The sequence below is a fragment of the Burkholderia sp. Bmkn7 genome (assembly GCF_041103175.1).
GTDB classification, from domain to species: Bacteria; Pseudomonadota; Gammaproteobacteria; order Burkholderiales; family Burkholderiaceae; genus Burkholderia; species Burkholderia cepacia.
On record NZ_JBGCUH010000002.1, the window covers coordinates 1,360,170 to 1,415,957 of the forward strand.

Sequence of the window (55,788 nt, forward strand, 5' to 3'; positions counted from 1 at the left end):
GCAGTCTCGAAGCCCCGACCCGGCATCCGCTCGACTGGCAGTCCGATGCGTTCTACGACCAGGCCGCGATCGACGCGGAAATGACGCGCGTGTTCGACATCTGTGCCGGATGCCGGCGCTGCGTGTCGCTGTGCGGCGCGTTTCCGACGCTGTTCGACCTGGTCGACGACACGCCGATGGGCGATATCGAGGAAGTGCCGAAGGCGGCGTTCGGCAAGGTCGTCGACCAGTGCTACCTGTGCGACCTCTGCTACATGACGAAATGCCCGTACGTGCCGCCGCACGCATGGAACGTCGACTTCCCGCACCTGATGCTGCGCGGCAAGGCCGCGCGCTACAAGCGCGGCGAAGCGACATTGCGCGACAAGGTGCTGTCGAACACCGACGCGCTCGGTCACTTTGCCGGCATTCCGATCGTCACGCAGGCGGTGAACGCGGTGAACCGTACGCCGCCCGCGCGTCATGCGCTCGAAGCGACGCTCGGCGTCGATCGCCATGCGTGGCTGCCGGAATTCGCGCCGCGCAAGTTCCGGCGCGCGGCGAAACCGTCGGACGGCCTGCCCGTGCGCGACGGCGAACGCACGCCCGGCAAGGTCGCGATCTACGCGACCTGCTACGTGAATTTCAACGAGCCGGGCATCGGCCACGACCTGCTCGCGATCCTCGCGCACAACGACATCCCTTACGAGCTCGTCACGCGCGAAGCCTGCTGCGGAATGCCGCTGCTCGAGCAGGGCAATCTCGCCGGCGTGGCCGCGAAGAAGGACGTGAACCTGCCCGTACTCGAGCGCTATGCGCGCGAAGGTTATGCACTGATCGGCGCGATTCCGAGCTGCGTGCTGATGTACAAGAGCGAGCTGCCGCTGATGTTCCCCGGCGACGACGCGGTGCGCGCGGTGGCCGACGCATTCTGGGATCCGTTCGAATACGTGATCGCGCGGCATCGCGACGGGTTGCTGAAGACCGATTTCAAGACGGGCCTCGGCACCGTGTCGTATCACGTGCCCTGCCATGCGCGCGTGCAGAACATCGGTCGCAAGACGGCCGACGCGCTGTCGCTCGTGCCCGATACGCGCGTGAACGTCGTCGAGCGCTGCTCGGGCCACGCGGGCACGTTCGGCGTGAAAAAGGAGTTTCATGCGGACGCGATGCGGATCGGCGGCCCCGTGTTCAAGGCGATGGCCGAGCCGCAGCCGGATTTCGTGTCGTCGGACTGCGCGCTGGCCGGCCATCACATCGTGCAGGGCATCGACGAGAACGGGCTGCCGTCCGCGCCGCTCGCGCATCCGCTCACGCTGCTGCGCCGCGCATACGGCATCTGAGCCGCCGCAGGCCGACCCACGAGGACATCCCATGACGTTGACCCGCGACTCCCTGCTGACGCTCGAAGCGTACGCGAAGATCCGCAAGGCCGAACACGCGCGGCTCGTCGCGTACAAGCGCCGCCGCGCGGTAGCCCTCGGCAACCACCTGCGCTTCCTGTTCGAGGACGAGACGACGATCCGCTATCAGATCCAGGAGATGCTGCACATCGAGAAGATCTTCGACCAGGCCGGCATCGAAGGGGAGCTGGAAGCGTATCTGCCGCTCGTGCCCGACGGCACGAACCTGAAGGCGACGATGCAGATCGAGTATGAGCACGAGGTCGAACGGCGGGCGGCGCTCGCGCGGCTGATCGGTGTCGAGGATCGCGTGTACCTGCAGGTCGACGGCCACGCGCGCATTTATGCGATCGCCGACGAGGATCTCGAGCGCGACAACGCCGAGAAGACGTCGGCCGTGCACTTCTTGCGCTTCGAGCTCGACGCGCCGATGCGCGCGGCGCTCAAGGGCGGGGCGGCGCTGTCGATCGGCTGCGATCACCCGGCCTACACGATGCCGGCGCAGCGCGTGGACGCAGACGTGACCGCATCGCTGGCCGGCGATCTGCGCTGACGCGTCCGCAGCACGTCAGCGGCGCTTCCGGCACGTCCGGTGCGTCCTGCGCACCGGTTTCCATTTTTCCGTTCCGACCCGAAACGCGATCTCCGCACGCGATGCGACGCGTATCGCTCGCCTGCCGCCGCGAAGATGTAACAGGCGTCACGAACTTGCATCCAGCGAAAGACGTGCATCGCACGTCACCGTGCTTTCATCACTCGCAGAGAAACAATAAAAAGATTGTGCACGGAGATAATTAAAATCGGCGAAATTTGAATGATTTACCGATTCGTGAATATCTTGTTACGCTTTTTTCCCTGATTTACCGATGTTGGGAAGCAATGCGCGGGATTGTTGCCGGCAGGGGGCGCGCCGGCCCGAAAATGCCCATTCGCGGGCATTCTTCATACGCTGGAGAGCCCCGCCAGACGGGCCTTTGCAGCGTCGGGCATAAAGATCCCGCAAAAAAATTCAAGCATAAATACATTACGCACCCTTGGCAGGTTGTTTCAGTGCGTAACATTAAGTCATTGTCATATTGAGATAAACCCTAGGGATGGTATGCTTCGTGCACAAAAATTCCCACATTGGAGTGAGACCGTGATTTGTGCGCCATTGCCGGGAATGGCGGCACCGTGAAAGTGCGGTGTCGCACCGGCATGCACAACACCGGATAAGCATAATGTGCAACCTGGCCGCCCCGCGACGCGATGTGTCGCGATGGCGCCGCCAATCGCAGCCCCGGCCTGGCTGCGTGGAGAGATCTACTATGTTCTTCGATGAGCTTACCGATGAAGAGTGGTTTCGTCTTTCAACGCTGATCGCCGATGAACCCATCCGGCTGAACCGTCGTGGGCGTCCGCGTGCCGAACCGCGCGTCGTCGCCAACGCGGTGCTCTGGATCCTGACGACCGGTGAAGCCTGGTCGAAGCTGCCCGGTCGTTACCCGTCCGGGCCGACGTGCCGTCGCCGTTACGAGGAATGGCTGGCGTCCGGCACGCTGCTGCAGATGATCGACGTGCTGACCCAGTTCAGCGGGCGCACGTTCGCGTATATCCCGCCGCCGCCGGTGCCGGTCGTGCCCGCACGCCGTGCCGAGCCCGTGCCCGACAACGATCGTTTGCGCGGCGTGTTCTGGCAAAACCCCGAGTCGTGGCAATTGCCGGTCGCGCACGCAAACGTTTGGGATGGCGAAGGCGCGTCGCAGTCGTCCATCCAGGACGACGCCGAAGCGCGGCCGTCCGACGCGTCGTTCGTGGTGCCGGGCGCGCGGTCGGTGGAGTTGCGCCATGCGCGTGCGTCGTCGGCGAGCTTCGCCGCGGCCGAACCGCAAGTCGACGAGTATCGCGGCTATACGATCCGCGGCATCGCGCAGCCCGTGCAGAACCTGATGTATCGCGCGTGGGCCGAGATCTCGCAGGACGAGCGGCGCGTCGAGCGTTCGGGCCTGATCGGCCCGCGCTTCACCGATGCCGAGGAAGCCGAGCAGTTCGCGCTCGACTGGGCACGTCAGTGGATCGATCGCCATGGCGCGAGCGACGAACCGGCACGCGCGCCGCAAGGCGAGGTGCTGGCCGGCCTGTCCGCGCTCGCGCGTGCGGAGTCGGACATCAAGCGCTTCATCGCCGAGCGTCACACGAGCGCGCTGTCCGAAAGCCGCAACGATCCGGTGCAGCAGGAGCGTCGCGAATACGTGTACCGCGTGGGCTGATCGCCGCACCGGTGAAAAGGGCGGGCCGTCGTGTGCCACGACGCCCGCTCGGAAGCCTCGTCTTTCCATGCCTGCATCGCCCGGGGCGCCGCCGTCGAAGCGGCGCCCCGGGCGTGTACGTGTGTTACTGGCGGCCGTAGGTATCGTCGAAGCGGACGATGTCGTCCTCGCCGAGATACGCACCCGACTGCACTTCGATCAGCTCGAGCGGCATCTTGCCCGGGTTCTCGAGGCGATGCGACACGCCGAGCGGGATGTACGTCGATTCGTTTTCGGACAGCAGGAACGTTTCGTCGCCGCGCGTGATGCGCGCGGTGCCGCGCACGACGATCCAGTGTTCGGCGCGGTGGTGGTGCATCTGCAGCGACAGCCGCGCACCCGGTTTCACGACGATGCGTTTCACCTGGAAGCGTTCGCCCATGTCGACCGAGTCGTAGTGGCCCCACGGGCGATGCACCTTGCGGTGATCGGACGCTTCCGCGCCGCGTTGCGCCTTGATGCGCCCGACGATTTTCTTCACGTCCTGCACGCGCGACTTGTCCGCGACGAGCACGGCGTCGGGGGTTTCGACGACGACGAGGTTCTGCGTGCCGACGCAGGCGACGAGCCGGCTTTCCGAATGCGCGAACGTCGATTCCGCGTCTTCGAGCAGCACGTGGCCGCGGCCGACGTTGCCGGCTTCGTCCTTCTCCGAGATCTGCCAGATTGCATCCCACGAGCCGACGTCCGACCAGCCCGCGTCGAGCGGCACGACGACGCTCTCGCACAGTTGCGGCAGGCTCGCGAGCGGCTCCATCACCGCGTAGTCGATCGAGTTCGACGGCGACGCGGCGAATGCGTCGCGATCGACGCGGAAGAAATCGCCATCGGCCTTGCCCTGGGCGACGGCCTGTTCGCAGGCCGCGTAGATCGCGGGTTCGAGCTGGCGGATCGCCTTCAGCCACACCGATGCGCGCACGATGAAGATCCCGCTGTTCCACCAGTATTCGCCCGATGCGACGTACTGCTGAGCGAGTTCGAGATGCGGTTTCTCGACGAAACGATCGAGGCGGCGCACGTCGAGGCTGCCCGTCGCGGCGTCGCCGAGCGGCGCGCCGACGCGGATGTAGCCGTAGCCGGTTTCCGCGTGCTTGGGCACGATGCCCATCGTCGCGATCCGGCCTTGCTTCGCGCAGTGCACGCCGGCCGCGACCGCGGCGTGAAAGCGCGGCAGGTCGGCCACCGCATGGTCGGCCGGCATCACGGTCATGATCGCGTCGTTGGCGTCGGCGACGAGCCGCAGCGCGGCGAGCGTCAGCGCGGGCGCGGTGTCGCGGGCGATCGGCTCGAGCATGATCGACGCGGACTTGCCGGTCAGGCGCAGCTGTTCGGCGGTCGTGAAGCGGTGATCCTCGCCGCATACGATCAGCACGTCGTCGGTTAGCGGATGATCGCCCGCCAGGCCGTCGAGGCGCAGCGCGGTCGACTGCAGCAACGAATGTTCGCCGAGCAAGCCGATCAGCTGTTTCGGAAAGCGCTCGCGCGACATCGGCCACAGGCGCGTGCCGGAGCCGCCGGCGAGAATCACCGGTTGCACGGCGACGCGCGTGCCGGCGGCGGGTGCGGCGGAAGGGGAATGGCGCGTTTCGGCAGCCACGGCCGGAGCATTCATGTTGACACTCTCCACGGTTGAAGTCAGTGCCTGCCGTTGTAGCATGAAGTAAATCGACAATAAAACCGGGCCCATTGCCTGATATTCGCCTGGCATTCGCCGGAAAGAATTTTCCTCGCCAGCATCCGGTGCAAATAAAAAAGTAAAAAATAAATCGGTGAATCGGCTGGTGTTGACCGTCCGCAAAGGGCGAGCGGAAACCGTAAAGCTTCCGAAAAATTCCCGATTCGCGATCATTTCGGGAAAAGCTGCCGATTTAATTCAAAAACTACGCAGCAAGAATTTCCGATTATTTTTCGAAATACTTGTGCGCTTGAGGCGGAATTTTCTTACCGCTTCAATAGCGTCATGCAACGTTTGAATCGAATGTGCGGCACGGGCCGCACGAGGAGCTGTTCGGCAAACGCCTGTTCAAAGAGGAAGCAGACATGTTGAGCGTGCTGGCGAGAGTCATCGATATCGCGATGGTCGTAGCGGGGGCGCTGATCGCCGCCGCACTGCACGGCGGCAGCATCTGGCTCAACGACCTGCAGCGCACGACGGTGCTGTTCGACTGCCTGCTCGTCGTCGTGTTCTTTCCGGCCATCGGCATTTACCAGTCGTGGCGCGGCAAGCGTCTCGTCGGGCTGGTGGGCCGGGTTGCGTTCGCCTGGCTCGTGGTCGAGCTCGCGGGCATCCTGATGAGCTTCAGCTTCCATCAGTCGGGCGACCTGTCGCGGCTGTGGCTGGGTTACTGGGCGCTCGTGACGATGGCGCTGCTCGCCGGCTCGAAAGCCTGCGTGCACGTCGTGCTGCGGCAACTGCGCCGCGGCGGCTACAACCTGAAGGCGGTCGCGATCGTCGGCGGTACGCCGGCGGCGCGGCGGCTGATCGCGCAGATGCGGGCGCGGCCGGAAGCCGGTTTCAACCCGGTGTGCGTCTACGACGAAAGCGAAGCGCCGGGCGAGGTCGCGCTCGACGACGTGCGCATCGAGCGGCAGTTCGAATCGCTGGTGTGGCTGGTGCGCAGCCGCGCGATCAGCGAGCTGTGGCTCACGCTGCCGATCACGGAGGAACGCCGGATTCACCAGATCGTGACCGTGTTCCGCCACGACTTCGTCAACATCCGCTTCATCCCGGACGTGCGCACGCTGTCGTTCTTCAACCAGGAAGTGGTCGAGGTGCTCGGCGTGCCGGCGATCAACCTCGCGGCGTCGCCGATCACCGACGTGCGGATCCTGCCGAAGTTCGTGTTCGACCGGCTGTTCGCGCTGGCCGCACTCACCGCGCTTGCGCCGGTGATGGTGGTGATCGCCGGCCTGATCAAGCTGACGTCGCGCGGGCCGGTGTTCTTCCGCCAGAAGCGCAAGGGCATCGACGGGCACGAGTTCGAGATCTACAAGTTCCGCTCGATGAAGGTGCACCAGGAAGTGGCCGGGCAGGTCACGCAGGCGACCAAGAACGACTCGCGCGTGACGCCGGTCGGCCGGTTCCTGCGCCGCACGAGCCTCGACGAGCTGCCGCAGTTCATCAACGTATTGAAGGGCGAGATGTCGGTCGTCGGCCCGCGCCCGCATGCGCTCGCGCACGACGACATCTACAAGGATCTCGTCAAGGGCTACATGTTCCGCTACCGGATCAAGCCGGGCATCACCGGCTGGGCGCAGATCAACGGCTTTCGCGGCGAGACCGACCAGATCGAGAAGATGATGGGACGCGTGAAGCTCGATCTGTACTACATGCAGAACTGGTCGTTCTGGCTCGACATCAAGATCGTCGTGCTGACGCTCTGGAAAGGCTTCACCGGCAGCAACGCGTACTGAGTACCGAGGCCGCGCCACGCAGGCATCGCGGTTTTACGAATTTCGAATCATTGGTCAAGAGGTCCGACACATCATGAATCTGACTATCATCGGCAGCGGTTACGTAGGTCTTGTCACCGGCGCCTGTCTCGCCGACATCGGGCACGACGTGTTCTGTCTCGACGTCGACCAGGCAAAGATCGACATCCTGAACAACGGCGGCGTGCCGATCCACGAGCCGGGCCTCAAGGAAGTGATCGCGCGCAACCGCTCGGCGGGCCGCCTGCGCTTCTCGACCGATATCGAGGCCGCGGTCGCGCACGGCGACGTGCAGTTCATCGCGGTCGGCACGCCGCCCGACGAGGACGGCTCGGCCGACCTGCAATACGTGCTCGCGGCGGCGCGCAACATCGGCCGCTACATGACGGGCTTCAAGGTGATCGTCGACAAGTCGACGGTGCCGGTCGGCACGGCCGAGCGCGTGCGCGCGGCGGTGGCCGAAGAGCTCGCGAAGCGCGGCGGCGACCAGATGTTCTCGGTCGTGTCGAATCCGGAATTCCTGAAGGAAGGCGCGGCGGTCGACGATTTCACGCGGCCGGACCGCATCGTGATCGGCTGCGACGACGACGTGCCGGGCGAGCGCGCCCGCGAGCTGATGAAGAAGCTCTATGCGCCGTTCAACCGCAACCACGAACGCACGCTGTACATGGACGTGCGCTCGGCCGAGTTCACGAAATACGCGGCGAACGCGATGCTCGCGACCCGCATCTCGTTCATGAACGAGCTGGCGAACCTCGCCGACCGTTTCGGCGCGGACATCGAGGCCGTGCGCCGCGGGATCGGCTCCGATCCGCGCATCGGCTATCACTTCCTGTATGCCGGCTGCGGCTACGGCGGCTCGTGCTTCCCGAAGGACGTCGAGGCGCTGATCCGCACGGCCGACGAGCACGGGCAGGCACTGCAGATCCTGAAGGCCGTGTCGTCGGTCAACGCCACGCAAAAGCGCGTGCTCGCCGAGAAGATCGTCGCCCGCTTCGGCGAGGACCTGACCGGCCGCACGTTCGCGATCTGGGGCCTCGCGTTCAAGCCGAACACCGACGACATGCGCGAAGCGCCGAGCCGCGAGCTGATCGCCGAGCTGCTGTCGCGCGGGGCGCGCATCGCCGCGTACGACCCGGTCGCGCAGCAGGAAGCGCGCCGCGTGATCGCGCTCGATCTCGCCGATCATCCGAGCTGGCTCGAGCGCCTGAGCTTCGTCGACGACGAGGCGCAGGCCGCACGCGATGCCGACGCGCTCGTGATCGTCACCGAATGGAAGATCTTCAAGAGCCCCGACTTCGTCGCGCTCGGCCGCCTGTGGAAAGCGCCGGTGATCTTCGACGGCCGCAACCTGTACGAGCCGGAGACGATGAGCGAGCAGGGCATCGAATACCACCCGATCGGCCGGCCGGGCTCGCGCCAGGCCGTCGCCGCGCGTGTGCCGGGCACCGCGCCCGCGAGCGCGTAACCCGTTTCCCGTCACTCGTTACGAGACGCCATGTTCCGGAACATCCTGATCGTCTGTCACGCGAACGTCTGCCGCAGCCCGGCGGCGGAAATGCTGTTCAAGTCGCACGCCGCGTCGCGCGGCGGCCCGCGCCCGACGTTCCATTCGGCCGGCGTGCATGCGAACGACGGCGACGGCATCGATCCGGTGATGCGGCAGCTGCTCGCCGAGCGGGGCGTCGATGCGACGACCCACCGCTCGCGGCGGCTGTCGCGCCGGATCGTGCGCGACGCCGACCTGATTCTCGTCAGCGAGCGCGGACAGATCGCGGCCGTCGAACAGGTCGATCCGTTCGCGCGCGGCAAGGTCCACCTGCTCGGCAAGTGGGAAGGGGCCGAGATTGCCGACCCGCACGGCGGCCCCGAGGCCGATTACCGCGAGAGCTACTCACTGATCGAACGTCTGGTTCAAGGATGGCTACAGAAACTATGCTGAAACGCCCGATGCGCCCGGTGGCGCTTGCCGTCGCGCTGACGACCTTCCTGTCAGCCTGTGCAACCGCGCCCGGCAACTACCTCGACTCGTCGAACCTGAAGGACGAAGGCCGGCAGCAAGCGGCCGAGACCTATCCGGTTCATTACATCGACGCCAAAGTGGTGATGGACCAGCTGCAGAAAGCGCAGGTCGATCATCCGCTGCCGCCCGGACGCTATACCGATCCGTCGCAATACGTGTACCGCATCGGGCCGCAGGACATCCTCGGCGTCACCGTCTGGGACCACCCGGAGCTGACGACGCCGCAGGGCCAGTCGTTCTCGAGCGGCGGCAACACGACGCAGACGATCGCGGGCGCGCTGCAGCAACCCTATTCGTCGTCGCTGCCGGGCCAGGCCGATCCTTATGGCCAGACGGTGGCCGCCGACGGCACGATCTTCTTCCCGTTCGTCGGCCGCATCCACGTGGCGGGCAAGACGATCGCGCAGACCCGTGACGAGCTGGCCACGCGACTCGCGCGTTATGTGAAGAATCCGCAGCTCGACGTGCGCGTGCTGTCGTTCCGCAGCCAGAAGGTGCAGGTGACCGGCGAGGTGAAGACGCCGGGCCCGCTCGCGATGAGCGACGTGCCGCTGACGCTGGTCGACGCGATCTCGCGTTCGGGCGGCTCGACGACCGACGCCGATCTGCAGCGCGTGCGCCTGACGCGCGACGGCAAGCTCTACACGCTCGACGCGAACGGCGTGCTCGACCGCGGCGACGTGCGGCAGAACGTGATGCTGCAGCAGGGCGACATCATCAACGTGCCGGACCGCAGCGACAGCCGCGTGTTCATCATGGGCGAGGTCAAGACGCCGGTCACGGTGCCGATGCTCAAGGGCAAGCTGACCATCGCCGACGCGTTGACGGCCGGCGGCGGCATCCTCGACACCGATGCGAACCCGCGCAAGATCTACGTGATGCGCGGCATGCGCGACAACCCGACGAAGCCTGAAGTGTTCCGTCTCGACATGACGCAGCCCGATGCGCTGATGCTGTCGAGCCGCTTCCCGCTTCAGCCGCTCGACGTGGTCTACGTCAGCACGGCCAGCTCGGTGCAGTTCAACCGTGTGCTGCAGCAGGTGTTGCCGACGATCCAGACGATCTTCTACATGCGGCAAATCACGCGCTGATAGCCCGCCGGGGCGGCACCTCCGCCCCGGCACCACTCAAGCGGGAACGAATGGTGAACACGCAAGCGAAACACTCCTACGCGGATCTGTCCGTGAAAACCGAGGAAGAGGACGTCGTCCTCGGCCAGTTGCTCCAGGTGATCATGGACGACATCTGGCTGCTGCTCGGCATCGCGGTGACGGTCGTCGCGCTCGCCGGCCTCTACTGCTACGTCGCGAAGCCGGTGTACCAGGCCGACGTACACGTGCGGGTCGAGAGCAACGACAACACGTCGCAGGCGCTCACGCAGACGCAGACCGGCGCGACGATCAACAGCGGCCCGCAGCAGGCGCAGACCGACGCGGAAATCGAGATCATCAAGAGCCGCGGCGTCGTCGCGCCGGTGGTCGACCAGTTCAAGCTGAATTTCTCGGTCGTGCCGAAGACGCTGCCGCTGATCGGCAGCCTCGCCGCGCGTGTCGCGACGCCGGGCACGCCGTCGCGGCCGTGGCTCGGCCTGAAATCGTATGCATGGGGCGGTGAAGTCGCCGACGTCGATTCGATCAGCGTCGTGCCCGCGCTCGAAGGCAAGAAGCTGACGCTGACGGCTGGCCCGAACGGCACTTATTCGCTCGTCGACCAGAACGGCACGCGGCTGCTGTCGGGCCAGGTCGGCGAATCGACGCAGGGCGGCGGCGTGACGCTGCTCGTGTCGAAGCTCGTCGCGCGCCCCGGCACGCAGTTCACGGTGGTCCGCTACAACGATCTCGACGCGATCAGCGGGTTCCAGGCCGGCATCCAGGTGACCGAGCAGGGCAAGCAGACGGGCGTCGTGCAGATCTCGCTCGAAGGCAAGGACCCGGACCAGACCGCCGCGATCGCGAACGCGCTCGCGCAGTCGTACCTGAACCAGCACGTGGTCGCGAAGCAGGCCGAAGCGACCAAGATGCTCGACTTCCTGAAGGGCGAGGAACCGCGCCTGAAGGCCGACCTCGAACGGGCGGAAGCCGCGCTGACGCGGTACCAGCGCACGTCGGGCTCGATCAACGCGAGCGACGAGGCGAAGGTCTACCTCGAGGGCAGCGTGCAGTACGAGCAGCAGATCGCCGCGCAGCGCCTGCAGCTCGCGTCGCTCGCGCAGCGCTTCACCGATTCGCACCCGATGGTGATCGCCGCGAAGCAGCAGCTCGCCGAGCTGCAGGGCGAGAAGGACAAGTTCAGCAACCGCTTCCGCAGCCTGCCGGCCACCGAAGTGAAGGCCGTCCAGCTGCAGCGCGACGCGAAGGTCGCCGAGGACATCTACGTGCTGCTGCTGAACCGCGTGCAGGAGCTGTCGGTGCAGAAGGCCGGCACGGGCGGCAACATCCACCTCGTCGACTCCGCGCTGCGTCCGGGCGACCCGGTCAAGCCGAAGAAGGTGCTGATCCTGTCGGCCGCGGTGTTCCTCGGGCTGATCCTCGGCACCGGCGTCGTGTTCCTGCGCCGCAACCTGTTCCAGGGCATCGAGGACCCCGACCGCATCGAGCGCACGTTCAACCTGCCGCTGTACGGGCTGGTGCCGCAAAGCGCCGAACAGGTGAAGCTCGACGCGGCGGCCGAGAAGGGCGGCAGCCGCACACGGCCGATCCTCGCGAGCCTGCGTCCGAAGGATCTGAGCGTCGAGAGCCTGCGCAGCCTGCGCACCGCGATGCAGTTCGCGATGATGGACGCGAAGAACCGCGTGATCGTGCTGACGGGCCCGACGCCCGGCATCGGCAAGAGTTTCCTGACGGTCAACCTCGCGGTGCTGCTCGCGCATTCGGGCAAGCGCGTGCTGCTGATCGACGCCGACATGCGCCGCGGCCTGCTCGACCGCTACTTCGGCCTCACCTCGCAGCCGGGCCTGTCCGAGCTGCTGAGCGACCAGTCGGCGCTCGAGGACGCCGTGCGCGAGACGCCGGTGCAGGGCCTGTCGTTCATCTCGGCCGGCACGCGCCCGCCGAACCCGTCGGAGCTGCTGATGTCGACGCGCCTGCCGCAATACCTCGAAGGGCTCGGCAAGCGCTACGACGTCGTGCTGATCGATTCGCCGCCGGTGCTGGCGGTGACCGACGCGACCATCATCGGCCGCATGGCCGGCTCGACGTTCCTCGTGCTGCGCTCGGGCATGCATACCGAAGGCGAGATCGCCGACGCGATCAAGCGCCTGCGTACCGCGGGCGTCGATCTGGAAGGCGGGATCTTCAACGGCGTGCCGCCGAAGGCGCGCGGCTACGGCCGCGGTTATGCGGCCGTGCATGAATACCTGAGCGCCTGATCCGAATCGCACGTAACCGGGCGGGCCGCGCGTGCCGCCTGTCCGGTCGACAGGAGAACCAACGATGAAAATTTCCGTGCTCGTTCCGACCTATCGGCGCCCCGCCGACCTCGCGCGCTGCCTGCTGGCGCTGCAGCGGCAGCAGCGGCTGCCCGACGAGGTGATCGTCGTCGCGCGCCCGGAGGACGATGCCACGCACGAACGGCTCGCCGATCCGGCGGTCGGCGGCGCGCTGCCGCTGCGCATCGTGCCGGTCGATGTGCCGGGCCAGGTCGCCGCGCTGAACAAGGGGCTCGACTCGGCGAACGGCGACATCGTCGCGATCACCGACGACGACGCGGCACCCCATCCCGACTGGCTCGCCCGCGTCGAGTCGGCGTTCGAGGCCGACCCGCGCGTGGGCGCGGTCGGCGGGCGCGACTGGGTGCACGAGAAGGGCCGCGTGCTCGACGAATCGCGCGAGCTCGTCGGCCAGCTCACGCTGTCCGGCAAGATCGTCGGCAACCATCACCTCGGCGTCGGCGGCATGCGCGAAGTCGACATGCTGAAAGGCGCGAACATGAGCTACCGCCGCGCCGCGATCGAGCGGCTGCGCTTCGACACGCGGCTGCGCGGCGCCGGTGCGCAGGTGCACAACGACATGGGTTTCAGCATGCACGTGCAGCGCAACGGCTGGAAGCTCGTCTACGACCCGGCGATCGCGGTCGATCATTTTCCGGCGGAACGCTTCGACGACGACCGGCGCGATGCCGCGTCGCTGAATGCGATCAGCAACGGCGCGTACAACCTGCACCTGATCCTGCGCGAGCACCTGCCGCCCGTGCGGCGCGAAATCGCGTGGTGGTGGTGGACGCTGGTCGGTACGCGCGTCTACCCGGGCCTCGCGCACGTGCTGCTGTCGCTGCATACGGCGAAGCGCGAGCGGATCCGCGAGCAGTGGCGCGCGGTGCGCCGCGGCGCGCGCGATGCCCGCCGCGCGAACCTTGCCCCCCACCGTGCGGCGATGCCGCCGGTGACGTCTTGAACGAGCCGCGCGCAACGCCGCGCGGCCGAACCCGGAGAAGGGCTCGAATGACTGCAACCAAGGTTCATGTCCATCTGTTCCACGGCGCCGATCCGCGTACCTACCGGAAAGGCGAGAACATCGGCTGCCTGTACGGTTATCACCACGCCGAATCCGACGAATTCCGGCTGACCTATTCGCAGGACGGCGGCGAGAGCCGCGTCGCCAGCCTCGCGCGCCGCGCGCTGAAGGCGGCGCTCGGCTTCGACGTCGTGCATGCATGGCGCAACCGTGCCGCGCTGCTGAACACCGACGTGATCTGGACGCACACGGAGCAGGAGCACCTTGCGGCGTCGCTGATCCTGAAGCTGGCCGGCGAGCAGGGCAAACGTCCGCTGCTGCTCGCGCAGAGCGTGTGGCTGTTCGACAAGTGGGGCAGCTTCGGCGGCCCGCGCCGCTGGCTGTACCGCAAGCTGATCGCGCGCGCCGACGCGCTGACCACGCTGGCCCGCGACAACGCCGACCTGTGCCGCCGTTATCTCGGCCGCGAAGCCGAGTTCGTCTACTACGGGCTGAACACGCAGGATTTCCCGATCGTCGAGCCGCGGCAATGGCAACCGAACCGGCCGCTGCGGATCGCGGCGATCGGCAACGACCGCGACCGCGACTGGCGCACGTTCCTCGCCGCGTTCGGCGGCGACGCGCGCTACGACGTGCGGCTGGCCACCCGGCGCCGCGTGCCGCGCGAGTGGCATGCGCCGAACGTGAAGATCGGCTCGGCGTCGGGGCTCGCGAAGCAGCATGAACTGTACGCATGGGCCGACGTGATCGTCGTGCCGTTGCGGCCGAATTTCCACGCGTCGGGCATCACCGTGATGCTCGAGGCGGCTGCGGTCGGCAAGCCGATGATCGTGTCCGACGTCGGCGGCCTCAGCGACTACTTCCCGCACGATACGGCCGCCTACGTGCCGGCCTTCGACGCGCAGGCGATGCGCCAGGCCGCCGATCGCTTCGCGGCCGATCCGGTCGCGGCGCTGGGCTGCGCGCGCGCCGCCGCCGCGTGCCTGCGCGAGCGCGACCTGACCACGCAGGCGTTCGCCGAGCAGCACGTGCGGATCACGCGCGACATGCTGCGCCGGCGCCGGACGCCGGCGGCGGCGGGCCTCGCGATGCCGCTCGCGGATTCGCGCCCGTCGTCGCGGTGAGAGCGGATCGATGAGTACGATTGCCGCCGAACGCGCACCGTCGCGCCACCGCAGCTGGCTGCCCGAGCGGAAGCACTGGGTCGGACAGGCCGGGCTGTGGTCCTTCACCGCCGCGCTGATTGCCATTCATCAGGGCAAGGTGCTGACGCTCGCGTTTCCGGTGCTGGCCATCGCGGTCGGCATCTGGCTGTATTTCAAGAGTCCGGCGCGCTACGTCGGCTTCATGTGGTGGGTGTGGTTCCTGAGCCCGGAAGTGCGGCGTCTCGCCGACTGGTCGAAGGGCGCGTTCACGCCGACGAGCCTGATCCAGGTCGCGCCGCTCGCGGTGACGATGATCGCCGGCCTGGGCTTGATCCGGCATTACCGCGTGCTCGCGCAGCGGCGCGGCATCCCGATCCTGCTGATGCTGTTCGGGCTCGCGTACGCGTACCTCGTCGGGATCGTGTCGAGCGGCGTGATGGCCGCGACCTACGACCTCGCGAACTGGGTGTACCCGGTGCTGATCGGTTTTCACATCATGGTCAACGCCCGCGACTATCCCGAATACCGCGACGTGCTGCTGTCCACGTTCATGTGGGGCATGCTCGTGATGGGCCTGTACGGCGTCGTGCAGTACTTCGTGATGCCGCAGTGGGACGTGCTGTGGATGATCGGCTCCGACATGGGTTCGCAGGGCGAGCCGGTGCCGTACGGCGTGCGCGTGTTCAGCACGATGAATTCGTCCGGGCCGTTCGCGTTCGCGATCATGGGCGCGCTGGTGTTCGTGTTCGCCGCGCCGCAGAAGATCCGCTGGTTCGCGGGCGCGGCCGGCTTCGTGTCGTTCGCGCTGTGTCTCGTGCGTTCGACCTGGGGCGGCTGGGTGATCGCGCTCGCGATCCAGCTCGTGCAGTCGAGCAACCGCGTGCGGATGCGGATCCTGATCAGCGGCGTCGTGCTGGTCGGGCTGTGCGTGCCGCTCCTGACCGTCGGGCCGGTGGCCGACCGTCTCGGCGCGCGTCTGCAGTCGATCACGAACCTGAAGGACGACCGCAGCTACGACGACCGCAACAAGTTCTACGCCACCTTCGCGCAGACGGCGTTCACCGACGTCGCCGGCGAGGGGATGGGCGCGACGGGTGCATCCACGAAGCTGTCGAGCGACAGCGGCGAGCTCGGCAAGTACGGCAGCTTCGACAGCGGCGTGATGAACGTGCCTTTCGTGCTCGGCTGGCCCGGAACACTGCTGTATCTCTCGGGCGTCGTGATGCTGTTCGGCCGCACGCTGCGCGCGGCATTCAAGCTGCGCAACGACAAGTTCGTCGGCGCGTGCCTGAGCCTGTGCCTGTCGACCTTCGCGATGCTCGTGTTCACGAACTCGCTGATCGGTACGGGCGGCCTGCTGATGTTCACAGCCATTTTTTCGATACTAGCCGCGGCGCACTGGCAAAAGGCACAACGCCTGCTGGCCGCCGCGCATTCACGGGGAGGCGACCATTGAGAATCGCGATCGTCACGCACGTCGTGCGACATAACGACGGCCAGGGCCGCGTCAATTACGAAATCGCGCGCGCGGCGCTGGCCGAGAACTACGAGGTCACGCTGGTCGCGTCGCACGTCGCGCCCGAGCTGCTGGCCGACCCGCGCGTGCGCTGGGTGCCGGTGAAGGTCGGCGGCTTCTGGCCGTCGAATCTCGTCAAGCAGCAGGTGTTCGCGCTGAAGAGCGCGGCCTGGCTGCGCGCGCACCGCAGCGAATACGACGTGCTGCACGTGAACGGCTTCATCTCGTGGATCAAGGCCGACGTCAATACCGCGCACTTCGTGCACGGCGGCTGGTTCAAGAGTCCGTACTATCCGTTCGGGCCGACGAAGGGGCTGTGGTCGGCCTATCAGTATGTCTATACGCGCGTGAACACCACGCTCGAGCGCTGGGCGTACAAGCGGTCGCGCGCGATCACCGCCGTGTCGCAGAAGGTGGCCGACGAGATCGCCGGGCTCGGCATCGACAGCCGCAAGATCAGCGTGATCTACAACGGCGTCGACGGCAGCGCGTTCGCCGGTGCGCAGGCCGACCGTGCGGCGTTCAAGCTGCCGGACGACGCGTTCCTGCTGCTGTTCGTCGGCGACCTGCGCACGCCGCGCAAGAACCTCGGCACGGTGCTGAAGGCGCTGACGAAGCTGCCCGCGAACGTGCACCTGGCGGTGGCCGGTTATCTGCCCGGCAGCCCGTATCCGGAAGAGGCGCGCGCGCTCGGCATCGATGCGCGCGTGCATTTCCTCGGCCTCGTGAAAAACATGCCGACGCTGATGCGCTCGGTCGACGCCTACGTGTTCCCGTCGCGCTACGAAGCGATGAGCCTGTCGCTGCTGGAAGCGATGGCGGCAGGGCTGCCGGTCGTCACCGCGCGTACGGCGGGCGGCGCGGAAATCATCACGCGCGAATGCGGGATCGTGCTGGAGGACCCGGACGATCCGGCCGCGCTCGCGCAGGCGATCGGCTCGCTCGCGGCGTCGCGCGACACGTGCCGCGCGATGGGCGACGCGGCCCGCGAATTGATGACCCGTTTCGGCTGGGCGCACATGGGCGCCCAGTATGTCGCGCTCTACCGGCGCATCGGCCAACCCACGCAGCCGTCCGCCTTCGAGCGGGTCGAGCATGCAGTGACGCAGGAGCAATCGTAATGTCCCACTCTTCCCGGCCGATCAAATCGTTGCAGATCGGCATGCACTGGTTCCCCGAACGCGCGGGCGGCCTCGACCGGATGTACTACTCGCTCGTCGGCGCGCTGCCGGGCGCGGGCGTCGAGGTGCGCGGGCTCGTCGCCGGCTCGCAGAAGGTCGCCGACGACACGGGCGGCGCGATCCAGGGCTTCGGCCCCGCATCGGAGCCGCTCGCGCGCCGCATGCTCGCCGCGCGGCGCGCGCTGCGCGAGGAGATCCGCAGCGAGCGGCCGGACGTGATCTCGTCGCACTTCGCGCTGTACACGTTCCCGGGCCTCGACGTCACGCGCGGGATTCCGCAGGTGTCGCACTTCCAGGGGCCGTGGGCCGACGAAAGCCAGGTCGAGGGCGCCGCGTCGCTCGGCCAGCGCGCGAAGCGTTATCTCGAGCAGGCCGTCTATACGCGTTCGTCGCGGCTGATCGTGCTGTCGCAGGCGTTCGGCCAGATCCTGACGAACCGCTACGGGATCGATCCGTCGCGTGTGCGCGTGATTCCCGGTTGCGTCGATACCGCGCAGTTCGACACGCCGCTCACGCCCGCCGAGGCGCGGCACAAGCTGCAACTGCCGCAGGACCGGCCGATCGTGCTGGCCGTGCGCCGGCTCGTGCGGCGCATGGGGCTGGAGGACCTGATCGACGCGATCGGCCTCCTCAAGCACCGTCACCCGGACGTGCTGCTGCTGATCGCCGGCAAGGGCAAGATCGGCGAGGAACTGCAGCAGCGCATCGATGCGGCAGGCCTGCAGGACAACGTGAAGCTGCTTGGCTTCGTGCCGGACAACCATCTCGCCGCGCTGTACCGCGCGGCGACGGTCAGCGTCGTGCCGACGGTCGCGCTCGAAGGCTTCGGGCTGATCACCGTCGAATCGCTCGCGTCCGGCACGCCGGTGCTGGTCACGCCGGTCGGCGGATTGCCGGAGGCGGTGGCCGGGCTGTCCGACGATCTCGTGCTGCCGTCCACCGGCGCGGACGCGATCGCGGAAGGGCTCGGCGGTGCGCTGTCGGGCGCGATCACGCTGCCCGACGAGGCCGCGTGCAAGCGCTATGCACGCGATCATTTCGACAACGCGGTGATCGCGCGGCGCGTGGCCGGCGTGTACGAAGAGGCGATCCGGGCGGCAGGTTGAGCGCCCGTGGCGCGCAATCGGCGCGCCGAACGGGAAGCCGAACGGGAAGCCGAACCGGCGCGCATGCGCGGCCGGTTCGCGTGCCGGCCGCCTGCGCAGGGCCGGCTCGTTCACCCTATCCGATGCGCGACGCCGGCACGCGTCACGTGCGCCTGAGCGTCGCGGCCCAGACGCCGAGCGCCGCCACGCTCACGATCGCGCCGAGCACGCAGACGCCCGTCCATCCGGCGCGCGCATACATCATCGTCGATGCAATCGCGCCGAGCCCGCTGCCGGCCGAATAGAACAGCATGTAGCAGCCGACGAGGCGCGCGTGCGCATCGGGCCGCGTGCCGAGGATCATGCTCTGGTTGACGACGTGGACGGCCTGCCCGCCGACGTCGAGCAGCACGATGCCGACCACCAGCCATGCAATCGACGAATTGCCGAACGCGAGCGGCAGCCACGAGCACGCGAGCAGCGCGAGCGCGGCGCCGGTCGTCGCTTCGCCGTGCCCGCGATCCGCGAGCCGGCCCGCGCGGGCGGCGGCCGCCGCGCCCAGTGCGCCGACGAGGCCGAAGGCGCCGATCTGCGTATGCGACATCGCGTGCGGCGGTGCGCTCAGCGGCAGCACCAGTGCGCTCCAGAAGATGCTGAATGCCGCGAACATCAGCAGCGCGATCGCGCCGCGCACGCGCAGCACGCGTTCGTCGCGCAGCAGCGACACCATCGATCGCAGCAGCGCCGCGTAGCCGATGCGCTCGCGCGGCCCGTTTTCGTCCGGCGACAGTCGCGACAGCACGGCGAGCATGGCGATCGCGAGCGCGCCGGATACCAGATAGACGGCCCGCCAGCCCGCGATGTCGGTGACGACGCCGGCCAACGAGCGTGCGGCCAGCAACCCGACCACGACACCGCCTTGCGCGGCGCCCACCACGCGCCCGCGTTCGCCGGCGCCCGCGAGCGCGGCCGAGCATGCGATCAGCCCTTGCGTCATCGCGGTGCCGAGTAGTCCGACCGCGACCATCCCTGCCAGCAGCGCGATGCGCGTCGACGATGCGGCGACGCCGATGCAGGCCGCCGTCAGCAGCAGAAGCTGCACGGCGATCAGGCGCTTGCGGTTCAGCAGGTCGCCGAGGGGCACGACGAACAGCAGCGCGAGCGCACAGCCGAGCTGCGTCGCGGTGATGACGCCGCCGACCTTCGCCTGCGACACGCCGAAATCCCGCGCGATCGAATCGAGCAGCGGCTGCGCGTAGTAGACATTCGCGACACTGGCCGCGCAGCAGACGGCCAGCGTCGCGACGCGCGCCGTGGACAGGGTGCCGACTGCGGCCGGATGCGCGGCAGGCGCGGATGCGTTCGATGCAACGGTGCCGGAACGACAGGAAGACGCCATGGATTTCCTCGCGCAAAGTAGTTGCAAATTGAAACTGGTGTGAGTGTAGGAAAAGTAGTTTTAAAATGCAACCTGTTGTGCGGCGGGCGAGATGTCCGTGCACGGATGGCCGGTGTTGCCGAAAAGGCGGCCGGCAAGATTGCGGAGAGGCACATGGCCAGGCAGAAAAGTCTTGCGGATTCGCCGTGCCCGGTGGCGCGGGCGACCGATATCGTCGGCGATCGCTGGGCATTGCTGATCGTGCGCGATGCGTTCGACGGAGTGCGCCGGTTCGGCGATTTCCGCGCGAGCCTCGGCGTCGCGAGCAACATCCTGTCCGACCGGCTCAGGATGCTCGTGGATGCGGGCGTGTTCGACGTCGTGCCGGCGTCGGACGGCAGCGCGTATCAGGAGTACGTGCTGACCAGGAAGGGCGAAGGGCTGTTCCCGGTGATCGTGATGCTGCGGCAGTGGGGCGAGGCGAACCTGTTCGCGCGAGGCGAGCCGCATTCGGTGCTGGTCGACCGCCACACGGGGCGCGCGATCCGCAAGCTCGCGCTGCGCCACGACGACGGCCGGCCGGTGAAGGCGGGCGAGACGGTCGTGAAGAAGGTCGGCGACGAAACGGGCGCACGGCGGCGATGAGCGTCGTGCGCGACGGCTGCACGGTCGGATAGACTGTCGCGATCGTCGCCGACCGGAGCTGCATCGCCATGTCCCATCCGCTGGATTCCGCCGCTTATCGGCTGTTGCTCGACCTGCAGCGGCGCATTCACGACCACTGCGAGCGCGAGGGCGCCGAGGACGGGCGCGACCATGCCGATCCCGCGGAGCCGCTGTGGCAGACCGATTTCAACCATGTCACGGTCGCGCCGATGCGGGCGGGGCTGCACGTCCGGTACTTCGGCGGCGCCTGGGAGGAACCGTTCGACTGGACGCTGCAGTGTCTGGCGTTGCCGGACGTCGCGGATCTCGTGACCGACCTCGCGTTCAGCGGCATCGACGAAGGGGCGAACGGCACGCGCGAATGGGATTTCGGGCCGCTGCTCGATTCGGATGCGCGCTTCCCGATGCTGCGTTCGCTGTATGTGCGGCCGACCGAGCCGGCTGATCACAACCAGTCGATGATCGTGCGCCGCGACCTGATCATGCAGGAGGGCGGCGAGATTGCCCGCTTTGCCGCGAAGGCGCCATATCTCGCCGAGCTGACGGTGCCGAACGCGCCCGATGCGCGTTTCTTCGATGTCCCGCTTGCGCATCTCGAGCGGCTGCGCATCGGCGGCGGAGACGACACGCAGCAGTTCATCGATCGCCTGGCGGATTGCGACAACCTGCCGTCGCTCGGCTGGCTCGATTTCTCCGAGTCGACCGCATTGCATTCGACGTGGAAGCGCGAGCGCGACGCCGGCAGCGTGACGTCGTTCGACGCCTACGAGCGCCTGCTGAAGAGCCGCGCCGGCCAGCGGCTCCGCAGGCTGACGCTGAGAAACACCTGTCTCGACCGGGAGGCGCTCGAAGCGCTGCAGGCGCTGCATCCGCGGCTGTCGTTCATGGTGATCCAGGCCGGCAGCGGTGGTTACGTGAGTCACTTCAAGGACAACGTGTTTCCGTGGCGTCACCTGATCCAGCGGGACCCCGGCGACGCATGACCGCAGCCGTTTAATCGGCCGCCGGCACGGCCTGACGCACGGACGATGCGCCGCGATGCGCATCGGGCCGCACCAGCGTCGCGAGCAGCGCGGCGGCGGCCAGCAGCGCGACCGACACGGCCGTTTCGATCCGCAACCCGTTCACGACCTGCGCCGCGCCGCCGCCGCCGGCGAGTGCGCCGAACGCGGCCACGCCCATCGCGCCGCCGGCCTGCCGCGCGGTATTCAGCACGGCCGACGCGATGCCGGCCCGTTCGGGCGCGACCGACGCGAGTACGGCGGTCGTCATCGCCGGCACCGCGAAACCCATGCCCGACGGAATCAGCAGGAACGGCACGAGCAGGACGGCCAGCGGCGTCGACGCGTCGATGAAGTGCAGCGATCCGTAGCCGAGCGCGGCGACGAGCGCGCCCGCCAGCATCGGCGCGCGCGGGCCGTGACGTGCCACGACGCGGCCGCTCGCGAGGTTCGACAGCAGGAAGCCGCCCGTCAGCGGCAGGAACGCGAGGCCGGCCTGCAACGCCGATTCGCCGCGTGCGCGCTGCAGGTACAGCGCGAGCACGAACACGGTGCCGTAGTACGTGAGGTTTACGCAGATCCCGAACAGCACGGCCGCGCTGAACGTGCGATGGCGGAACAGCGACAGCGGCAGCATCGGCGTGGCCGTCCGCGTTTCCACCGCGACGAATGCGAGCGCGGCGAGCGTCGCCAGCGCGAAACCGCCGGCGACGACCGGATGCGTGAAGCCGAGCGGACGCCATTCGATCACGGCGCCGGTCAACGCGGTCAGCATCGCGATCGCGATGAACTGGCCGCGCAGGTCGAGTGCGCGGACGGAGCGGGATGGCGCGGCCGGCGTTGCCGCCGCACGGCACGCGGGTATCCACGCAAAGGCGGCCACCAGCCCGGCCGCACACAGCGGCAGGTTCACGAGGAAGATGCCGCGCCAGCCCCACGCCGCGATCAGCAGGCCACCGACGACCGGGCCGGCCGCGATCGAAATCGACCCGGCCGCCGTCCACCAGCCGACGGCCCGCGCGCGCAGGCGCGGGTCGTGCCGGCACGCATCGTTGAGCAGGGCAAGCGAATTGGGCAGCATCGCCGCGGCGCCGACGCCTTGCAGTGCGCGCGCCGCGATCAGCATCGCGGGCGCGCTCGCGGCGCCGCACGCGAGCGACGCAAGCGCGAACAGCACGAGGCCGGCGATGTACAGGCGGCGCGCGCCGAAGCGGTCGCCGAGCGCGCCACCCGACAGCATCAGTACCGCGAACGCGAGCGTGTACGCATCGACGACCCACTGCAGGCCGGCGACGGGCAAGCGCAGTTCGCCGGCGAGATGCGCGAGCGCGATGTTGACGATCGTCACGTCGAGCTGCGTGACGACGAAACCGGTGCTGACGGTCGCGACGACGCGGGCGAGCGCGGGCGGGAAGGCGGAGGAGGGGATGGTCGTGTCCATGCGCCAATCGTAGGGCGCGGCCGGCCGGCGATGTTTCAGCGGGACGTGAAGCGTCGAAGCGCCGGGGACGAAGCAGCAGGGCGGCGAGCGGGACGCAGTGGGGACGAAGCGGGGACGAAGCGGGGACGAAGCAAGAACGAAGCAGGAGCGAAGCAGGAGCGAAGCAGGAGCGAAGAATGTTGCGCTTGGGCCGACGTGAGCGCCGCGCGCCCAACCGTGCCGCTACGACCCGTGTTGACGCGTGCTCAGCGCGGAACCTTGGCGGCGTTCAATGCCGCTCGCCGCGCCAGCGTCCCGGCGCAACGCCGAAGCGCTTCGTGAACGCATGCGTAAACGTGCTTTGATCCGCGAAGCCGACCATCCCGGCGATATCGACGAGCGGATACCGGCCATCCGCGAGCAGGATCACGGCCGCGTCGAGCCTGAGCCGCTGCAGGTAGCGATGCGGCGTTTCGCCGAACGCATCGACGAACAGCTGATGAAAGCGGCGCATCCCGTAGCCGCAGTGCGCGGCGAGATCGGCGATGCGCAGCGGCTCGGCGAGCCGCGCGCGCAGCCAGCGGTCGATGCGCGCGAAATCGAGGCCCGATGCGGGCGCGGCGATGTCGCGTTCGTCGAGCAGCGCGCCGCACAGCCGGGCGGCGGCCTGCCACTGGAAACGGTGCACGGCCGCATGCGGCGCGTCGGCGGCAGGCGCTTCGAATTGCGCGGCCGCCGCCGCGATCTGCGCGACCAGTGACGTCAGGGCCGGATCGATTGCCACGGCGCGCGCGCTGTCGAACAGCCGCTGCGGCACCGCGAGTGATGCGAGGGGAAGATTGAGCACGAGCTGGCGATTCTCGCCGAGGCCCGCGTAATCATGGCGCGCGCCGGCTGGAACCAGCCAGGCGCGGTGCCGGTCGAGACGCTGGCTGACGCCGTTCACCGCCATCACCATCGCGCCGTCGATGCCGAGCACGATCTGGTGAAAGTCGTGCACGTCCGACGCTTCGAGCGCGTCGTAGCGTTGCAGCGCGACAGTGGGGGACGGAAGGTGTGCCACGGGGCGGGGCGTCAGCCGGGGGCTCGTGTGCCGTGTCAGATGGCGAGCAGTTCGACTTCGAACACGAGCGTCGCATTCGGCGGAATCACGCCGCCTGCGCCGCGCGGGCCGTAACCGAGTTGCGGCGGGATCGTCAGGCGACGCACGCCGCCGACCTTCATGCCCTGCACGCCTTCGTCCCAGCCCTTGATGACCATGCCGCCGCCGAGCACGAACGCGAACGGGTCGTTGCGATCCTTGCTCGAATCGAATTTCTGACCGTCGGTCAGCCAGCCCGTGTAGTGGACGCTGACGGTCTGGCCGGCTTGCGCTGCGTCGCCGGTGCCTTCGGTCAGGTCTTCGTATTTGAGGCCCGATTCGGTCGTGATGACAGACATGACTTCTCCTGAAAAAGGATGGGTAAAACCGCTATTGTAGGCGAGCGCGCTGCGGGCCGCCGCTCATGGCTTTCGGCCGGTCGCACGCGTATCGCGGACGGCGGCGGGCCGTCGCGGCCGCGATCGCGCGGAACGCAAATGGAACGCGCGTTTGAATTTCCGGCCAGCCCCGCGACCGAGGTTGCACCGCGCGAGTGCGACGCGTGTATGAATCGGTGCTACCGGCGCGCTCGGCAACGTGCCGCTCAGGGTTGCCGGATTCCGTGAAATGCCCGCCACGCGGGGCTTCCGGGCCACCGCTGCGATGCGGTGCCGACTGCCGCGAACGGCTCGCGTGCGTTCACGTGCGTTCGAATCCCGCCGTGTCCGGACGCCGCTTGACCACCGTTTTTTCCGCCTTTTCGACCGTGCCCTGTTTGGAAGCGCGCATCTACCGCGCGGCTTGCGCGCGTCGCCGCGGGCGGCCTATCTTTACAGCTGTCGATGTCAAGATTTTGGCGGTGCGCGATGCGCCGCCCGAGCCCGCGCCGGCCGCGTCGGACGACGCGCCGGGCCGCTCCGGAACCAGGAGAACGATGAACATGAAGTCAGCCGCTTCCGCCACCGCAGCCGGGATCATGCCGGTGCGCCGCGACCTGCGCTTCGACCTGCCGGTCGAACGCGCGAAGGACTGGCATGGCCTCGGGTCGCACGTGACCCATTTCTTCAACGCGCTGTCGCTGCTGTTCCCGGCCGGCGAGCGCTTCTTCATGGATTCGGTGCGCAACTATCGCGACCGGATCGACGATCCCGTGCTGAAGCAGCAGGTGCTCGGCTTCATCGGCCAGGAGGCGATGCACACGCGCGAGCACATCGAGTACAACGAGCTGATGCAGGCGAACCACCTGCCCGCGCGCAAGCTCGACAAGCGTGTGTGGGCGGTGCTCGGCTACATGAAGCGCAAGCTGCCGCATTCGGTGCAGCTCGCGCACACGGTCGCGGCGGAGCACTACACCGCGATGCTTGCCGACTGGCTGCTGCGCGACCCGACGCGCCTGGAGGGTTCGGTCGAAGGCTACCGCCAGATGTGGATCTGGCACGCGCTCGAGGAAACCGAGCACAAGGCCGTGTCGTTCGACGTGTGGAACACCGCGATGGCGCCGGGGCTGCGTCGTTACCTGATCCGCATCGGCGTGTATCTGCTGACGACGCTGACGTTCTGGCCGACCGTGTTCCTGATGCACGCGACGCTGCTGTGGCGCGATCGCGGCGCCGGCCATCACGTGCGCGGCATGCTGCGGATGATCGCGTTCCTGTACGGGCCGCGCCGCGGGCTGTTTCCGCGCATCGCAGGCGAATGGCTGAGCTTCTTCCGGCCGGGCTTCCATCCGTGGGACCACGACAATCATCACCATCTCGCGCGCGTCGACGCGCTTGCCGCCACCTACGGCGAACACGGCGGCACGCCGGTCGGCCGTGGCCGTGCGAACGCGCCGGCGCCGCTCGCATCGGGCCGCTGATCTCGCCGCTGCGCCGGCGTGCGCGGCATCGGGCCGGGCGTGTTGCGTTCCTGCATCAGCCGGCTTCCTCTGACGATTGACCGAAATCAATTCGAACCGGCCGGGCGGGCATCCCGGCGGCCGGTCGACCGGCCGCGCACGCATGCGCGGCCGGGCCGATCCTGTCGGTGCCGCATCGCCCGAGAACGCCGAGCGCCAGCACCGGCGCGGCTTTGCGCGTCGCGTGGCCGCCCGTGGACCGCGCGCGCCGCGCACGCCACCGGGATAACACCCATCTAGCCGCGCGCCGGCCACATCGATATACCGTTGATGACACTGTCCACCTCACGCGCGATTCATGCACGAGGGGATTTTATTCGGACGGAAATGCGGCCAATATGTCGGTTCGATCGAGGTTCGTCGCAAGCGGCGGCGAGCCGGGCGCGCGATACCAATGCCAAGCGGGGAACAACGATGGTTGCTAGGTCACCTGAGGCAAACGGGCACACGGTGCCCGAGATGACGCATGTGTCCGTCACCGCGCCCGAGGATGGACGCAAGCTGTTCGTGATCATGCGTTCGCCCGACGAGCCGTTGCTTGCGCAACTGCGCGGGCTGGGCTGGGAAATCTCCGTCGCGAAGACCGCCGGCGCCGCGCAGAACATGACGTCCGGCGTGAGCGTCGCCGCCGGGCTGGTCGATTTCTCCGGGTTCACGTCGCGCGAGTATCCCGCGCTGAAGGCGTGCCTGAGCCAGCCGTCGATCGGCTGGATTTCCATCGCCCAGGCCGGTGTCACGATCGGCCCGGCCGTGCGCGAGCTGATCCGCAGCTACTGCTTCGACTACGTAACCCTTCCGTTGCCGTACGAGTGGATTTCGCACGTGCTCGGCCACGCGCGCGGGATGGCCGCGCTCGATCGCGTCGATGGCGCGGCGTACGCGGCGTCGATCGGCGAACACGGGATGATCGGCAACTGCGAGGCGATGCAGCAGCTGTTCAGCACGATCCGCAAGGTCGCGAAGACGGACGCGAGCGTGTTCATCTCGGGCGAGTCGGGCACCGGCAAGGAGCTGACGGCGCTCGCGATTCACGAGCGTTCCGGCCGCGGCAAGGGGCCGTTCATCGCGATCAATTGCGGCGCGATTCCGCATCACCTGCTGCAGTCGGAACTGTTCGGCTACGAGCGCGGCGCGTTCACCGGCGCGAACCAGCGTCGCGCGGGCCGGATCGAATCAGCGAACGGCGGCACGCTGTTTCTCGACGAAATCGGCGACATGCCGGTCGAAAGCCAGGCGAGCCTGCTGCGCTTCCTGCAGGAAGGGAAGATCGAGCGGCTCGGCGGGCAGGAATCGATTCCAGTCGACGTGCGGATCATCTCGGCCACCCACGTGGATCTCGACGGCGCGGTCGAGGCCGGGCGCTTTCGTGCCGACCTGTATCACCGCCTGTGCGTGCTGCGCATCCACGAGCCGCCGCTGCGCGCGCGCGGCAAGGACATCGACATCCTCGCGCACTACGTACTGCAGAAATACAAGGCCGATAGCGGCCGCAAGATCAGCGGCTTCACGTCGGCCGCGCTCGACGCGATGCGGCGCTACGAGTGGCCCGGCAACGTGCGCGAGCTGATCAACCGCGTGCGGCGCGCGATCGTGATGGCCGAAAGCCGGCTGCTGACGCCGCACGATCTCGGGCTCGATACGCCGGGCGAAACCGAACCCGTGACGCTCGAACAGGCGCGGGCGCTCGCCGAGCGCACCGCGATCGAGAATGCGCTGCTGCGCAACGATCACCGCATCAACAAGGCCGCCGCCGAACTCGGCATTTCGCGCGTGACGCTCTACCGGATGATGATCGAGCACGGGCTGAACGATCACGACAACAACGGCGGGAACGGCGACAACGGCGGGCACGACGGCGCGCCGTCCGGCGACGCGGGGCATCAGCGGGTCGGCTGAGCGGCGCACGTGCAACGCGTGAGCCGGTTCAGCGATAGGTCCAGAGCCGGTGCAGCACGAACGTGACGGGCGGTACGCACAGCACGACCGCGACGACGCTCCACGCGCGCGCCAGTCCGAGCGCCACGGCGCCGTGCGCAAGCAGCATCGTCACGACGAGGCCGACCATCGCGACGGCGAGAAAGCGCATGAAGTTGCCCCACGTCACGGGCGACGAAAAACTCCACAGCGTGTTGGCGAGATACGAGAACGCGGTCGAGCAGGCGAACGCGACCGCGTTCGCGGCTACGGGCGTCGCGTCGAACAGCGCGAACATCGCGGCCGCGATCAACGCATGCAGCGCGGTCGAACCGAGGCCCGACACACCGAAGCGAATCAGTCTGGCGCGTTCGGCGATATAGAGGGTACGGATCATCGGCGGGGCGATCGTTCGGGCGGTGGGGCGGCGTGTGTGGCGGTTTGCAGCGTCGTCGTGCGGCACGGCATCCGCCGGCCGGAGGCGCCGATGCGGACACGACGCGCGCCGGTTTCGCAGTATAGCCGTGCGCCCGGCCGGCCCGGCACCGGCGGATGGATGGTGCGGGCAACCCGCGGCCCGCGTGCTGCCGGCGACATGTAAAGCGCATGAAACATTTCGCGTCGGCGGCCATGCGAATTTTCGCGGCGAATCGGCGTGAACGGCCGGCCGTCCATCGGTAAAAATGCCGTGCTTCATTGTTCAGCCTTATCCGGCAAGCCAGGGCCGCCACGTGGCCCGCGCGTGCCGCGCGCCGCGTGTTTCAGTTTCGTAACTTCCCGCATTCGGCACCCGGTCCGGCCGCCACGCTGCCCGGCCGGCCCCTTGTCCGGACGGGCTCGCGCGAAGCTGGCCCGCTCCTTGCGAAAGTGGGCGTGCGAAAGTCGACGATGCACGGTCCGTCCGGTTCGGCAGCGAACCCTGTCAGTACCGGCCAGGACACGGTCCGCGGGGATGCGGCGGCGGAGCGCGGCGCAACAGCCGCGTTCCGGCGAGCACGGAGCGTCGTCGCCTGATCGTCGGGGCACCGGCCTGGTCCGGTTGCCGGAACAACCATCAGACTGACACGGGGTAGAAAAATGAACGATCGCCACACGCCGCGGCCGGCAGGCCGCGATCGCAGTGATGCTGAGCATCGCCGGTCGCATGTCGCTCTCTCGGCCGGCCGGCATGCATCGACAGGCCATCTCTCCGCGCCCGGTGCGAGGCGGATCCGGCTGATTGCCGGTCATCCACGCCGGGTCGGTACTTTCCTGCACGCGAACCCGATTCGCAAGGGCATGTGCGCTCGGGCGCCGGTACCTCGACGCCCGGTCTTCGCCTATTGACCGAAGCCGCACGATATCCGTTCGCGCCGGGCATCGTCGGTGCGAACGGTTGATCTGCAATCCGAATGAAGCGCGAGGGTCTTGCCGCGCGTGCGACGGATGATGCATTCGATGCGACGGCAAACGGCGTCATGCCGTTGCCGTCCGGTGGTGAGGGGAGGGGCGGTCGGACGCGCGCGACGGGAGTGGCGCCCGTACGCGCGCGACGCCGTTTCAGCCGCCGTAGATGTCGAAGTCGAAGTACTTCGACGCGAGCCGCTTGTAGGTGCCGTCCTTGACCATGTCGAGGATTGCGCCGTCGATCTTCGCCTTCAGGTCGGTGTCTTCCTTGCGCAGCCCGATGCCGGCGCCGATGCCGAGCACCTTCTCGTCGACGAGCTCCGGGCCGACGAACGTGTAGTTCGCGCCGCGCGACGATTTCAGGAACCCGATCGCGGCCTGTACTTCATCCTGCAGCGCCGCGTCGAGGCGGCCCGAGGTCAGGTCCGCGTACACGCCGTCCTGGTTCTGGTACGACACGACGTTCGCGCCTTGCTTGCCCCAGTACGCCTTTGCGTACGTTTCCTGCGTCGTGCCCTGCTCGACGCCGATCGATTTGCCCTTCAGCGATTCGGCCGTCGGCAGCAGCGGCGAGCCCTTCTTCACGACGAGCCGCGTCGGCTGGTTGTAGATCTTCGTCGTGAAGCCGATCTGCTGCGCACGCTGCGGCGTGATCGACATCGACGACAGCACCGCGTCGAACTTCTTCGCCTTCAGCGCCGGAATCATCCCGTCGAAATCGTTCTCGAGCCACACGCACTTCGCCTTCAGGCGCGCGCAGATCTCGTTGCCGAGGTCGATGTCGAAGCCGACGAGCTTGCCGTCGGGCGCCTTCGACTCGAACGGCGCGTAGCTGGCGTCGGTGCCGAAGCGGATGGTGGTCCAGTCCTTCGCGACGGCGGGGCCTGCGGATACCGCGAGCAGGGCGATCGAAACAGCGGCAATCAGTCTCTTCATGGTGCGTTCCTTGGCGGGGTGCTTCCGGTTCTGTGCGACACGGTTTCACGGACCCGAGCCGCATCTGCGCGCGGTGTCCGCACGGCCATTAACGCAGAAAATAAAATCAGAGTCCAGAATGGACAAAAAATATCGTTTTGCCGGATGCGTGAATCGGTCGCCGGGTGCCGACCCTTGCAAAAATGCGAAAATGGACTAATCTTGTTAGTAAATTCGTTTCGAGACTAACGATCATGTCACAGCCCGCCTACGAATCGCATTCCTCCCCGCCGCAGGCCTCGGTCGCGCAGATGTCGGCGGCCGGCCTGCGTGCGTTTTTCAACATCGCGCGCGACTGGGAACTGACGATCGACGAACAGATCGTGCTGCTCGGGTCGCCCGGCCGTTCGACGTTCTTCAAGTGGAAGGCCACGCCGGAATCGGCGCGGCTGCCGCGCGATACGCTCGAGCGGCTATCGCTGCTGCTCGGTATCTACAAGGCGTTGCAGATCCTGCTGCCGCAGCCGGCCGCGGCCGATGCGTGGGTCAAGCGGCCCAACGACGCGGCGCCGTTCGGCGGCAAGCGCGCACTCGACCGGATGCTCGCCGGCAATGTCGGCGATCTGGTCGCCGTCCGCCAATATCTCGACGCGATGCGAGGTGGCTGGGCGTGACGATGCCGATCCAAGCACAACAATGGCCCACGACCGCGGTCGACTGGGCGCCTGCCTATCGCGTGATCCCCACCCGTTTCCCGGCAATCAACCTGTTCGACCGCGTTGCGTCGGCGGACGATTTCGACGCGCTTTACGCGCTCGAATCGCTGACCAACGACCGCATTCGCAACGAAGTCGGCACGCTCGACCTCGTCCCGCCCGCCGAACGTCGCTACGGGCAGGGCTGGGGGCCGATCATGGCCGCGTTCACGCACCTGAATCCGCAGGGCAGCCGTTTTTCCGACGGCAGCTACGGCGTGTTCTACTGCGCGCGCTCGCGCGATACGGCGATCGCCGAAACGCGTTATCACAGCGCACTGTTCCTGGCGGCGACGAAGGAGCCGCCGATGCGCCAGCAGATGCGGCTCTATACGGTGATCGCGCAAGGCGACGTGGCTGACGTGCGCATGTGGCCGAAACGCGATCCGGCGTTGCTGCACCCGCTCGATTACAGCGCCGGGCAGGCGCTCGGCCGCGCGGTGCGCAATGCCGGCGGTGCGGGGATCGTCTATCCGTCGGTGCGCGACCCGCGCGGCGAGTGCCTGGCGGCGTTCCGCACCGCGCTGCTGCGCGATTGCCATCACGCGGCCTACCTCGAATACAACTGGAACGGCTCGGCCGTCGATGCGGTGTTCGAACTGAACCAGGTCGGCTAGCGTGCGCGCGCGGGCATCAGGGCATCAGGGCAACGGCCAGTCGCCCGCGTGGCGTTCGCGCGCCTCGGCCTGCGTCATCGACCAGGTGCGCCCGGTGCGCGGCTCGACGAGCGTGAGCCGCCCGGCCGGTGCGAACGCACCCGTGTCGATGAACCACTGCGCGCCGATCCGCTGCGGTGCGCGCACCGGCGTGTGCCCGGTGCAGGTCAGCGACAGACCGGCCTGTCGCGCCGGATCGGCGAGCCCCTGGACGAGATCGCGGCCCCAGATCAGCCGTTCGCGCACGTCGTGCGAATAGTTGCCCGTGTCGAGATCGGCGTCCGAGCCGAAGAATTCCGCATGCAGCACGTTGAAGCGCCCGGGGCCGTCGCCGATCACGCGCACCAGCGGCAGCGCGTCGACGCGCGCCGCGTGCGCGTGCAGCCGTTCCGCCGGCAGGTCGGCGCCCCAGTCGCCGCCGATTCCGCGCCACGCGTCGGGCGACAGCTTGCCGCGCGCCACGAGGCTCAGCACCTCCTCGTGATTGCCGCGCACGACGTGGCACCACGGGCGGTCGAGCAGATCGAGCGTGGTTTCGGATGCAGGGCCGCGGTCGACGAGGTCGCCGACCGAGAACAGGCGGTCGCGAGCCGGATCGAAGCGGGTGTCGTGCAACAGCGCGCGCAGCACATCCACGCAGCCGTGCAGGTCGCCGACGACGAAGTCACGGCCGGCCGTATTCGCGGGATGGTGGCAGAGGGGGGCGGTGGCAGTCATCCCATTATCTTAGGCGCTCGCGCCCATCGCCACGTCACGACGGAATGACGATAATCGGGGCGCTACCCGCCGGTGCGGCGCGGCGGGGGTGTCCCGCGCGTCGGCCGAACCCTTTCCATCCGCTTTCGGAATCACACAATGACGTTTTATCCGCAGGTATTACGCAACCGGCCGCGCATGGTCGCGGCGTTCGTCGCGGGCGTGCTGTGCGCGGTGCTGCTGCCGTTTCCGCTGCGTCCGACCGTGCGTGCGCTGATCGGCTGGGATTGTGCGATCTGGCTGTATCTCGCGCTGATGTGGGTGCGCATGGTCACCGCGCACCATTCCAAGGTGCGTGAAATCGCGATCCGCGAGGATGAAAGCGCGACGACCGTGCTGACGGTCGTCTGCCTCGCGACGGTCGCGAGCGTGGCCGCGATCGCGATCGAACTGGCGACCGCCAAGGGCGTCGGGTTTCGCGCGGGGCTCGGCCATTACGCGGTGACGGGCGCGACGTTGTTCGGCGCATGGTTCCTGATCCCGACGATCTTCACGCTGCACTACGCGCGCCTCTATTACGGCTCGGCATCCAACGACCGCGCGCTGCGCTTTCCCGACAGCAATCCGGAACCCGACTACTGGGATTTCCTGTATTTCGCGTTCACGCTCGCGGTCGCGTCGCAGACGGCCGACGTGTCGCTGGCGAACCGCTCCGCGCGGCGCTCGGTACTCGCGCAGTCGATCCTGTCGTTCTACTTCAACATGGCCGTGCTCGGGCTGTCGATCAACGTGGCAGCCGGCCTGCTGAGCTGACGCGGGCCGCGGTCGTGCGCCGCGTCATTTGAGCAGTTCGTACGGGCCGCCGCGCTCCAGCGCGCGCCGGTAGGCCGGCCGTGCGTGGATCGCGTCGAGAAAGCGCGCGATCGCGGGATGCCGACCATCGCCGCCGCGCGCGGTCGCGGCCTCGAGCGGAAAGCTCATCTGGATGTCGGCCGCGCTGAAGCTGTCGCCGACGAACCAGCCGGTGCGCTGCAGCGCACCGTCGACATGGCCGAGATGCAGCGCGATCTGCGGATCGACGAAGCCCGACTGCAGCGTGTCGGCGATCTTGCGCGCAATCGGCCGCGCGAAGAACGGCATCGGTGCATGCGCGATCCGCAGCGCGACGAGCTTGAGCAGCAGCGGCGGCATCGCCGATCCTTCCGCGTAGTGCAGCCAGTACGTGTAGTCGTGCCGCTCCGGCGTGCCGGGCGGCGGCGCCAGGCGCCCGTTGGCGTAGCGTTCGACCAGGTATTCGATGATCGCGCCCGATTCGGCGAACGTGCGGCCCTCGTCGGTCACGACCGGCGACTTGCCGAGCGGATGGATCGCGCGCAACTCGGGCGGTGCGAGCATCGTCTTCGGGTCGCGCGCGTAGCGCACGATCTCGTACGGCACATCCAGTTCTTCGAGCAGCCAGAGCACGCGCTGCGAGCGCGAGTTGTTCAGGTGATGGACGGTGAGCATGTCGACGCCGGAAGTGGGGGCGGGAACGACATCATACCCAGCGCGGGTGGCGCACCAGCGAAACGCGTCGCGCGACGTGGCGCGACGCGTCTGGCCGACCGCGTCTGGCCGACCGCGTCTGGCCGACCGCGTCTAGCCGACCGCGTCTAGCCGACCGCCCCGATCCATCACGCGCGCCGGACGGCGATCCACGCGCCCCAGAACAGGCTCGCGAAAAAGCGCAGCGGCGCATCGAAGCCCGCGTCGCGCAGCAGGGCGAACACGGCTTCCTCGGACGCGGGCGGATCGGCGCCCTGCAGGATCTTCGCGAGTTGCGCGCGCACTGCGTCGGGCGTCGCGCCTTTCATGCGCCAGCGCTGCTGCCATGCGTCGAGCAGGCGAGGGTGGTCCGCGTAGCGGCGATGATTGCCGGCGAGCACGAGCGGCGCGCCGGGTTTCAGGCGCCGCGCGATCGCCTGCAGCAGCGCCGCCTTCGCTTCGTCGCCCGGGACGTGATGCAGCACGCCGATCAACGTCGCGCCGTCGAACGCGGGTGTGTCGGGCAACGCATCGACACCGTCCTCGACGAACGCCGTGCGCGCGCCGCAGCCCGCGGCCTCGACGTTCGAGCGCGCGAGCGCGAGCATCGGCCCGGACGGGTCGACGGCCGTGAACCGCCAGCCCGGCTCGAGCGCGGCCGCCACGCAGATTTCCTGCCCCGTGCCGCCCGCGCCCGCGACGAGGATCCGCGCGTCGGGTGCAGCGATTGTGGATGCGAGCATGCACGCGGTGAGTTCGTGGCAGGCATCGTAGCCGGCGAGTGCGATGCGGGATTGCTCGGCGTATTCGTGTGCGCGTGCCGGATCGAATTTGGCGGCACTGGCGGGAAGCGACATGGCGGGTTCCTCGGGTCGGGCGCGGACGGTATGTCCACGAGCATCGCGCAGAGCGTAAGCGGGCACGGCCGGTGCAACAAGGCGAGCAGGCATTCCGGTATGCGGGCTACCTGCCTCGCCGACGCTTGCCGGACCGCGGGTTTTCCAGGGGTCGATTCGCATTTAATAATGTCCGGGGACGTTGCATCGCGATGGCGAATCCGGCGCATACTCGTTTCTCCCCCCGCCTGGCCGTCGCATGCCGGGCCCCGATGTGCCGCGCCGCTGGCGCGGCCATGCCGCTCGGTACGCACGAGGAGCGCATGATGTCCGATTGTCCGCACGACCCGTATGCGCAGCACTACATTCACTGCCTGCCGTTCGGCGCACAGCCCTGTGGCGCGCTCTGCGCGACGCAGCGCACGCATTTTCGCGTGTGGGCACCGGGCAGCACGCAGGTCCAGCTCGAACTCGATACCGGTTTCGGCCCGTTGCTCGTTCCGATGACGGCTGCCGGCACGAACTGGTTCGAAGTCTTTGCCGATTGCGGCGCGGGGGCGCTTTACCGCTATCGCCTCGACGATACGGTATCGATTCCCGATCCCGCATCGCGCTCGCAACCCGAGGGGCTCGACGGCCCGAGCGAGGTCGTCGATCCGCGCGCGTTCACGTGGCGCAACACGTTCTGGCGCGGGCGCGCATGGGAAGACATCTCGCTCTATGCGATTCGCCCGCACGCGGTGGGCGGCTTCGGCGGCGTGCGCCGGCGCCTGCCGCAACTCGCGCGCCTCGGCGTGACCGCGCTGGAGCTGCTCGCGTCGCCGCACGACAGCCTGCCGTTCGCGCCGCTCGCGGCCGAAGGCGGCCCCGACGCGCTGAAGGCGCTGATCGACGATGCGCACGGCTACGGTCTCGCGGTGCTGCTGGAACTCGACTACGCGCGCTTCGGCAGCGGCACCGACGCGCTGCGCCACTACGCGGCGCCGTTCTTCCATACGCGCGACGATCCGCTGCAGGCGTCGCCGCTCGCGCTCGATCATCCGGAAGTCTGCGATTTCTTCTGCGACAACGCGCTGTACTGGATCGACGAGTACCGTTGCGACGGGCTGCGCTTGCGCGAAGCCGACCGGATCGGCGTGTCGTGGCTGCGCGAGATCGCGGACCGCGTGCGCGCGGCGGTGCCGGCCGACCGGCTCATCCACCTCGTACTCGGCAGCGAGCGGCATCCCGCGCATCTTGCCGATACCCATTTCGATGCGCAGTGGAACGGGTGCGGCGAACGCGCGCTGCACCGGCTGACGGGCCGCGACACGTCGGCTCATGAAGGCATTTCCGCGCACCAGTCGATCCACACGCTCGCCCGCGCGCTGACCGCGGCCGGGGCCGCATTCCAGCCGGCCGGGTCGGGCGAGGGCATGGCCGCCGACAGCGGACTGTCGTTGACGTCGCTGGTGCTGTCCGATGGCGCGTGGCGTGACAGCGGGCAGGGCGACCACGGGCAGGAGGCCGGTCTGGCCGCGCTTGCGCTGTCGCTGCTCACGCCGCAGATCCCGTTGATCTTCGACGAAACCGCACGCGACGCCGATCGCGCGCATTTCGTGCAGTCGGCGCTGGCGGTGCGCGCGAAGCTGATCGCGCCGAGGTTGTCCGATTGCCGGCCGCAGGATGCGCGTGCGCTGAAGTCGGACGGCGACGGCGATGCCGACGCGCTGCTTGCGTCATGGCGGCTCGCCGACGACGAGACGCTGACGATCGCGCTGAACCTGTCGCCCGAGGCGGTGCCGTTCGATGCGCCGAGAGGGCGGGTCGTGTTCGAGACGCCGGCGCGTGCGCGCGACCGGGTCGATGAAGGGGAGTTGCCGCCGTACTCGCTCGTCGCGTGGCTGACGGGTGACGTCAACCGGTATGCGCTCACGCACGACGCACGTCGCATCGATGACGGCGCGTGGCGCGGAATGCGCCGCCCGAACCTGAACGCATGACGACGTGAGGCGGTAATGTCCGAACGGCCGGGCGCCTCTGCGCCCGGTTGCGTCGCTGGAAATCCCCGGACTACCAGAACCCGCGAATGCCCGCGATGCCGTATGCGCCGTGGCGGCGTGCGTCGTCGAGGTGGGACCGTTTCATGCCGCCGAGCGCGAAGACGGGCATCGCGGCCTCGGCGGCCAGCGTGCCGAACTGCGTCCAGCCGAGCGTTGGTGCACCGGGATGGCTGAGCGTCGGCAATACGGGCGACAGCGTGACGAAATCGGCGCCGGCGCGCGCGGCCAGCAGCAGGTCGTCGCGCGTGTGGCAGGCCGCGGACACCCATCTTCCGGCCGGCAACGGCCGCTGCGCGGCGGCGCGTAACGCGCGGCCGTCGAGATGCCAGCCGGCGCCGTCGAGCCGCACCACGCCGGCTGCATCGATCGGGCCGTTCAGCATCAGGTGTGCGCCGGCCGCGCCGCAGCGCGCGAGCGCCGCGGCGGCGAGCCGCGCGAACGCGGCTGCGTCGAGCGATTTCACGCGCAGTTGCACGAGCGTCTCGCCGCGCGCGAGCACGGCCGACAGCCGGTCGAGGAACGCCGCGCAATCGGCGGCAGACGCGGACGCCGGCTCGGGCGTGATCACGCAGCAGCGCGGCAGCGTCGCGTTCATCGCGTGCGGCGGCGGCAACCACGCGCGGCCGTCATTCGTCGGCCTCTTTCGCGATCTTCGGGTAGACGCGCACGAGCACGATGCGCGGCCCGTTCATCTTCTTCACGACGACGTCGAAGCGGTCGAACGACACGCGCTGCCCTTCGGTCGGCAGGTCGCTGAGCGCCTGGATCACGAGGCCGCCGACCGATTCCGCGCGGCCTTCGTCGATGTCGATGCCGAGCGCCTGTTCGAGCGACACGACAGGCAGGCTGCCCTTGCCCATCAGCGTTCCGTCGTCGAGGCGGCTCCAGTCGGCGTCGCCCTGGCGGAACTCGTCGTGGATCTGGCCGACCAGCGCGCCCAGCAGGTTGTCGAGCGTCAGGAAGCCGATCGGCTTCTCGCCCTTGTTGCCGACCAGCGCGAAGTGCGGTGCGCCCTTGCGGAAACGGCGGAACAGGTCGAGGGCCGGCGTGTCGGGTTTCACGTACTGCACGGGGCGCACATAGTCGGACAGGTCTTCGAGCGCGGCGCCCGCGTGACGCGCGAGCAGCAGGTCCTTCAGGTGGATCAGCCCGCTCACCTGTTCACGCGACGCATCCTCGAACAGCGGATAGCGGCTGAAGCGGTGCCGCGCGACGATCTCCATGTTGTCGGGCAGCGGCAGGTCGCGGCGCAGGCCGATCATTTCATGGGCCGGCCGCATCAGGTCCGACACGGTCATCGACGAAAAATCGAGCGAATGCGCGAGCGTGTTCCACTCGTCGTTGCTGTACGTGCCGCGCGCCGGCTGCGCGGAGTTGCCGGCCGTGCTGCGGCGGCTGCGCAGGATCAGCTTCAATTCGTCGGTCGAGTAGTGCGCGTCGCCGCCATGGTCGGCCGACAGCCCGGCGAGCCGCAGCACCGCGTTGGCGCTGTTGTTGAGCACCCAGATTGCCGGGTACATCGCCCAGTAGAACGCGTAGAGCGGCAGCGCGACCCACAGGCCGACCTTCTCCGACTGGCGGATCGCCATCGACTTCGGCGCCAGTTCGCCGACGACGATGTGCAGGAACGAGATCAGCGAGAACGCGAACACCAGCGAGATCAGGTGCACGACGCGCTCCGACTGCACGCCGATCAGGTCGAGCAGCGGGGTGAGCAGTTGCGCGAACGCCGGTTCGCCGACCCAGCCGAGGCCGAGCGACGCGAGCGTGATGCCGAGCTGGCACGCGGAAAGATACGCGTCGAGCCGGCCGTGCACGATGCCGAGGATGCGGCCGCGCAGGCCGTGCTTGCGGGCCAGTGTCTTGACGCGCGTGGCACGCAGTTTGACCAGGCCGAATTCGGCCGCGACGAAGAACCCGTTCAGGGCCACCAGGAACAACGCGCCGATGAGCGCGAAGATCTGTAACAAAGAATCACTCCGGTTATGACAGGCCCGTCAGTATAGAGCCAGAAAGGAATTCGTAATGTATCGGGCGGCCGCTGGCTTACACCGGCGCCTCGCCGGGGACGGAGAACGTGACGGTGGCGGTTGCGCCATCGGCGAACGCGTCGTGCGAGAACGTGCCGCCGTGTGCGAGCGCGACGCGCTGGCAGAGCGCAAGCGCCCACGCGACCCGTTTCGCGTCGCGCTCGCGCAGCAGCTCGCGTCGTGCGAACGATTCGAACGCGTGCGGCTGCGCGGGATCGGCGAGCGTGTCGGCGTTGACGGTGCATGTGGCGCGTGCGGTGAACTGCACGCTGTCGCGCGCGCACGCGAACGTCACGCGGCCGCCGGCGGCGCTGGCTTCGACCGCGACCGTCAGCATCGTCCAGAGCGCCTGCGCGATGCGTTCGCGGTCGGCGGTCAGCGACGGTTCGCCGTCCGGCAGCGTCGCGTCGAGCGTGACCTGTCGTGCGTCGGCGAGCGCGAAACGGACGAGCGCGAGCGTGTCGTCGAGCAGCGCGCGCAGCGCGAACGGCTGCGGCGCGAGTGCGAGCGTGCGCGTTTCCGCGCGCGGCGCATCGAGCACGTCGTCGATCAGCGCGACCTGCTGGTCGATCCCGGTGCGGATGCCCGCGAGCGCGCGCTGCAGGTTCGGATCGGCGTTGGCGAGCTGGCGCTCGAGCACGTATGCCCAGCTATGCATGGCATTCAGCGGGCTGCGCAGGTCGTGCGATGCGGTGGAGAGCGCCTGGTCGCGCAGGAACAGCGCCGCCTGGGTGGCGTAGTGCGCTGCGCGTTCGCGCAGCAGGTCGGCGGCGGGATCGACGGAAGTGGACGTCACGGAGCGGGCCTGTCGGAAGCGGTTGGCGTGGTTGTCACGCGAACCGCCATTATAGGGACGGTGCGTGTCACGCCGGCAGTGCGTCCTCGTCCTTTTTCCGGGCGTCGCCGTTCGGCAGCAACTGGCACGCGAGCAGGCCGGCCAGCATCAGCGCGCAGCCGACGAGCGCGCGCAGCGTCAGCGTTTCGCCGAGCGCGGCCCAGCCGGCGAGCGCCGCGAACACGCCTTCCATGCTGAAGATCACGGCTGCGTGCGCGGGCGCGGCGTCGCGTTGCGCGACGACCTGCAGCGTATAGCCGACGCCCACCGACAACAGGCCGCCGTACAGCAGCGTCGGCAGTGCGCCGCGCAGCATGGCGCCGCTGACCGGCTCGACGGCGAGGCCGACCGCGAGACACGCCACGCCGCATACGAGGAATTGCAGGAACGCGAGCACGAGCGGATCGTGGCGCCGGGCGAAATGGCCGACGGCCATCACGTGCGCGGCGATGATCACGGCGCCGGCGAGCTGGAACCAGTCGCCGTACAGCACCGAGAAGTGCTCGTCGATACTGAGGAAATACAGGCCGATCGCCGCGAGCAGCGCGCCGAACCACGTGCCCGTGCCGATCCGGTGACGGGCGAACACACCCATCAGCGGCACGATCACGACGTAAAGCGAGCTGATGAACCCCGCGTTGGCGATGCGCGTGTACTGCAGGCCGATCTGCTGCAGCGATATCGATACCGCCAGCAGCCCGCCGAGCGCGAGGCCGGGCAGCAGCAGCGCCGGCGCACGGCGGATCGCCGCGAGCTGCGCGCGCGACGCCGTGTTCAGCGTCAGCAGCGGCACCAGCACCAGCGCGCCGAGCAGGAAGCGCAGCCCCGTGAACAGGAACGGCCCGATCACGTCGAGGCTCAGGCGTTGCGCGACGAAAGCCGAACCCCAGATCGCGGCGGCGGCGAGCATCAGCAGGTTGGCACGGAGGTGCTTGCGGGCTTCGGGCTTCATTGGAATTCTTCTGGAGATTGCGGGCGGCGAAACCCGTCAGTTTACGCCGAGATTGCAAGGCTGTCGGCAAACCTGCGCAGCGCGGCGGCGGCGCGTGGGTCGCGCACGCGCGAGTACAGCACGACCTGCGACAGCGGCAGCGGCGGCAGCCCGAATTTCGCGCCGACGTCGGCCAGCGTGCGCGGCGCGACACGCCGTGCGAGCGGGCAGACGGCAAGCCCCGCGGCAGCGGCGGCCGTGACCGCCGCGACACCGCCTCCCGTAAAGCGTTCTCGCCACGGCCGCCCCGCGTGATCGAGGGCGCGCAGCGCGGCCGCACGCACGCCGCACGGGCCGGCCAGCACCGCGAGCGGCAGCGGCTCGCCCGCACGCGGTGCCCAGTCCGGCGCGGCGAGCCAGGCCAGCGGCTCGGAAAACAGCAAGGTGCCGTCTTCGCGCGGCGGGTCTTCGCCTGGCTCGTGCCGCACGATCACCGCGTCGAACCGGCGTTCGTCGTATTGCGCGAGCAGGTTCGTCGACGTTCCGAGATGCATTTCGAGCGACAGCCCCGGGTCCTGTCGATGCAGGCTCGTGAGCACGGCCGGCAGGTCGGGCACGGCGACATGCTCGCTGACGCCGAGCGCGAGCCGGTGCGTGCCGGCCGAGATCGCGCCGAGCGCGTGGTCGTGCGCGTCGAGCAGCGCGCGGGCGGCCGGCAGGAAATTCTCGCCGTCGGCGGCCAGCTTGACCACACGCGGCGTGCGCGCGAGCAGCGGCTTGCCGAGGTGCGCTTCCAGCCGTTTCAGCTTCAGGCTCACGGCCGACTGCGTGGTGCCGAGCGCATCGGCGGCGCGCGTGAAGCTGGCGAGATCGGCGACCAGCACGAACGCGCGTACGGCATCGAGGTCGAGGACTTTCATTTTCGATGTAAATGGATGAAATATTCATCAATGACTGTTCATTATAGTTCGGTGCACCTAACCTGACGCTGTGTTTCCGTTCGTCAACGTCAACGTCAACATCAACTTCACCGACAGGAGCAGGACCATGCCATTCACCCGTATCGCAGTCCGCGAAGGCAAACCGGCCGCGTACCGCGCGGCGCTCGTCGACGGCGTGCATCGCGCGCTGATGCACACGTTCAACGTGCCCGAGGACGACATCTTCATGGTCGTCACCGAGCATGCGGCCGAGAACTTCGTGTACGGCCGCCACTACCTCGACATCGAACGCAGCGACGATCTCGTGATGATCCAGATCACCGCGAACAACACACGCACGCTCGAGCAGAAGCGCGCGCTGTACCGGGCGATCGCGGACAACCTCGCGCAGCAGCCCGGCGTGCGGCAGCAGGACGTATTCATCAGTCTCGTCGAGGTGCTGAAGGAGAACTGGTCGTTCGGCAACGGCCTCGCGCAGTACGCCGTTTGACCTGCGACAGGGCGACAGGGCCAGATCGTTGCCCGCGCGTTTTTGCGGCGTGTACTATGGAAGCAGCTTCACGGACGACGCCGGCGCGATCGGAAGACCGCCGGCGCTTCTTCATGTGCAGGAGCCTCCATGTCGCGTGTGCTGGAAATCGTGTTGTCGCTGTCGCTGGAAGGGTGGCCAGCCAAGGCCGCAGGTCGCGCCCGTGGCGCGCAGCGTGATTTCGGCGCCGAACTCGTGCGCGCGTGGCGGATCTGCCCGCAGGTCCGGATGCGCCGCGGCCATGAGCGCGTGACGATCGAGCCGTGCCAGATCGAGGAGGCCGAGCCGAGCCCCGGCGCAAGCTGGTGGACGTGGGTCGAGTCGAATGCGCATGGCAGGCGGGTCGTTGCGTCGCGCACGAAGGTGTTTGCGCCAGGGGTCACGGCGCGCGAACTGTTCGACGCGGAGCATGCGGGCATCGTTGTCGCGATGCCGTTGCCCGTACCCGAGGCGGCAGGCGCCGCGACGGGCGAAGTCGACGGCGTCGCACCGGATACGACCGGGCGCCCGGAGGCCGGCATGCAGCCGGAATCGTCGGCATTGCGCCTCGTCAGCGAGCGGCGGCGCGGGCGGTGGGCCGACGACAGCGGCGTCGTGGTCGAGATGACGCTCGACGACGTCACGTTGCATCGCGGCGACGAGCCGCCGCGCCGCTACGTCGAACTGCGTCTTGCCGCGCCGGACTGGGAAACCCTGGCCGCGCGCACGGCCGCGCTGCACGCGTTGTTTGCCGCGGCGCGCGAACTGAGCGGCGCGTGGCCCGCATTCGTCCAGCTGACGAGCGTGATCGATCGCGCGTGTGCGGCCGAGCCGGCCGCCAGCGGGCCCGTCAAGGCGCAGCCCGTCGAACTGACCGGCGTGCGCACGCAGCGCGCCGCGCTGTTCGCGTTGTCAGGCGACATCACCGCGCAATGGCTGGGCAACGAGGGCGGCGTGCTCGAGTACGACGACCCCGAATTCGTGCACCAGATGCGGGTCGCGCTGCGCCGCCTCCGTACGTTGATGCGCTTCTTCCCGCGCTTTGCCGACCGCCAGTGGCGGGACACGCTCGGCGTGGACATGCACTGGCTTGCCGCGCTGCTCGGCACGGTGCGCGACTGGGACGTGTTCGCGACCGAAAGCCTGCCCGCGCTGATCGCAGCCGACCGCGGCGACGGCGAATGGAACGGCACGCTCGACGCCGCGCGCGCGCAGTGTGTCGCGGCACGGGGCGAGCTGCGGCAGGCGCTGCATTCGGCCCGCTACGCGCGGCTGACGCTCGGCTGGCTCGAATGGCTGGGCTCGCTTGCGCTGCCGCACGCCGAAGACGACGCCCCCTCGCTGCGGCGCCACGCGACGAAGCGCGTGCGGCGGCTGTTCGGCCATCTGTACGCGTCGCCATCGCTCACGTCGCTCGATACGGCCGCGCGCCATCGGGTGCGGATCGATGCGAAGCGGCTGCGTTATGCGCTCGAGTTCTTCGCGTCGCTGGCGTCGCGCCGCACGCGCACGGAGACGGTCAAGACGCTCGCGCGCGTGCAGAGCGTGCTCGGCGAAGCCAACGACGCGATAGTCGCGCTGCGCCACCTCGAGAAACTGGCGGCGCCGCCGTACCAGCTCGGTTTCGTGCGCGGCTACGGCGCGGCGCTCGAGCAGCGCGCGGCGCGCGACGCCGAGACGCTGCTTGCCAGCCTGCGGCCGCCGAAGCTCGACGGCAAGCCGGGTTGAGCGGCACGCGCCGACTATAATGGCCGCCTGATTCCGGCCCGATTCCGGTTCCGGTCGAATTCCCGCACGTATCCCGATGACCGACGCTCCGCATTCTTCCCCGTCCGCCGAACCGCTCGAACTGGGCGGCGAGCTGTGGCTGCGCGCCGGCGAGCAGACGCTCGGCGGCGCCACGCGCATCGCGCTGCTCGCGGCGATCGGCGACACCGGGTCGATCACGCGCGCGGCGAAGGCCGTCGGCCTCAGCTACAAGGCCGCGTGGGATGCCGTCGACACGATGAACAATCTCGCGGGCGAACCGCTCGTCGCGCGTTCGACGGGCGGCAAGGGCGGCGGCGGCACGACGCTGACGCCGCGCGCGACGTCGCTGATCGCCGCGTTCCGCACGATCGAGCGCGAGCATCGCCGGTTCATCGAGGCCGCGAGCGCGGCCGTGGCCGGGTTCGACGTCGACTGGGCGCTGATCGGCCGGATCGGGATGAAGACCAGCGCGCGCAACCAGTTGTTCGGCAAGGTCGCGGCGATCGTGCGCGGCACCGTCAACGACGAGGTCACGCTCACGCTGCCCGGTGGACAGCCGGTCGTTGCCGTGCTGACGCACGAGAGCGCCGATGCGCTCGGCCTGCAGGTTGGCGCGGATGCCTGCGCGCTCGTGAAGGCGTCCTGGGTCGTGCTCGCGGCCGACGACGGCGAGCACGCGTTGAAGGTGTCCGCGCGGAACCAGCTGCGCGGGCGCGTGGAAACCGTTGCAGCGGGCGCGGTGAACAGCGAGGTGACCCTGGCGCTCGACGGCGGCGGGACGCTGACGGCCGTCGTGACCAACGACAGCGTCGATGCGCTGCAGCTCGGCGCCGGCCGGCGCGCGATCGCGCTGTTCAAGGCGTCGAGCGTGATTCTTGCGGTGACGGGCTGAGCGGCGGCGCACCGGCGCGCTTCGGCCGCTGTGTGACGGACGGAGCGAAGCCGGCGTCGCCGCTGTATCGGTACGGCGCCGGCTTCGTTTCCGCTTTCCGCTTGTGCCGCTGCTGGCGGCTTCTCTCAGGCTCCAACGTGCTTGCCACGACGGCCACGACCACGGCCTCGCACGCTCAGGCGACGCGCGTCGGCCACTCGGCGTGCGGCGTCGCCGCCTGCACGCGTCCTTCGCTCAACTGCACGACCTGGTCGCCGAACGCGGCGACGTCGTCGGGATCGTGCGAGATCAGCACCATCGGGATATCGAGCCGCGCCTGCAGCTCGGCGAGCTCGTGACGCATGCGCTGGCGCATTGCGCCGTCCAGTGCCGCGAACGGTTCGTCGAGCAGCAGGATTCGCGGCTGCGCGACCAGTGCGCGCGCGAGTGCGACGCGCTGTTTCTGCCCGCCGGACAGCTGCGACGGATACTGCCCTGCGAGCGCCTCGAGATCGAACGCCTGCAGCCAGTACGCGACTTCCGGCGGCACTGCTTTCGCGCGCGGGTTGCGCAGCCCCGGCGTGAGCCCGAACGCGATGTTCTGGCGCACGTTCAGATGCGGAAACAGCGCGTAGTCCTGGAACAGGTACGCGACGCGGCGCTCACGGGTCGGCACGTCGATGCGGCGCGCGGCGTCGAACAGCGGTTCGCCGTTCAGCGCGATCGTGCCTTCGTCGGGCGACAACAGGCCGGCGATCGCCTGCAGCGTCATGCTCTTGCCCGCGCCGGACGGCCCGAACAGCACGACGCGCTGCGTCGTCGCGGTGAACGACATGTCGAGCGTGAAGCGGCGCTCGGCATTCGCGTAGGTCTTGCGGATGTCGACGACGAGGCTCATGCGGGCCTCCGCAGAAGCCGGCCGGCCACGCACGACGATGGGCGAGGCCGGCGCGTCATGTCAGCTGGCTCCGCCGGGCACGCGACGGCACGAGCCAGCCGGTCGCGAGCAGTACGAGCACGCAGGTGATCGACGTCACCAGCACGAGGAAGTTGGCCGTGCTGTCGTCGCCTGCCTGCACGGCCGCGTAGATCGCGACCGACAGCGTCTGCGTGCGGCCGGGCAGGTTGCCCGCGATCATCAGCGTCGCGCCGAACTCGCCGAGCGCGCGCGCGAACGCGAGCAGCGCGCCCGCGAGAATGCCGCGCGTGGCGAGCGGCAGCGTCACGCGGAAGAACACCGCCGCTTCGCCGAGCCCGAGCGTGCGCGCGGCGCGTTCGAGATGCGGATCGACGCCTTCGAACGCCGCCCGCGCCGATTTCAGGATCAACGGAAACGCGACGACCATCGACGCGATCACCGCGCCTTGCCACGTGAAGACGAGCTCGATGCCGAGCCTGTCGAGCCACGCGCCGAACACGCCGCGTCGGCCGAGCAGCACGAGCAGGTAATACCCGAGCACCGTCGGCGGCAGCACGAGCGGCAGCGTCAGCACGGAATCGACGACGTCGCGCAGCGGCGAGCGCCAGCGCGCGAGCATGAACGCGGCCGCGACGCCGAGCACGATGTCGAGCGCGGTCGCCCAGCCGGCAACCTTCAGCGACAGCAGCAGCGGGACCCAGGCGTCTTGCATCGCGTTACGCTCACTTGCCCGCGGGCTTGAAGCCGAACGTCGACAGCACGGCCTGGCCTTGCGGCGACGCGACGAAGTCGATGAACGACTGCGCCTGCGTGGCGTGGCGGCTGTCCTTGACCACGGCGATCGGGTAGGTGATGGCGGTCTTGGTCGGCACCGTCAGGGCGACCTTCACGCGGCCCGGCATGATCGCCGCGTCGGTGCCGAACACGAAGCCTGCGTCGACTTCGCCGCGTGCGACGTAATCGAGGCTCTGGCGCACGTTGGCGGCCAGTACGCCCTTCGCGCTGACGGCGTCCCACACCCCGGCCGCGCGCAGCGCGCCTTCGGTGTAGCGGCCGACCGGCACCGACGCCGGGTCGCCGTACGCGATGCGCTTCACGCCGGGCGCGGTCAGGTCGTTCAGCGACGTCGGCGCGGCCGCGTGGCTGTCCGCCGGCACGATCAGCACGAGCGAGTTCGCCGCGAAATCGCGACGCGTGCCGGGCACGATCACCTTTTCGTCGGCTGCACGATCCATCGCCTTCTGGTCGGCCGACGCGAACACGTCGGCCGGCGCGCCCTTGGCGATCTGCTGCATCAGCACGTCCGACGCGCCGAAGTTGAACAGTACCTTGGTGTCCGGATGCTGCTTCTCGTACGCATCGCCGACGGCCTTGAACGCGTTCGTCAGGCTGGCGGCGGCCGACACGACGAGTTCACCGGCGGCGGAAGCGGGCGCGCTGAACGCGACCCCGGCGGCCAACGTGGCGATTGGCAGCAGGCGAAGCAGGGTGCGGCGAAGCGGACGGACGGTTGAGCGCATGGCGAGTTCGTTTGAATGGGTGGAAACCGTAATCGTAATATAGGGCGGGTTATAACGCTCGACATACCGCACATGCGACGGCGCGCATGTAATGGTCAGACCTGAAAAGGAGAGCCGGCCGGGCGGCCGGTCACGTGCGGAGCGTCTGCGACGACGACTGGGTGCGCTGCAGCGACGACGGCTGCGATGCGGGGCGGTAGTTCGGGTTGGCCTTCCAGCGCGCGCGGACGAACGGGCGCTCGTGGCCCGACAGCTGCAGCGCCACCTTGGTGACCCAGCGATGCGACGGCACCGTGATGCCGTGCAGCGCCACGGTGACGAGCGCGAGGCTCGCGACGACCGCGGGCACCGACCAGCGGTGCGGCACCGCGCGCCACGAACCCGCGATGAACGCGAGCGCGGCGATCGCGCCGACGATACAGCCGGTGATCGATTCGGATGGCGAATGCGCGTCGAGCGCGACGCGCGACACGCCGACCGCGACGCCGGCCGCGAGCCCGAGCGCGATGCCGGCGAGCCGCACCGGTGTGCGCGTGCGGATCAGCGCCAGGAAAATCGCGACCGGATAAACCGACGTCGACAGCATCGCATGGCCGCTGAACCCGGTGAAATCCCACTTGCGGATGCCGATGCCCCAGCCGAGGAACGCGATCTTCGTCAACGCGACCAGGCCGATCGCGGCCGCGAGCACGCCGAGCCACGCGGCCGCGCGCTGCCACGAGTAGCCGAGCGCGAGCCAGACGGCGATCGTGATCGCGAGCGGCAAGGTCAGGCCGGCGCCGCCGAACGCGGTGATCATGATCCACAGGTGAGACGACAGGTCGAACATCGGGAAGGGGACGAACGGAGGCGGGGAAGATGCTTAAATCAACGCGCGAGCCGGAAAGAACGACTACAACGGATACAAGCGGCGAAGCCCCAGTATAGCGCCGCGTGCGCCCGAGCCCCGTTTTTTGCGCGGCCGGGAAATAGCCGCGTGCAGGAAAAATCCCGGAAACAATGTTATGGTGCATTGCACAAAGTCGAACGCCGCATCCGCTGTGGTGCCCCTATTTTTCCTGACTGCGAGCCCGATCGATGACCAAAAGTCTGACCAAGGTGTGGCTGGGCGGCATGAAACGCATGCTGTCTCCGGCCGCCAAACGCGCGGCGCGCGATGCGCAGCGCATCACACGCGACGCACTCGAGGCAGCGGCGTCTTCCGTCGTATCCGATCCGTCCCCGCCGCGCGAATCGCGTGTGCGCCCGCGCGCGGCCGCATGGGCGGCAGGTGAATGGACGCGTGGCGAACATCCGATGGCACCCGCGCTCGGGCGCCTCGTCCAGCATCTCGCTTACGGCCTCTATGTGCCGCCCGGCCGCCGGCGCGGCGCGATGCCGCTCGTCGTGATGCTGCACGGCTGCCAGCAGTCCGTCGACGAATTCGCACAAGGCACGCGGATGAACCTGCTGGCCGACAAGCATGGTTTCGCGGTGCTGTATCCGGAGCAGTCGCTGCGCGCGCACGCACATGGCTGCTGGCACTGGTATGAAGATACCGACCGCGCGGGCCGCGGCGAGGCGAACGCGGTGGCGTCGCTCGTCGACGCGCTCGTCGACGAACACGGTTTCGACGCATCGCGTGTTTATGTCGCGGGGCTGTCGGCCGGCGCGGGCCTCGCGTCGCTTCTTGCACTGCATCATCCCGACCGCTTCGCGGCGGTGGCGCTGCACTCGGGCCCCGCGCTCGGCGAGGCGAATTCCGGCATTACCGCGATGGACGTGATGCGGCGCGGCGTGCGTCAGAACCCCGCTGCGGCCGTCGATGCGCTGGTCTATGTGGCCGCGTATCCGGGCATGCCCGCGCTGATCGTCCAGGGCGACGGCGACCACGTGGTCGCCCCGAAGAATGCCGACCAGCTGACGGTTCAGTTCATGCGCTTGAACGGGCTTGCCGACAGCCGCGGCGCACTGCGCGGCGGCGAGCGGGTCGAGACGCGCGCCGCGGGCGCGCAGATCACCGATGTCTGCCGCGACGGCGAGCCTGTCGTGCGGCTCTGTCATGTGAAAGGGCTCGATCATGCGTGGGCCGGCGGCGATGAAGCCGTGCCGTTTCATGCGGCGGTCGGCCCCGATGCGAGCGCGATGATCTGGGCCTTTTTCGAGGCACAGCGGCGCACTGTGGCGACCGAACGACGCATCGTCTGATCGACGCTGGCCAAGAACTAGGGTTTTCCCTATAATTCGGGAAAACCCTAGTCAAAGAACCCTTGGATTGCGAGATCGACCATGTACCTGCTGAGCCACCTCTTCCTGATGCTGACCAAGAACGCTGAAACGGCCCGTAAAGAGCGCGCCGAGGCGTACCTGTCCGAAGCCACCGATATCTACGATCTCGAATTCCGCATGCGCAAGATCGATCGCGAATCGGCGATGAATCGCCCGTATTCGTTCGGCGCGCGCTAAGCAGCGCAGGGCGGGCCGGCCGGTCCGCCATTCCGGCGAGTCACGCAGCAGAAAAGGGCGCGTGCGGCTACATGCCGCACGCGCCCTTTTTGCATGCGTGGTGTCGCGTCGCGTCAGACGACCGTCAGGCGCACCGGTACGTTGTTGCGCGTCGCGTTCGAATACGGGCACACGTGGTGCGCCTTTTCGACCAGCGCTTGCGCGTCGGCCTTGTCGAGCCCCGGCAGCGACACGCGCAGCTCGATGTCGAGCCCGAAGCCGCCTGCGTCGTTCGGCCCGATGCCCACTTCCGCCGTGACCTGCGTGTCCGCCGGCAGCGCCTTCTTGTCCTGGCCGGCGACGAATTTCATCGCGCTCAGGAAACAGGCCGAGTAACCTGCGGCAAACAGCTGCTCCGGATTCGTGCCTTCCGCGCCCGTGCCGCCGAGTTCGCGCGGCGCGGCCAGCTTCACTTCCAGCTTGTTGTCGGCGGATACCGCGCGGCCGTCGCGGCCGCCCGTGCTCGTAGCGCTGGTCTTGTACAGAATGTTCATCGTGCAGCTCCTGTCGGGAAAGGGGAGGAAAAGCGGCCCGGTCGAACGGGGTGTCGCCGGCCACGAGGAAAATATAGAACACAAATCATTAGTGTGCAAATGAAATTTTGAAGAAAAGGCCCGGCAGTGCCGGGCCCGTTTGCCGATGCTTGGTCGTCAGCGTTCGTTGGCGGCCGACAGCGCGTCGCGCAACTGGTGGAGATCGGCGCGCAGCCTGACCAGGAACTCGGGCGACTGCTGCATCGCGCAGAACAGATCGGCGGGTACCGAGCGCGCGCGCTCCTTCAGTGCGCGGCCTTCCGGTGTCACGCGCACGTTCACGACCCGTTCGTCGGCCGCGCTGCGCACGCGCTCGACGTAGCCGAGCGCCTCCAGCCGTTTTAGCAGCGGCGTGACCGTGGCCGGGTCGAGGTCCAGCCGCGCGGCGATGTCCTTCACGGCGATGTCGTCGCGCTCCCACAGCACGAGCATTGCGAGATATTGGGGATAGGTCAGCGACAGCTTGTCGAGCAGCGGCTTGTACGCCTTCGTCATCGCGTGCGAAGTCGAGTAGAGGGCGAAGCAGAGTTGCTCGTCGAGCGTCTGGGGCAGCGGGGGCGGGCGGTCCATCATTCGGGCGGCGCGTCGAACGCGCGAACAATTTGTACGCAAATCATTTTGCGCGCAAAAGATCGGGATGAACAGGGGGCGGCCGGCGCGGGGTGATGGCCGACGGAGGCGGGGGAACGGGGGAGGCGCCGGGCGGCAACCCGGCGCGAGCGCGGCGGGCCGGCGACACGCGCCGGCCCGGGAGACTTCAGCGGCCGGACGTGGTGGTCGTCGCGCCCGGCTCCTGGATGCCGAAGCAGCCGCGATAGGTCGCGTAGAACGAGCAGTACAGCATCGTGACGATGACGATCGTCAGCGGCATCATGATCGTCAGCGCATAGGCGCCGGCGCCGAGCGCCTGCAGCAGCAGCGACAGCGCGAGCGACGTGCCGAGCGCGACGCCGAACCACAGCGCGCCGTACACGACGAACGCGCCGCGATTGCGCCAGCAACTGACGACGCTGAAGAACAGCGCCTTGGCGGGCGGCACGTCGTGCCACGCGACCAGCACCGGCGCGAACCAGAACAGCATTGCGACCGGCAGGTAGAGCAGCGTCGCGAACATCAGCGCGCCGAACGTGCCTTGCGCGGCGAGCGTTTCCGGCGTCGCGCTCGCTTCGTCGGCCGCGCCCATCATCACGTGGAACAGCGCGCCGCCGTCCACGAACGACGAGGCGGCGAACACGAGCACCATCGACGCGACGTAGATCACGCCGAGCACGAGCAGCCGCTGGGTCGCGACGGTGCCGTACGAGCGGAAGCCGTCGACGAGGATCGTCGGCATCACGGTCTTGCCGGCCACCGTGTCGCGGCATGCGGCCATGAAGCCGACCGCGATGCCGGGAATGAACACCAGCGGCAGCGCGGAGCCGATCACGGGCACCTGCGACACCAGCGTGATCGCCAGCAGGTACGTGAAGAACAGCGTGATGAACGCGAGCGGGTTCCGGCGGAACAGCCAGATGCCTTGGCGGAACCAGACATAGCCCGTTTTCGCGGGCACTTCGATCAGTTGCATGCGGTTTGGATCTCGGGAAGCGCGGGCGTATGCGCGATACGCTCGCGCAGGATGCGTTCGAAATGGCCGGGGTCGTGCGGCTTGAGCATCTCGGCCGCGCGCGGCAGGTAGAAGTCGTACAGGCGCGACACCCAGAAGCGGTACGCACCCGCGCGCAGCATGTCGCTCCAGTGGCGGCGCTCCTCGGCCGTGAACGGCCGCACGGTCTGGTACGCGCGCAGCAGCGCATCGGCGCGCGCGACGTCGAGCACGCCGGTCGCGAGGTCGACGCACCAGTCGTTGACCGTGACCGCGACGTCGAACAGCCACTTGTCGCAGCCCGCGAAATAGAAGTCGAAGAAGCCGCCGAGCCGCACGTCATGGCCGGTGCCGGGCGCCGCGTGCGCGAACAGCACGTTGTCGCGGAACAGGTCGCAATGGCACGGCCCGGCCGGCAGCGCCGTGTAATCGTCCGACGCGAAGAAGCCGGCCTGGTGCGCGAGTTCGCTTTCCAGCAGCGCGCGCTGCGCGTCGGTGATGAACGGCGAGATCGCCGGCACGTTCTCCTGCCACCACGGCAGGCTGCGCAGGTTCGGCTGGTTGCGCGGATAGTCGCGGCCGGCCAGGTGCATGCGCGCGAGCATCTGCCCGACCTCGATACAGTGTGCGACCCCCGGCGCGAGTTCCGCCGAGCCGTCGAGCTTCGTGACGATCGCGGCCGGCTTGCCGTGCAGCTCGCCGAACAGCGCGCCGTCGTCACGCGGGATCGGATCCGGCACCGGTACGCCGTGGCCGGCCAGATGGCGCATCAGGTCGAGGTAGAACGGCAGTTGCTGCGCCGTCAGCTTTTCGAAGATCGTGAGGACGTACTCGCCGCGCGTCGTCGTCAGGAAGAAATTGCTGTTTTCGATACCGGACGGAATGCCGCGGAACGCAAGCACGTCGCCCAGTTCGTAGTGGCGCATCCATTGCGCGAGATCGGAGTCGGAAACAGCTGTGAAAACGGCCATGCGGGATGCGTCAGGTCAGGGTGTCGGCACGCGGGCGGCGTGCGTCGCGACAGCAGGTGAAGGAAGGCGGCGCGCGGCGTTCGGTGCGGCGCGCCACGGAATCAGTAGCGCAGGTTCAGCGACGGCAGGCGCGTGATCGGGATGCCCGCGTCGTGCGGCTTCGGCGACGTGTCGGGCGTCGAGCTCATCTGGTAGCGCGTGCCGAAGTTCGACTTCACGTCGATCTCGACCGGCTTGCCGCGATCGCGGTACTCGGTAACTTCGGTGCCGTTCTTGCTCTTTTCGTGGAAGCTCGGCGTGCGGCGGATGTCGGCGAAGTCGACTTTCGACGTGACTTCGGCGCCCGGCCGGTTGATCTTGCGGAGATCGGGCAGGCCGGCGGCCTCGTTGGCCTCGGCCCGTGCCTGCGCGTCGGCGTCAGGCGTGCCGCCGGCGTAAGCGGCGCTGGCGGCGGCAAACGCGGCGGCAGCGACGACGAGAATGAGCGGCTTCATGATGAGTCTCCAGTGAACCCACCGATTTTAGCAAATACTGCGCACCATCCGGCCCTCGCGTGCGTGGGGGCAGCCACAAGGGCGACCGGGTTCCGTGGTAATGTCGCCGGATCAGACGAGGTGATGAAAATGAAGAACGATTTGAGCCGCCGGCACCGTGTGCTGACGCCCGAGAGCCCGTCGGTCGAGGCTTTCGACGATCCGGTCGCCGCCGTCGCGCGGCTGTCCGCCATTTACGACACGAACACGGGTTTCCTGCGTGACGCATTCGCGCGCTATCGCCGCCACGAACCGATCACCGAGCACGTGCGCGCGTGCTACCCGTTCGTGCGGATCCGCACCGATGTCAACACGCACGTCGATTCGCGCCGCTCGTACGGATTCGTCGCGGGCCCCGGCGTGTTCGAGACGACGGTCACGCGCCCCGACCTCTTCGCGAACTACTATCGCGAGCAACTGCGCCTGCTGGCGAAGAACCACCATGTGAAGATCGAGATCGGCGTGTCGTCGCAGCCGATTCCGATCCATTTCGCGTTTCCCGAAGGCATCCATCTCGAGGGCGAGCTCGACCGCGACCGCCTGCTCGCGATGCGCGACATCTTCGATACGCCCGACCTGTCGTATCTCGACGATCGCATCGTCAACGGCACGTTCGAGCCGGCGCCGGGCGAGCCGCATCCGCTCGCGCTGTTTACGGCCGCGCGCGTCGACTTCTCGCTGCACCGGTTGCGCCACTACACGGCGACGTCGCCCACGCACTTCCAGAACTACGTGCTCTACACGAACTACCAGTTCTACATCGACGAGTTCGTGAAGCTGGGCCGTACGGTGATGACGGAGAGCGACGATCCCGAGGTGCGCGCGTATCGCAGCCAGTACAGCTCGTTCGTCGAGCCGGGTGACGTCGTGACCTACAACGCGAACCTCGGCAGCGAGCCGGCCGAGGGCGCCGCGCCGCCGCGCCTGCCGCAGATGCCCGCGTATCACCTGAAGCGCGCGGACGGCAGCGGGATCACGATGGTCAACATCGGCGTCGGCCCGTCGAACGCGAAGACGATCACCGATCACATCGCGGTGCTGCGTCCGCACGCATGGGTGATGCTCGGTCACTGCGCGGGGCTGCGCAATACGCAGCGTCTCGGCGACTACGTGCTCGCACACGGTTACGTGCGCGAGGATCACGTGCTGGACGCCGACCTGCCGCTGTGGGTGCCGATTCCGGCGCTCGCCGAAGTGCAGCTCGCGCTCGAGCGCGGGGTGGCCGACGTCACGCAGCTCGATGGCGTCGAACTGAAGCGCGTGATGCGCACGGGCACCGTCGCGAGCGTCGACAACCGCAACTGGGAGCTGCGCGATCATCGCGAACCCGTGCAGCGCCTGTCGCAGAGCCGCGCGATCGCGCTCGACATGGAAAGCGCGACGATCGCCGCGAACGGCTTCCGCTTCCGCGTGCCGTACGGCACGCTGCTCTGCGTGTCGGACAAGCCGCTGCACGGCGAGCTCAAGTTGCCGGGCATGGCCGACACGTTCTATCGCGGGCAGGTCGACCAGCATCTGCAGATCGGCGTGAAGGCGATGGAGATCCTGCGCACGAACGGGCTCGACAAGCTGCATAGCCGGAAGCTGCGGAGCTTCGCGGAAGTGGCGTTTCAGTAATGTGAACGGCGGCCCCGGGTGCGGTATGCGTCGCGATATCAGGCGCAGTCGCGAACCGGGGCATACCGGGCTTCAGGCGGCAGGTGTGCACTTGTACCTCTCCGTCTGGCCGTGCGTAGCCACTCGCGGTGGCCGCGTCGCGGCCTTAGTACTGGAACGCGATCATTTTCTGCAATTTGGAAGTTGTCCTATTGGTTGCCCTTGTCATCGAGAATATGCTCTCCTGCGTGGCGTTATTCGACGCCCGTACGAAGGAACGGCGAACAGTCGATCCGATCGATTCCTATCGAGTTGAAAGAGGGCATACCTGATGAAAATCAATTTCTTGCTGGCTTCCCTGATGCTCACCACATCTCTGTCGGCAATGGCCAGAACCGCGGTGATCGGTCCGTCCAATCCTTGTGCACCCGTCGCAGTAATTGGCCCGTCCAACCCCTGCAAACCCGTCGCGGTGATTGGCCCCGGCCCTGTCAAAAAGTGTCCGTGCTACTGACCGAATAAGTGATTAAACGGGTGCGCTCGCCCTTGGGCGCATCTCGTCCGTGTATTGCTTCACGTGCCGTACGGTACGCTGCCGTGCGTGTCGGACAAGCAACTGCGCGCCGGCGTCAGCGTACGGCTTTAGCGGCCGGTTCGAGCGATCCACTCCGAGCCGTTTCCAACATCGAATCTCGCACCGCATCGATAACCCGACCCGCATCCGCCTGTCGTTTGATCGCCAGCCGCCATTCCCCGAGCGCCCGCAGTTCGGCGCCGCCGAAATATTCCATGATGTCCGGCAGGCGGCGCACGACGCCGCGGCTGCCCCAGCAGCCGTCGTCGATTTCCGTAGGAAAGACCCACACGCGCGTCGCGACGGCATCGACCGGCAGGCCCTCCGCGCGCGCGACGGCAGCGGTCACGTCTGCGATCAGCCCGGCACGCGCGGCATCCGTGTACTGACCTTCGGGCACGGTCGGCACGATCCGGTAGATCGGCGCAGGCGCGACAGCCCCGGCGCGATACACGGCTGCCGGCCGATGGACGAAGATCCAGGTCACGTCCCGCGTGCGCGGATTGTCGGGATCGAGTCCCTCGTGACGGATCAGCGT

At 68.2% G+C, this 55,788-nt stretch carries 52 protein-coding genes (2 of these 52 running past the window's edge); 27 read left to right on the top strand and 25 right to left on the bottom strand.

All coding sequences use genetic code 11. The features are described 5' to 3' along the window. The 3 genes from AB3K92_RS12120 to AB3K92_RS12130 form a co-directional block, all read left to right on the top strand. Window positions 1-1,322, top strand: partial view of a heterodisulfide reductase-related iron-sulfur binding cluster gene (locus tag AB3K92_RS12120; protein ID WP_021163255.1) — the 3' portion only. 16 nt of this gene lie to the left of the window's left edge; 1,322 of the gene's 1,338 nt are visible here — the last part of the coding sequence; its start codon lies off the left edge, out of view; it ends in the stop codon at window positions 1,320-1,322. A 31-nt stretch (window positions 1,323-1,353) separates the two neighbouring features. After that, complete coding sequence (locus AB3K92_RS12125) at window positions 1,354-1,935, top strand: DUF3501 family protein (protein WP_021163254.1); 582 nt, start codon at window positions 1,354-1,356, stop codon at window positions 1,933-1,935. Between the two features lie 754 nt (window positions 1,936-2,689). After that, a complete protein-coding gene (locus tag AB3K92_RS12130) occupies window positions 2,690-3,631 on the top strand; it encodes a transposase (protein ID WP_021163253.1) in 942 nt (313 codons plus the stop codon). Between the two features lie 124 nt (window positions 3,632-3,755). Here AB3K92_RS12130 and AB3K92_RS12135 read toward each other — a convergent pair whose 3' ends face one another. Next, on the bottom strand, window positions 3,756-5,282 hold the full coding sequence (locus tag AB3K92_RS12135) for a mannose-1-phosphate guanylyltransferase/mannose-6-phosphate isomerase (RefSeq protein ID WP_059591696.1): 1,527 nt from the start codon (window positions 5,280-5,282) through the stop codon (window positions 3,756-3,758). 428 nt (window positions 5,283-5,710) lie between these two features. Here AB3K92_RS12135 and AB3K92_RS12140 point away from each other — a divergent pair, with 428 nt between their 5' ends. From AB3K92_RS12140 to AB3K92_RS12185, 10 genes are all read left to right on the top strand, one after another. Next, a complete protein-coding gene (locus AB3K92_RS12140) occupies window positions 5,711-7,084 on the top strand; it encodes an undecaprenyl-phosphate glucose phosphotransferase (RefSeq protein ID WP_042977761.1) in 1,374 nt (457 codons plus the stop codon). 73 nt (window positions 7,085-7,157) lie between these two features. Further along, window positions 7,158-8,570: a UDP-glucose/GDP-mannose dehydrogenase family protein gene (locus AB3K92_RS12145; RefSeq protein WP_048022236.1), complete on the top strand. Its 1,413-nt coding sequence runs from the start codon at window positions 7,158-7,160 to the stop codon at window positions 8,568-8,570. 30 nt (window positions 8,571-8,600) lie between these two features. Beyond that, a complete protein-coding gene (locus AB3K92_RS12150; protein WP_021163251.1) occupies window positions 8,601-9,044 on the top strand; it encodes a low molecular weight protein-tyrosine-phosphatase in 444 nt (147 codons plus the stop codon). Beyond that, window positions 9,038-10,216: a polysaccharide biosynthesis/export family protein gene (locus tag AB3K92_RS12155; protein ID WP_021163250.1), complete on the top strand. Its 1,179-nt coding sequence runs from the start codon at window positions 9,038-9,040 to the stop codon at window positions 10,214-10,216. The genes AB3K92_RS12150 and AB3K92_RS12155 overlap by 7 nt, the downstream gene beginning before the upstream one ends. A gap of 50 nt (window positions 10,217-10,266) precedes the next feature. Further along, entirely contained in the window at window positions 10,267-12,492 is a 2,226-nt protein-coding gene (locus AB3K92_RS12160; protein ID WP_369465170.1) for a polysaccharide biosynthesis tyrosine autokinase, read from the top strand. Window positions 12,493-12,556: 64 nt separating this feature from the next. Next, complete coding sequence (locus AB3K92_RS12165) at window positions 12,557-13,516, top strand: glycosyltransferase family 2 protein (protein WP_059484098.1); 960 nt, start codon at window positions 12,557-12,559, stop codon at window positions 13,514-13,516. A 47-nt stretch (window positions 13,517-13,563) separates the two neighbouring features. After that, on the top strand, window positions 13,564-14,700 hold the full coding sequence (locus AB3K92_RS12170) for a glycosyltransferase family 4 protein (RefSeq protein ID WP_059484097.1): 1,137 nt from the start codon (window positions 13,564-13,566) through the stop codon (window positions 14,698-14,700). Window positions 14,701-14,710: 10 nt separating this feature from the next. Beyond that, on the top strand, window positions 14,711-16,177 hold the full coding sequence (locus AB3K92_RS12175) for an O-antigen ligase (protein ID WP_048022241.1): 1,467 nt from the start codon (window positions 14,711-14,713) through the stop codon (window positions 16,175-16,177). After that, window positions 16,174-17,358: a glycosyltransferase family 4 protein gene (locus tag AB3K92_RS12180; RefSeq protein ID WP_048022243.1), complete on the top strand. Its 1,185-nt coding sequence runs from the start codon at window positions 16,174-16,176 to the stop codon at window positions 17,356-17,358. Before AB3K92_RS12175 ends, AB3K92_RS12180 begins: the two co-directional genes overlap by 4 nt. After that, window positions 17,358-18,524 carry a glycosyltransferase family 4 protein gene (locus AB3K92_RS12185; protein WP_059493572.1) on the top strand — a complete coding sequence of 389 codons (1,167 nt, stop codon included), beginning with the start codon at window positions 17,358-17,360 and terminating at the stop codon, window positions 18,522-18,524. Before AB3K92_RS12180 ends, AB3K92_RS12185 begins: the two co-directional genes overlap by 1 nt. Window positions 18,525-18,666: 142 nt before the next feature. Here AB3K92_RS12185 and AB3K92_RS12190 read toward each other — a convergent pair whose 3' ends face one another. Next, window positions 18,667-19,902 (bottom strand): MFS transporter, encoded by a 1,236-nt coding sequence (locus tag AB3K92_RS12190; RefSeq protein ID WP_369465171.1) that lies wholly within the window; start codon window positions 19,900-19,902, stop codon window positions 18,667-18,669. Between the two features lie 153 nt (window positions 19,903-20,055). Here AB3K92_RS12190 and AB3K92_RS12195 point away from each other — a divergent pair, with 153 nt between their 5' ends. Together AB3K92_RS12195 and AB3K92_RS12200 are read left to right on the top strand one after the other, a co-directional pair. Next, window positions 20,056-20,526: a helix-turn-helix domain-containing protein gene (locus tag AB3K92_RS12195; protein WP_059859189.1), complete on the top strand. Its 471-nt coding sequence runs from the start codon at window positions 20,056-20,058 to the stop codon at window positions 20,524-20,526. Window positions 20,527-20,594: 68 nt separating this feature from the next. Then, window positions 20,595-21,530, top strand: a complete 936-nt coding sequence (locus AB3K92_RS12200; RefSeq protein WP_369465172.1) for a hypothetical protein — start codon at window positions 20,595-20,597, stop codon at window positions 21,528-21,530. A gap of 10 nt (window positions 21,531-21,540) precedes the next feature. On the opposite strand, the gene AB3K92_RS12205 is transcribed toward AB3K92_RS12200, so the two are convergent. The 3 genes from AB3K92_RS12205 to AB3K92_RS12215 all read right to left on the bottom strand — a co-directional run bounded on the left by AB3K92_RS12205 (window position 21,541) and on the right by AB3K92_RS12215 (window position 24,408). Then, window positions 21,541-22,989: an MFS transporter gene (locus AB3K92_RS12205; protein ID WP_369465173.1), complete on the bottom strand. Its 1,449-nt coding sequence runs from the start codon at window positions 22,987-22,989 to the stop codon at window positions 21,541-21,543. Window positions 22,990-23,257: 268 nt separating this feature from the next. After that, window positions 23,258-24,031 carry an AraC family transcriptional regulator gene (locus tag AB3K92_RS12210; RefSeq protein WP_369465174.1) on the bottom strand — a complete coding sequence of 258 codons (774 nt, stop codon included), beginning with the start codon at window positions 24,029-24,031 and terminating at the stop codon, window positions 23,258-23,260. Between the two features lie 35 nt (window positions 24,032-24,066). After that, window positions 24,067-24,408, bottom strand: a complete 342-nt coding sequence (locus AB3K92_RS12215; protein WP_021164331.1) for an FKBP-type peptidyl-prolyl cis-trans isomerase — start codon at window positions 24,406-24,408, stop codon at window positions 24,067-24,069. 581 nt (window positions 24,409-24,989) lie between these two features. Between AB3K92_RS12215 and AB3K92_RS12220 the strand changes: the two genes are divergently transcribed. Both AB3K92_RS12220 and AB3K92_RS12225 read left to right on the top strand, forming a co-directional pair. Then, the gene (locus tag AB3K92_RS12220) at window positions 24,990-25,907 is read left to right on the top strand and encodes a metal-dependent hydrolase (protein ID WP_104767448.1); all 918 of its coding nucleotides are present in this window, start codon (window positions 24,990-24,992) and stop codon (window positions 25,905-25,907) included. A 453-nt stretch (window positions 25,908-26,360) separates the two neighbouring features. Then, window positions 26,361-27,842 carry a sigma-54 dependent transcriptional regulator gene (locus tag AB3K92_RS12225; RefSeq protein WP_042972653.1) on the top strand — a complete coding sequence of 494 codons (1,482 nt, stop codon included), beginning with the start codon at window positions 26,361-26,363 and terminating at the stop codon, window positions 27,840-27,842. Window positions 27,843-27,870: 28 nt separating this feature from the next. Here the strand turns inward: AB3K92_RS12225 and AB3K92_RS12230 are convergent, their stop codons facing one another. Both AB3K92_RS12230 and AB3K92_RS12235 read right to left on the bottom strand, forming a co-directional pair. Next, a complete protein-coding gene (locus AB3K92_RS12230; RefSeq protein ID WP_369465175.1) occupies window positions 27,871-28,257 on the bottom strand; it encodes a GtrA family protein in 387 nt (128 codons plus the stop codon). A gap of 1,142 nt (window positions 28,258-29,399) precedes the next feature. Beyond that, window positions 29,400-30,182 (bottom strand): ABC transporter substrate-binding protein, encoded by a 783-nt coding sequence (locus AB3K92_RS12235; protein WP_021156310.1) that lies wholly within the window; start codon window positions 30,180-30,182, stop codon window positions 29,400-29,402. Between the two features lie 233 nt (window positions 30,183-30,415). On the opposite strand from AB3K92_RS12235, the gene AB3K92_RS12240 reads away from it, so the two are divergent. Together AB3K92_RS12240 and AB3K92_RS12245 are read left to right on the top strand one after the other, a co-directional pair. After that, window positions 30,416-30,835 (top strand): MbcA/ParS/Xre antitoxin family protein, encoded by a 420-nt coding sequence (locus AB3K92_RS12240; protein ID WP_042972651.1) that lies wholly within the window; start codon window positions 30,416-30,418, stop codon window positions 30,833-30,835. 2 nt (window positions 30,836-30,837) lie between these two features. Next, window positions 30,838-31,533: an RES family NAD+ phosphorylase gene (locus AB3K92_RS12245; RefSeq protein WP_048022260.1), complete on the top strand. Its 696-nt coding sequence runs from the start codon at window positions 30,838-30,840 to the stop codon at window positions 31,531-31,533. 24 nt (window positions 31,534-31,557) lie between these two features. On the opposite strand, the gene AB3K92_RS12250 is transcribed toward AB3K92_RS12245, so the two are convergent. Further along, a complete protein-coding gene (locus tag AB3K92_RS12250) occupies window positions 31,558-32,289 on the bottom strand; it encodes a metallophosphoesterase (protein WP_042972649.1) in 732 nt (243 codons plus the stop codon). 138 nt (window positions 32,290-32,427) lie between these two features. On the opposite strand from AB3K92_RS12250, the gene AB3K92_RS12255 reads away from it, so the two are divergent. Then, window positions 32,428-33,081, top strand: a complete 654-nt coding sequence (locus tag AB3K92_RS12255) for a DUF1345 domain-containing protein (RefSeq protein WP_369465176.1) — start codon at window positions 32,428-32,430, stop codon at window positions 33,079-33,081. Between the two features lie 24 nt (window positions 33,082-33,105). Here the strand turns inward: AB3K92_RS12255 and AB3K92_RS12260 are convergent, their stop codons facing one another. Beyond that, entirely contained in the window at window positions 33,106-33,774 is a 669-nt protein-coding gene (locus tag AB3K92_RS12260) for a glutathione S-transferase (RefSeq protein WP_369465177.1), read from the bottom strand. Window positions 33,775-33,941: 167 nt separating this feature from the next. Then, window positions 33,942-34,649: a class I SAM-dependent methyltransferase gene (locus AB3K92_RS12265; RefSeq protein WP_048022266.1), complete on the bottom strand. Its 708-nt coding sequence runs from the start codon at window positions 34,647-34,649 to the stop codon at window positions 33,942-33,944. A 305-nt stretch (window positions 34,650-34,954) separates the two neighbouring features. On the opposite strand from AB3K92_RS12265, the gene AB3K92_RS12270 reads away from it, so the two are divergent. Further along, window positions 34,955-36,610, top strand: coding sequence for a DUF3459 domain-containing protein (locus AB3K92_RS12270; RefSeq protein WP_369465784.1), 1,656 nt, complete (start codon window positions 34,955-34,957; stop codon window positions 36,608-36,610). A 70-nt stretch (window positions 36,611-36,680) separates the two neighbouring features. Here the strand turns inward: AB3K92_RS12270 and AB3K92_RS12275 are convergent, their stop codons facing one another. From AB3K92_RS12275 to AB3K92_RS12295, 5 genes are all read right to left on the bottom strand, one after another. Further along, a complete protein-coding gene (locus AB3K92_RS12275) occupies window positions 36,681-37,265 on the bottom strand; it encodes a thiamine phosphate synthase (protein ID WP_369465178.1) in 585 nt (194 codons plus the stop codon). Window positions 37,266-37,296: 31 nt separating this feature from the next. Next, window positions 37,297-38,640: a hemolysin family protein gene (locus AB3K92_RS12280; protein ID WP_021156301.1), complete on the bottom strand. Its 1,344-nt coding sequence runs from the start codon at window positions 38,638-38,640 to the stop codon at window positions 37,297-37,299. A 76-nt stretch (window positions 38,641-38,716) separates the two neighbouring features. Next, window positions 38,717-39,496 carry a sensor histidine kinase gene (locus tag AB3K92_RS12285; RefSeq protein ID WP_369465179.1) on the bottom strand — a complete coding sequence of 260 codons (780 nt, stop codon included), beginning with the start codon at window positions 39,494-39,496 and terminating at the stop codon, window positions 38,717-38,719. Between the two features lie 67 nt (window positions 39,497-39,563). Then, window positions 39,564-40,487: a DMT family transporter gene (locus tag AB3K92_RS12290; RefSeq protein WP_021156299.1), complete on the bottom strand. Its 924-nt coding sequence runs from the start codon at window positions 40,485-40,487 to the stop codon at window positions 39,564-39,566. Between the two features lie 41 nt (window positions 40,488-40,528). Continuing rightward, window positions 40,529-41,386: a LysR family transcriptional regulator gene (locus AB3K92_RS12295; RefSeq protein WP_048022268.1), complete on the bottom strand. Its 858-nt coding sequence runs from the start codon at window positions 41,384-41,386 to the stop codon at window positions 40,529-40,531. A gap of 127 nt (window positions 41,387-41,513) precedes the next feature. Between AB3K92_RS12295 and AB3K92_RS12300 the strand changes: the two genes are divergently transcribed. The 3 genes from AB3K92_RS12300 to AB3K92_RS12310 all read left to right on the top strand — a co-directional run bounded on the left by AB3K92_RS12300 (window position 41,514) and on the right by AB3K92_RS12310 (window position 44,556). After that, the gene (locus tag AB3K92_RS12300) at window positions 41,514-41,897 is read left to right on the top strand and encodes a tautomerase family protein (protein ID WP_059649181.1); all 384 of its coding nucleotides are present in this window, start codon (window positions 41,514-41,516) and stop codon (window positions 41,895-41,897) included. A 129-nt stretch (window positions 41,898-42,026) separates the two neighbouring features. Further along, window positions 42,027-43,643: a CHAD domain-containing protein gene (locus AB3K92_RS12305; protein WP_369465180.1), complete on the top strand. Its 1,617-nt coding sequence runs from the start codon at window positions 42,027-42,029 to the stop codon at window positions 43,641-43,643. A gap of 76 nt (window positions 43,644-43,719) precedes the next feature. Continuing rightward, the gene (locus tag AB3K92_RS12310) at window positions 43,720-44,556 is read left to right on the top strand and encodes a TOBE domain-containing protein (RefSeq protein WP_060274895.1); all 837 of its coding nucleotides are present in this window, start codon (window positions 43,720-43,722) and stop codon (window positions 44,554-44,556) included. 175 nt (window positions 44,557-44,731) lie between these two features. On the opposite strand, the gene AB3K92_RS12315 is transcribed toward AB3K92_RS12310, so the two are convergent. The 4 genes from AB3K92_RS12315 to AB3K92_RS12330 form a co-directional block, all read right to left on the bottom strand. Next, window positions 44,732-45,433, bottom strand: coding sequence for a sulfate/molybdate ABC transporter ATP-binding protein (locus tag AB3K92_RS12315; protein WP_048022274.1), 702 nt, complete (start codon window positions 45,431-45,433; stop codon window positions 44,732-44,734). Between the two features lie 55 nt (window positions 45,434-45,488). After that, window positions 45,489-46,166, bottom strand: a complete 678-nt coding sequence (gene modB, locus AB3K92_RS12320) for a molybdate ABC transporter permease subunit (RefSeq protein ID WP_021156293.1) — start codon at window positions 46,164-46,166, stop codon at window positions 45,489-45,491. A 10-nt stretch (window positions 46,167-46,176) separates the two neighbouring features. After that, window positions 46,177-46,974, bottom strand: a complete 798-nt coding sequence (gene modA, locus AB3K92_RS12325; protein ID WP_059554637.1) for a molybdate ABC transporter substrate-binding protein — start codon at window positions 46,972-46,974, stop codon at window positions 46,177-46,179. Between the two features lie 130 nt (window positions 46,975-47,104). Continuing rightward, window positions 47,105-47,803, bottom strand: a complete 699-nt coding sequence (locus tag AB3K92_RS12330) for a phosphatase PAP2 family protein (protein ID WP_059857253.1) — start codon at window positions 47,801-47,803, stop codon at window positions 47,105-47,107. 248 nt (window positions 47,804-48,051) lie between these two features. Here AB3K92_RS12330 and AB3K92_RS12335 point away from each other — a divergent pair, with 248 nt between their 5' ends. After that, complete coding sequence (locus AB3K92_RS12335; protein ID WP_369465181.1) at window positions 48,052-49,161, top strand: PHB depolymerase family esterase; 1,110 nt, start codon at window positions 48,052-48,054, stop codon at window positions 49,159-49,161. A gap of 81 nt (window positions 49,162-49,242) precedes the next feature. Continuing rightward, a complete protein-coding gene (locus AB3K92_RS12340) occupies window positions 49,243-49,419 on the top strand; it encodes a DUF3563 family protein (RefSeq protein ID WP_021156289.1) in 177 nt (58 codons plus the stop codon). Window positions 49,420-49,532: 113 nt separating this feature from the next. On the opposite strand, the gene AB3K92_RS12345 is transcribed toward AB3K92_RS12340, so the two are convergent. From AB3K92_RS12345 to AB3K92_RS12365, 5 genes are all read right to left on the bottom strand, one after another. Then, window positions 49,533-49,952 carry an organic hydroperoxide resistance protein gene (locus AB3K92_RS12345; RefSeq protein WP_039358076.1) on the bottom strand — a complete coding sequence of 140 codons (420 nt, stop codon included), beginning with the start codon at window positions 49,950-49,952 and terminating at the stop codon, window positions 49,533-49,535. Between the two features lie 156 nt (window positions 49,953-50,108). Beyond that, the gene (locus tag AB3K92_RS12350) at window positions 50,109-50,561 is read right to left on the bottom strand and encodes a MarR family winged helix-turn-helix transcriptional regulator (protein WP_048022285.1); all 453 of its coding nucleotides are present in this window, start codon (window positions 50,559-50,561) and stop codon (window positions 50,109-50,111) included. 187 nt (window positions 50,562-50,748) lie between these two features. Then, window positions 50,749-51,558: a BPSS1780 family membrane protein gene (locus AB3K92_RS12355; RefSeq protein ID WP_021160836.1), complete on the bottom strand. Its 810-nt coding sequence runs from the start codon at window positions 51,556-51,558 to the stop codon at window positions 50,749-50,751. Further along, window positions 51,549-52,547, bottom strand: coding sequence for a homoserine kinase (locus tag AB3K92_RS12360; RefSeq protein ID WP_059857252.1), 999 nt, complete (start codon window positions 52,545-52,547; stop codon window positions 51,549-51,551). The genes AB3K92_RS12355 and AB3K92_RS12360 overlap by 10 nt, the downstream gene beginning before the upstream one ends. A 101-nt stretch (window positions 52,548-52,648) precedes the next feature. After that, on the bottom strand, window positions 52,649-53,041 hold the full coding sequence (locus AB3K92_RS12365) for a hypothetical protein (RefSeq protein ID WP_369465182.1): 393 nt from the start codon (window positions 53,039-53,041) through the stop codon (window positions 52,649-52,651). Window positions 53,042-53,170: 129 nt separating this feature from the next. Between AB3K92_RS12365 and AB3K92_RS12370 the strand changes: the two genes are divergently transcribed. Next, window positions 53,171-54,697: an AMP nucleosidase gene (locus tag AB3K92_RS12370; protein ID WP_021160839.1), complete on the top strand. Its 1,527-nt coding sequence runs from the start codon at window positions 53,171-53,173 to the stop codon at window positions 54,695-54,697. 608 nt (window positions 54,698-55,305) lie between these two features. Here the strand turns inward: AB3K92_RS12370 and AB3K92_RS12375 are convergent. Further along, window positions 55,306-55,788 carry the 3' portion of a Tautomerase enzyme gene (locus AB3K92_RS12375; protein WP_048022169.1) on the bottom strand. 81 nt of this gene lie beyond the right edge of the window, so the window shows 483 of its 564 coding nt (coding positions 82-564); its start codon lies beyond the right edge, outside the window; its stop codon occupies window positions 55,306-55,308.

What these genes read in the sequence shown, in the direction of transcription:
- AB3K92_RS12295 (WP_048022268.1), bottom strand. Translation starts at nt 41,386, where the DNA reads ATGAAAGTCCTCGACCTCGATGCCGTACGCGCGTTCGTGCTGGTCGCC.
- AB3K92_RS12365 (WP_369465182.1), bottom strand. Translation starts at nt 53,041, where the DNA reads ATGAAGCCGCTCATTCTCGTCGTCGCTGCCGCCGCGTTTGCCGCCGCC.
- AB3K92_RS12235 (WP_021156310.1), bottom strand. Translation starts at nt 30,182, where the DNA reads ATGAAGAGACTGATTGCCGCTGTTTCGATCGCCCTGCTCGCGGTATCC.
- AB3K92_RS12275 (WP_369465178.1), bottom strand. Translation starts at nt 37,265, where the DNA reads ATGAACGCGACGCTGCCGCGCTGCTGCGTGATCACGCCCGAGCCGGCG.
- AB3K92_RS12305 (WP_369465180.1), top strand. Translation starts at nt 42,027, where the DNA reads ATGTCGCGTGTGCTGGAAATCGTGTTGTCGCTGTCGCTGGAAGGGTGG.
- AB3K92_RS12270 (WP_369465784.1), top strand. Translation starts at nt 34,955, where the DNA reads ATGTCCGATTGTCCGCACGACCCGTATGCGCAGCACTACATTCACTGC.
- AB3K92_RS12195 (WP_059859189.1), top strand. Translation starts at nt 20,056, where the DNA reads ATGGCCAGGCAGAAAAGTCTTGCGGATTCGCCGTGCCCGGTGGCGCGG.
- AB3K92_RS12265 (WP_048022266.1), bottom strand. Translation starts at nt 34,649, where the DNA reads ATGTCGCTTCCCGCCAGTGCCGCCAAATTCGATCCGGCACGCGCACAC.
- AB3K92_RS12220 (WP_104767448.1), top strand. Translation starts at nt 24,990, where the DNA reads ATGAAGTCAGCCGCTTCCGCCACCGCAGCCGGGATCATGCCGGTGCGC.
- AB3K92_RS12165 (WP_059484098.1), top strand. Translation starts at nt 12,557, where the DNA reads ATGAAAATTTCCGTGCTCGTTCCGACCTATCGGCGCCCCGCCGACCTC.
- modB (WP_021156293.1), bottom strand. Translation starts at nt 46,166, where the DNA reads ATGCAAGACGCCTGGGTCCCGCTGCTGCTGTCGCTGAAGGTTGCCGGC.
- AB3K92_RS12205 (WP_369465173.1), bottom strand. Translation starts at nt 22,989, where the DNA reads ATGGACACGACCATCCCCTCCTCCGCCTTCCCGCCCGCGCTCGCCCGC.
- AB3K92_RS12310 (WP_060274895.1), top strand. Translation starts at nt 43,720, where the DNA reads ATGACCGACGCTCCGCATTCTTCCCCGTCCGCCGAACCGCTCGAACTG.
- AB3K92_RS12245 (WP_048022260.1), top strand. Translation starts at nt 30,838, where the DNA reads ATGCCGATCCAAGCACAACAATGGCCCACGACCGCGGTCGACTGGGCG.
- AB3K92_RS12190 (WP_369465171.1), bottom strand. Translation starts at nt 19,902, where the DNA reads ATGGCGTCTTCCTGTCGTTCCGGCACCGTTGCATCGAACGCATCCGCG.
- AB3K92_RS12200 (WP_369465172.1), top strand. Translation starts at nt 20,595, where the DNA reads ATGTCCCATCCGCTGGATTCCGCCGCTTATCGGCTGTTGCTCGACCTG.
- modA (WP_059554637.1), bottom strand. Translation starts at nt 46,974, where the DNA reads ATGCGCTCAACCGTCCGTCCGCTTCGCCGCACCCTGCTTCGCCTGCTG.
- AB3K92_RS12135 (WP_059591696.1), bottom strand. Translation starts at nt 5,282, where the DNA reads ATGAATGCTCCGGCCGTGGCTGCCGAAACGCGCCATTCCCCTTCCGCC.
- AB3K92_RS12225 (WP_042972653.1), top strand. Translation starts at nt 26,361, where the DNA reads ATGGTTGCTAGGTCACCTGAGGCAAACGGGCACACGGTGCCCGAGATG.
- AB3K92_RS12155 (WP_021163250.1), top strand. Translation starts at nt 9,038, where the DNA reads ATGCTGAAACGCCCGATGCGCCCGGTGGCGCTTGCCGTCGCGCTGACG.
- AB3K92_RS12130 (WP_021163253.1), top strand. Translation starts at nt 2,690, where the DNA reads ATGTTCTTCGATGAGCTTACCGATGAAGAGTGGTTTCGTCTTTCAACG.
- AB3K92_RS12370 (WP_021160839.1), top strand. Translation starts at nt 53,171, where the DNA reads ATGAAGAACGATTTGAGCCGCCGGCACCGTGTGCTGACGCCCGAGAGC.
- AB3K92_RS12215 (WP_021164331.1), bottom strand. Translation starts at nt 24,408, where the DNA reads ATGTCTGTCATCACGACCGAATCGGGCCTCAAATACGAAGACCTGACC.
- AB3K92_RS12345 (WP_039358076.1), bottom strand. Translation starts at nt 49,952, where the DNA reads ATGAACATTCTGTACAAGACCAGCGCTACGAGCACGGGCGGCCGCGAC.
- AB3K92_RS12355 (WP_021160836.1), bottom strand. Translation starts at nt 51,558, where the DNA reads ATGCAACTGATCGAAGTGCCCGCGAAAACGGGCTATGTCTGGTTCCGC.
- AB3K92_RS12125 (WP_021163254.1), top strand. Translation starts at nt 1,354, where the DNA reads ATGACGTTGACCCGCGACTCCCTGCTGACGCTCGAAGCGTACGCGAAG.
- AB3K92_RS12140 (WP_042977761.1), top strand. Translation starts at nt 5,711, where the DNA reads ATGTTGAGCGTGCTGGCGAGAGTCATCGATATCGCGATGGTCGTAGCG.
- AB3K92_RS12330 (WP_059857253.1), bottom strand. Translation starts at nt 47,803, where the DNA reads ATGTTCGACCTGTCGTCTCACCTGTGGATCATGATCACCGCGTTCGGC.
- AB3K92_RS12335 (WP_369465181.1), top strand. Translation starts at nt 48,052, where the DNA reads ATGACCAAAAGTCTGACCAAGGTGTGGCTGGGCGGCATGAAACGCATG.
- AB3K92_RS12290 (WP_021156299.1), bottom strand. Translation starts at nt 40,487, where the DNA reads ATGAAGCCCGAAGCCCGCAAGCACCTCCGTGCCAACCTGCTGATGCTC.
- AB3K92_RS12175 (WP_048022241.1), top strand. Translation starts at nt 14,711, where the DNA reads ATGAGTACGATTGCCGCCGAACGCGCACCGTCGCGCCACCGCAGCTGG.
- AB3K92_RS12260 (WP_369465177.1), bottom strand. Translation starts at nt 33,774, where the DNA reads ATGCTCACCGTCCATCACCTGAACAACTCGCGCTCGCAGCGCGTGCTC.
- AB3K92_RS12145 (WP_048022236.1), top strand. Translation starts at nt 7,158, where the DNA reads ATGAATCTGACTATCATCGGCAGCGGTTACGTAGGTCTTGTCACCGGC.
- AB3K92_RS12340 (WP_021156289.1), top strand. Translation starts at nt 49,243, where the DNA reads ATGTACCTGCTGAGCCACCTCTTCCTGATGCTGACCAAGAACGCTGAA.
- AB3K92_RS12170 (WP_059484097.1), top strand. Translation starts at nt 13,564, where the DNA reads ATGACTGCAACCAAGGTTCATGTCCATCTGTTCCACGGCGCCGATCCG.
- AB3K92_RS12255 (WP_369465176.1), top strand. Translation starts at nt 32,428, where the DNA reads ATGACGTTTTATCCGCAGGTATTACGCAACCGGCCGCGCATGGTCGCG.
- AB3K92_RS12240 (WP_042972651.1), top strand. Translation starts at nt 30,416, where the DNA reads ATGTCACAGCCCGCCTACGAATCGCATTCCTCCCCGCCGCAGGCCTCG.
- AB3K92_RS12250 (WP_042972649.1), bottom strand. Translation starts at nt 32,289, where the DNA reads ATGACTGCCACCGCCCCCCTCTGCCACCATCCCGCGAATACGGCCGGC.
- AB3K92_RS12360 (WP_059857252.1), bottom strand. Translation starts at nt 52,547, where the DNA reads ATGGCCGTTTTCACAGCTGTTTCCGACTCCGATCTCGCGCAATGGATG.
- AB3K92_RS12230 (WP_369465175.1), bottom strand. Translation starts at nt 28,257, where the DNA reads ATGATCCGTACCCTCTATATCGCCGAACGCGCCAGACTGATTCGCTTC.
- AB3K92_RS12350 (WP_048022285.1), bottom strand. Translation starts at nt 50,561, where the DNA reads ATGGACCGCCCGCCCCCGCTGCCCCAGACGCTCGACGAGCAACTCTGC.
- AB3K92_RS12300 (WP_059649181.1), top strand. Translation starts at nt 41,514, where the DNA reads ATGCCATTCACCCGTATCGCAGTCCGCGAAGGCAAACCGGCCGCGTAC.
- AB3K92_RS12185 (WP_059493572.1), top strand. Translation starts at nt 17,358, where the DNA reads ATGTCCCACTCTTCCCGGCCGATCAAATCGTTGCAGATCGGCATGCAC.
- AB3K92_RS12160 (WP_369465170.1), top strand. Translation starts at nt 10,267, where the DNA reads ATGGTGAACACGCAAGCGAAACACTCCTACGCGGATCTGTCCGTGAAA.
- AB3K92_RS12315 (WP_048022274.1), bottom strand. Translation starts at nt 45,433, where the DNA reads ATGAGCCTCGTCGTCGACATCCGCAAGACCTACGCGAATGCCGAGCGC.
- AB3K92_RS12150 (WP_021163251.1), top strand. Translation starts at nt 8,601, where the DNA reads ATGTTCCGGAACATCCTGATCGTCTGTCACGCGAACGTCTGCCGCAGC.